Source organism: Paenibacillus sp. EB106-06-01-XG199, assembly GCF_058791575.1.
The window spans coordinates 115,343-168,415 of the sequence record NZ_JBYTDQ010000001.1 but is presented as its reverse complement, the minus strand read 5'-3'; the positions used below and the strand labels follow the sequence as shown (position 1 = coordinate 168,415).

Here is a 53,073-nt window from a genome sequence, read left to right as displayed (position 1 = left end):
CTTGCGACTGCGAACCCTTTACTTTTTGCAGCAGTTCAATAGACTTCTTAGTCAGACGGCCATTGGTTACCGTCAGTAGCATTGAGAGCATGCGGCCATTGCTGAAATAGGAAACGTTCAGCTCCTCAGCCTCCCGGCTGCCTACCACGCCCGGCGCATTCCCAAACCAGCGTGGCTCTCCGTACGGGCCGTCATTCCCTATCTTTAGTGGAATAATCTGATTGCCTTGACCCTCGGTCCCAAACGGTCGGAACCATACCACAGACTGCCCGCGCTTCATAGCATACTTTCGCGCGTAAATGTCCTGGGAGAATTCCTCGACATTCTTTGATGATCGGATCAGTCGCTTCCGTTTAATCGTCACCTTATCGGTTTCCCGGGTACAACGAACAAACTTCGGATTGATGCGGTAGAGTGTCGGAAATTCGCTGCCGGCAGGCCAGGCGACCTCCACATTTGCATTCCCACTGCTCTCAATATCCTCAATCAGTGAACTGATAATTTCATCCGGCGTATCCTCCAGGTTACAGGTCTCCAGAAACTTATCAGCCCTGTTCCACTCCTCCAGCGCGGTCTGATCACTCTCTCCCGGAATGTACTCCAAAGCAATGCCATAACCGGCAATGTTCCTTTTATACGCCTCAATGCACTGCGGGATGATGTTGCTGTTCTTGACCAGCAGCTTGCAGGAGGCAGGGTCGTTGCCAGGAGGGAAAGGCAGCAGCCCGTGCTGATCGTAGAGGTTTTCAAAGCTATCCGGCAGCTGAGCGCTGGAAGGGATATGCCGGTCCTCTGCTTTTGATATTTGAAACCATTGCGCCTCACTAGTCATGATTACACCCACCCAACGCCATGATCATGTCGCTCCCCTCTCTCCTTCTTGCGCTGCTTCACTTCCTGCAGTAGATAATCAGTATGAATGCCATACCGGCGTGCGTCACAGGTATGGTCGTTTTGCTTAATGGGCTTGTCCTCGCCACGCTCGGCGGCTTTTTCATCCCATACGTAAGACACCAACTCCTGAAGGGAATTGGTGTTGTCAGCACAGATATACAACTCATTGTTTTGGAACCGGTTGGACACCGTCTGAATTCCATCTAGCACTGTATTCACAGCAGCTCGGATATTTTTGATACCGCGCTTCTTCAGCTCAATAATAAAAGCCTTTGCTGACGGGTCGATGAAGATTGAATACTCATCGCCATCAATAAAGGCTTCCAGGTCATCAGCATATTCGCCATTCGTTTTCTCACCTTTACGGCGGATGTTGTGATAATACTCATCGAGCTCATAATACACGTTCCCGCGAACCCCGTACTTTAGGAATGCCGTCGGGTTGTTGGCTCCATAGTCGATGCAAATGAACTTACGGTCAAACTTAGCCGGGAACCATTCCCGCGCCTTCTTATGAACTGCATCATCGAACTTGGAGAAGATGACTCCCTCGGCCATGACCCACAGCCCCAGAATGTACCGCTGGTAGAAGATTCCGCTATACATACGCCGGTACCGCTCACGCACCCGCTCGGAGAGAGATAAGTTATCCTCCATCGTGAAGTGCAAATGCAGCGCGTGCTTCTTCTGAAGCTGGTCTAACCACTCCACCTTGAACCAGTGATACGGCCCAGCAGGGTTGCAATTGAACCAGAGTTTGGCTCCATCTACGGAACAACGGGCGGTAGCCTGATCAACAAAGGACTTCGGCATCAAGGCAACTTCATCAAAGAACATGCCGGCCAACGTGATTCCGGCAATCAAATCCTGCGAGCTCTCGTCTCGGCCACCAAACAAGAAAAACCGGTTGCTAACCAGCCCCCGGGTTACGGTCAGGACATTTTCAGATCGATTGTCATGAACATGATACCCGCGGCTGGCCAGCATGCGCTTCAGCGGCCCGACTACGTTACGGCGTAGCGCGCCAATGGTCTTACCGGACATACCGAACTGCTCCCCACGGAAAGTGTCCATCCCCCAGGCAATATAGGAGAAAGACATGCAGACCGTCTTGCCGGCCCGAACCGATCCATCACAGATAATAGCGTCCTTGTCATGATGCGGGCTTTCCGGCGTCCACCAAGTAAGCACCTTTAGCTGCTTATTCGAAAAAGGGGACCACTTGAACGCCGGCGGCTTGAGTTTAAGTTTCGCCATCGTCGTTCCACACTCCCGCCGCCATTCCCTTCAGCGCATCGATAAAGCCATCATCCTCAAAGTCTTCCTTACCTCCACCACCGCGCAGCATCTGCAACTCATATTGCATCGTCTCGATGCGTATCTGCTTCTCTTCATCGGTCAGTCGGTTCTTCAATTCAATGGCCCGGATCTTCTTATCCTGGATGCGGGTCAGCGCTTCTTCTAGCTTCACAATGTCGTCCAACTTCCGGAAGCCCTTCTCCTCAATCTTGGACTCCATCATTTCATTACGGCTATGCGGAATCTTCTTCGTGATGCCGGTCTTCTCATCGTGAATTGTTGCGACTTCCTTGATAGCCTTCAGCTCATAAAAGATATTACGCTCCGTTTCAGTTAAACCATCCATCAGGGCTTTGATCCGCTGCATCATGCGACGTTCCCGGATCGTCAAGAGGTATAGAGATTCATTTGCCTGAATAATTGGATCAGTGTCCACCTGATCGATGAGCAACTGCTCGGTCTCGGTCAAGGTATCCAGCCAGATGGTTTCATGCTCACCGGTAGTGACTGCCTTCTTGTTGCCAGGCGGCCCACCAGCACCGCCGCTGTTACCTTTGGCGTTCTGATTCCCTGGGGGAGCGCCGCCGCGATTACCAGCAGCGTTTTTGTTCCCTTTGGGAGCGCCGCGATGTGGAACGCTCCCTTTCGTTTCATTTGGAACGTTCCCATTGAGATCCTCTGCCCAACGGTCAACTGACTTCCATTTGCGGACCTTATTTTCGCCAACAAAAAGAGCAGCGGCGATGTCTTTAAGCTTCATAGTCCCACTGCTCTCTAACCACATCTGTTTTGCCTTGTCCCGCTCGGGACTGCGTTCTCTGGCCATGCTACATTTCACCACCCCCAAAAAAAAAGACAAGCTTTCCGCTCGTCTTCACTAAAATAGATTTGTAATTAGATTCAACCTTGTGATATTGCATCGGCAGCTGCTTCAATAATTGAAATGTAATATTCCAGGACAGTTTGAGCTGGAGAAGTATGAGGCAAAACTGAAGTCAAGAAAGTAGATACTAAAGCATTCAAAATCATTCCAGGTCTTTCCAATTTTCTCGAAGCTAGTGAATCCAAGTTTTTTTGTGTAGTAGTTGAAATATGCGCAGCAGCATTTCTAATAGTTTTCATATCAAAAAGATCATTTTGTATTGAACTAATGACTGTTTGAAAGGGATCTCCGTCCAAAAAGTACAGATTAGCAATTTTCTTGATAATATCAGGATTGCTCCAGTCGACGTACTTCTGTGTTCCTATTAGAATCTTATGTGCATGTTCTTCATTAATCGGATTTGCATATCTAGTAAGTTGCGTCCCCAATATTGATTGATTACCCAATAGAAATGAAATATAGGAAGATTCCAAAAAACCTTCCCATGCAATAAAAAGCTTTAAAAATGAATTACTTACAATGAAATTTTGTAGAGACTCGTCACAAATGTCATCTCCGTTAGTGTCTTTAGAGTAAGCAAAATCAACAATCTTATTTACCTCAGCAATTTCCCAACGAAAAATATACAATGCTTCATTTATTTCCATTTTGATTCAAGTAACTTCAATAGATAAATTGTTCTGCGCTCTCTTACCGCTTTATCAGTTGTAGCTCTTCTTGAATCTAAAAGAAACTGAGCTTCATCTTTATCAAGTTCTCTAATATCATCTTCAACAAATATACCTTCAATTCCCTCTAAAATTATACTAACCTTAGAAATATCTTGATCCAAAATCTCATTTCTATAAGCGTTTAAATTCGGCAATCCATACTGCATGTGATATAAGGTTGTAAAGAGTGTATAAAAAAGATGAACTCGCTTAAATGTACTTACTGAAAGACCATTTGGAAAAATTTTATCAATTAAAATCATTATTTCTCCAAATCGCTCAGCCAAAACTATAGGATCATGCGAGAAACTTTTCTCATACTTTTCATAATATGAAGGTATTTTCTTTTTTGTTTGAATCCCTTCAAGCATAGCTATGAGAATGTCAGAAGTTAAATAAACATCTTCCATTCTAAGAATTTTTTGGTTAGTTAAAATAGTGTTGTTTATCCAAAAGTCGTGATACAGATGTGCTAGTTTTTCTGCAAGACTTTTAAAAGGGCCGAAGTGATTAGCATTGAGTTTTTCCTGTGTGTTTAATGTGACAGAGTAAGAATTAAGTCTACTAAAGACATCTAGAACTTCTACATCTGACATATTTACTAAAAGATCAGTAGAAATTTCGTAGTTCAGAATATTCGTTTGTACATCTTCATCCAGTTGACTGTAATAAAGACCTCCATAAACATCATTGTGCTTTTTATTAACTTGGAAACCGTCCTTGATAAAAGAAAGAATTGTTCGAAGTCTTTGTTGACCATCAACTACTTCTCTCATTGACTTTTTAGTTTTTGGATTTAGTTTTTGTCGAATAAACACCTTAGGAATTGGTTTACCTTGAAGTATTGTATCCATAAGATATGAACGAGCCGAGTCACTCCATACAGAACGTCTCTGAAATTTCGGTGAGAGTTCTAACTGCTTATTATTCTCCCACTCAATATAATCATTAATACTATAAGTTCTAGAGTCAAAATTTTTCATTTGTGCCCCCCAAATTAAAGATGAAATTAATAAATCATCTATCAATTTATCTTATATTTGTGTCCAATAATTAGCAAGTTAAACTTGTTCACATTTATATTCTCAAATTATTAGTTTTATTCCGTTAGATTTCTTCCCTCTGCAGCTCAATATCAATTTCAATCAGCTTCTTCAGATCGTCGACCGTCTTAATTTCAATGCGGCCAGCCTGAAAGTCCTTGACCCACTTGGCTATGCCGGCTTTAACAATTTTGCGGTACTGAGCCTTGCTTTCCAGGATACCGGCCATGACTTCGAGCTCATGCTGCAATAAAATTTCATCTTGTGTTCCCATTTACGTACCCCTCCGCTATCCGTTATGATGGAATGCGAGACAGCGGATGTCTGGAAATGCCACGCGTGGCGCGCCGCTGTCTCAGCCGGGGGATACCCTGGGTGATGGGGAGGACGTTCACGCGTCCTCCTTATATTTTGGATACGGCTTGTGCAGGTGTTGGATCTTCTTGCGAATCTTCTTATTTAACGGCATCAGGTATTTGTGCTTGCCAGCTGTACAATAAATCTCGGCATTCGAGTCAAGGTTATTCCTGATCCACTCAATCCTCTGACTGCCAGTACCGTACCGGGAATGCACGGACTTGGGATGCGTCTTCTTACCATTGATGATGAAATAATGTTCCCCGCCGGTCTTCCCTTCATAAATCCAGTTGGTGGCCTGATAAATTCCGCCGTAATGATTCTGTTCAACATCGGCATAGCTGACGATCAGTTCTACGTTCGGAGATTGCTCCTTCAGGAACCGTATGGCTTTGGCCAGGATCTCAGATACAAATGATTTATGCTTGGTTAATGCAACCCGCGTCAGCTCGCAGCATTCGCGCTGTGTCAACCCGTAAGGGGAACCAATATGATTCGTTGCGCCTCGGCTAAAAATGACTACCCCGATGAACTGGCCGTCCTCCCATGCCCCGACCTTGACTGATTTACCTGCTGGAAGGCTGTGGCTGTAATGAAAATTTTCACAGGAAAACTTAGCAGCCGCATGCGTCGCCCAGGCCACTTTAAGATCAATCATGTTCAAACACCTCTCCGCAATGAGGACAAGTGACTAATTTTGAACTCAATACCCCTAAATTTCCCTGATCTTCAGTCGTGCCTTCTTCAAAATTCGGGACTTCAATTTGTCCAAGCATTTGCTTTAAATCCACTTCATCAAAACCCGAAAGGGAAATATTTGCCCCATCCTGCTGTAAATCAACCAGCAGGTTCGAAAGGGCATCATCATCCCAACGGCCAGACACTTTGTTCAAGGCAATGTTCAGCAGGCGCTCGCGCTCCGGGTCCAGATTGACCACACTGACGGACAGCTCCGTGCAGCCCTGCTCATTTACCAGCACCTTATACCGCTGATGGCCACCGACCATGTTGCCGGTCTGCTCATTCCAAACAATCGGGTCGACATAGCCGAACTCGTCCAGGCTGCGGCGAAGCTTTTCATATTCAGTGTCGCCGGGCTTAAGGTCGACACGGGGATTATAGACAGCTGCGTTGAGCTGCTCAATTGGTATGATTCTGATGTCCATATGGACCCTCCTTGACAATTTTTACTTTGTGTCAATATTAGTAACACCCTATAATCTCTGCAGCAGTTGCTCATGCTAAAGTCGATCCCAAATCAGAAAGGATGAAATATATGTCCCATGACCACAACCATCAGCTAATTCCTATGCACATTGAAGAGTACCACGAAGCTCATTGTCACCCTGATCACTGTCATGTAGGATCTTTTGTAAATGCTCACATGGCCTTCGTAGACCCTCACAACTCTATTCCAACCACAAATCCTTCTGGACCAGCTCCGGATGGTTATCACTGGGCCTTTAATCCAAGACATTCTGATGATCCACATGGTCATCATTTCCATCAGGAGGAATGGGTATTACATCATAACGGACACTAATAGCCATAATGAACAAAGACATATACCAGTAATCTATGGTATATGTCTTTGTCTTCTTTGAGTTGAGTTGGTTTTTCATCTTGGGGTAGGCAGAAACTCAGCGAGAGACAAAGAGAATCGGCCCGTCCTGCTCTTTTCCACGCTTCACCACACAAACACACGTTCTTGCATTCAAAGCCTGAGAATGGCTCGCAGAAGGCTGTTTTTTGAGCATGAAAAAAGCACCCGAAGGTGCTCTTTGAAACGAAAAGGTACTAGTGTCTTGTTGGGATCACTGTAAAGTCACCTGTCATATTTGGTTGAGCTAGATTTATTGAAAACAATCCATGCCCAGTAGGTTCTCCATCAAACCGAATATGGACCTCAACACCTTGTTTGTCTGGCGTTCTGTCTTGTTTAAATGTGTGTTGTCTTGCATAAAAATCTTTTACCGAAGGATAATCTTGATTATGCGCCAATGTGACTACAGGAGGTTCTAATGAACCTGTTTCAATAAAAAATGCTGGGTCACTTACACGTGAAGAAGCAACATCAAGTTGAACTGTCTGACTTTCTGGCATTCTTACAACTCCTTTATTTTTATTTTCAAATGAATTATCCCCAACATCGCGTCAAATTATAGAGGAAATTTTTACCACTTATCTTTTTTGACACTTTACTCTGCCACAAAACTGAGCTGTTCCTTCCCAACGGCCCCATATGCAGCTCTTACACTTAGCCGGCTGCTGAGGTGGATCTTTTAAACGCCGCTGCTGTTGCTTCTTCTTCAAATTAATTCCCCCAATATAAAAAAGCCGCCCAATAATGAGCGACTTCGGCTTTGATATGTACGATTTTCATCGATAAAATTACGTTTTGAACAAAATTCACACGCTTTAAAGAACGGCGTCCGCTCTGCATCCGCAGCAAATGCGCTGCGCTCTTTGCTTAAAATCTATACGGACTTTGTAACAAAGGAGGACAAGACCATTTTACTAACCGCATGAAACGAGAGTCAAAAGGACCAGAAACGATTTCTGGCCATTCCTGGTGCGCGGACTCTCGAATCCATAAATTCTCTAACTCTTTCATATCCACATGTCGGTTAGTGGATTATACTGTAAAAAATGAGTATAAGGAGACGATGTATTGCGAGAACTTTTTAAAAAGGCAGTGATACGAATAGTAATCGTCCTTTCAATTGGATTGATCGGCGGTATGATCTTAGATCACTATTCGAAATAGAAAAAGCGAGAGGAGGTACGCCCCGGTTAATGCTGCATCGCTGCAGCCGTGCGTGTCACTCTCGCCTGATTTCCACGTTCTCATAGTATCACGGATAAACAGTCATATGGTGTTCAACTTACGGTCATGTTATGGTCAAATTCCAGTCATAATTAGTTGAAATCGTTACAGTACAGTATTAAGTACCAAATTGATCAAGGAGTGTATTAACATGACAAGCCCAGAAATTATTCAAGATCGTATTCTTACTGAAGTAAACATAGCGACAGTAAGATTTCTGCAAGCAAAATCTTTTATCATGAATTATAAATCGAATTTAAAGGATGATATAATCGATGTCCCCACTGCATTAAATGATTTTTTAGCATTACATGATGTTGTGAAACCATCAAAGTTTATTATTTATCCAGATATTGAGTTGAACGAATCTCAGATAAACTCAATAAAGTCCTATTTTGAATTCAGCATCCCGTTTTGTGAGGCTATTTTATCATTAGTTAATTCAACTGTTTTTTTGAAATTTGATGCTCCGTACGTATTAGATATTGGTTTGCCATATACAAACATATCAAATCAAGCAGGAGTAGATGGGTACTTTTCATTTAAGAAATTCATGATTCAGGTTCCATTGAGAATAAAAAAGGGCTTTTCAGCAAGTTCAAATAACTTTATTTTCTCCGATCCTGATATTTATATCTTGGAAACAAACATATCTAATGCCCATCAAGATGTTATAGAAGCATTGAAAGATAGCATACTTTGTTTTAAAAATGAGTTGTACAGGCCCGCGGTTACTATGCTTGGAAAAGCTGTAGAAGGTGCCTGGATTGAACTAGGATTATCAATGTTGAAATTAGTAGAGCATAAGAAGCCAGATTACCAGAAGGTTGTAGAGAAATTCAAAGGTAAAGATGATTTTGTTTGGAAGTTAGATCAGACTATTAAATTATACAATAGACAAGATTGGTTTGAAGATATTACCAAACAATCTGGAATTAAGCCTACTCATTTATCAGAAATTTTCTACTGGACTGAAGTAGTTAGGGATTCAAGAAATGCTATACATTTCGGAGTCGAACCAACAGTTCCAAACAGTTTTGATAAGGCGTCAATATTATTAATGCTAGCTGTTAAGTATTTAAGAACAATATACAAATTAAAACATGATATTGATCAACAAATAATTATTAGCTGGTTGTAGTACTCTAATCACTCTGAGTAATAAACAATACAAGATGAAGAAAATAGGGTTATTCAACGGTACATAAATTCCCCTTAGATTATGCTTTCTAAGGGGAATTACATTTTAAATCAACTTCAAAATTTCGCGTTATCATTTTCGAAGAACCCCATCAGCTTTAATGTATTTGCAACACTATTGGTTCCCTCACTGAGCTTCCTCCGAATAGTGCTATCACTCATGCCATGCCTAAAAAACATTACCGTCTCCTTAAATGAGTGACCCTCAATGTATCTGTGTTGGATCGCACGCTGTGCATCATTATCTTGAATTAATACCGCCGCCCTCCGAATAACGCCGGTATAGAGCCGGTACTGCTCGTATACCCACCGTTGCTTTTCTATCAAAATAACGGCATTAGCAGACTTGTCGGCGTGCAGTTCATCTTGATCAATACGTCGTGCGACCTCTCCATCAATAGCTACCTGTTGCATATCTCTCGTATATCCTTCGTAATCACTCATTAACAACAACATGCCTTTAAATTTACAGAGGAGAAACTTTGTCCGCTGGATCTCTGTCTCACTCGCTGTTGGAAAAAGCTCATCCTGCCCCCAAACCATAGCCATCCCCCTACTCCCCTTTATGCTATAATGTCAAGAGGATGGCTTAACTGAAGGACCCCCGCCCTGGCCAAGGATATGGGGGTCTTTACATATTATCGTTTTTCAAAGCCCGCAAGCTTTTTCCGCAGCTCCGCATTCTCCTGCAACAGCCGCGCGTTTTCATCACGCATGGCTTCATATGGCTTAAGTGCATTACTATCCTCCAGCCCTACAACCCGTAGTGTCCGGACCTCAAAATCTGTCTTCTCAAGATAACCCTTGTTCACTAATTGCTTAACCAGTGAATGCGCAGTAGAACGTGACTTTAATTTGAGCAGCTCTGCCACCTCCGTTACAGATGGAGCATAGCCCTTTTGATCAATAAAGCCTTTAATAAGTTCAAGTGTTTCTGCCTGGCGATTCGTTAATGGTCGAAATGTCATGGCTGCCCCCTTCCTCTACGGGAGTTCCGCAGTTCCCGCAAAATACATGTACCTTACCGTTCTCCATTCCATCTTCCTGATAATCCGTTATAAATTCGTCGTCGAATCCACAGCGTATCCAATACTTGCGCTTTACTTAGCTCATAATACTTATGCCTCCATATGGTATAATTTGACGAGGTGATTTAATGAATCGAAGAACAAAGGTACTTATCTGGCTTGGCATAGTAACGGCTGCTTTTTTAATTCTTTTTTTCATTGGTATCAACTATATGTTTTACCATTCAGGGAGGTAGAGGGTGGTTAATCCTCTGGATACATTTCAATTGACTCAAGGTGCTCAGTGCATTCCTCATCCGTCAGGCCGGACAGCACATGTTCTTGAAAGCCATAATCTTCACGTAGGATCTCGCGGCTACTCTTTTCAATCATCGTTTATCTCTCCTTATGTGCCTAGGCCAGTTATATAGTCCGGTTCACTTCAAACCAATTCCGACCTTCGTCAGTGTTCAAGAATGCTTCAGCCCTTTTAGACTGGTCAATCCTGCGGACAAGCCCTTTCTCCTTGAGAGCCGTAACAGAGCAGCAGCCCAGATACTTTCCATCTTCGTTATGCACCTCATATACTCCAGCGCCGAACGGCCCTCCAGTTGCGAAACATGATATTGTATATTTCAAGTTACTTTTCTCCGTTGAGGATTTAACCTGTCCCAGCAGCTCATTAGAGAGATTAAACATGAGATCAATCGCTTTACCCATACTCGTAGCTTCAAAACACGAAAATTCCTCGTGGATTTCCGCACGATTCCGTTTTCCGTTTTCTCTGAGGAATTCAATAAGGTTGCTCGTATGCCCCTCAGCGCAAAGACCGAACCACGTATCATCAATTTGTTCCAATCCTTGAACACTAGAAATATCAGAGAAGGCTGTAAGCTTATGCGTACATTCAATGCAGTTTTTCATGAGATTCCCTCCATTAATAGGTTTGTTATTCCTCAATCACATCTCCAACAACACATTTGTCAGGATTTTTCCGCTTGGCCAGCCTACGTTTAGCGGTGGGGGTTGTAAGCCAACGAATATACTCTGGATTCACTCCCATGACCCTTGCGCATTCATCAGCCGTACCCATTGCCAGCATTTCTTCCCCTTTATAGACCGCATATTCCTTCATGGCCAGACCTCCCTTATCCGGATGACGCATTTTTTTGATCCAGCTTCAATGCAATGGCCAGCTGACATACCCTCCATCGATCGCACCCGAGGGCTGCCGCAGCAGCTCCTCGCTTATGCTTCAGCTTGGGGTAATGTTCCATCATCCAATTACGCTCAAAATCTGAGATATGGATATCTGACTGGATGGAAAGCCGGTTGATTTCATGTTTCTCTGAAACTGCTGGCTCCGTAACATTCTCACGAAGCTTGTACGGGGAAAGGCTGCCTTTCTTCTCCAACACTCCAATACTCTTCAGCCGGCTTAAGGTCGAGGCTGTTGACGTATAGCTGGTTCCGGTTGCCTTTGCCGTTCTACTCAGGTCTTCGCACAGAAGATACGCGCGCACGACTTCCGCCTGATGTTCGGTGATCCGCCCCTCATGCAGGCACTCTTCAATTCGCGCATTCTCCGCGCTGCTGAGTTCAGTCATTTCACGACCTCCAGTAGTTTGCGGCGTTTGAAATCAAAGCCCATCCGCTCAAGCTTCCCGCGAACCCCCAGAGCACTCTTTCCGAGCTCCTGGGCAATCGTTTCATAGCTATAGCCTTCCTGGGCCATTCGCAACAGCGTCTCCACTTCCTCTGCCTTGTACTTGATGTGATTCTCAAGCCGGACCGGACGCACTTTGACACCGAGATCATGCAGCCGACGTCTCACTGCAGCCTCGGAACGATCAAACAACTTGGCGACTTCCGGATAGGTCATTCCCTTAGTCCGGAGTACTTGCACCAACCGCTGGTCTTCCTCAACCGTCCAGCCCACTGACTGATATGTCTTCTGCGACCGCATCTTGTCCGCTCTCCGCTTGACCTTCGCCCAAGCCGGCTCAGCTCCAAGAAGATTCGGCTCCATTTTGGCCAAGTTAATCATTTCTTTGTGCTGCTCCGCCCATTTCCAGAAATCCTCGTATCCTATGACCAATACCCGGGCGCTACTGGCAAATATCTTCCGTCTTGCCGGGAATCCATACTGTGGAATCCAATACCTAACAATTTGGTTATAGGATTTATCAAGTGCCAAGGACAACTGATTCACGGTAATGCCGTCAAAACTCATACGTGAATCCTTCAGCCCCATCCTCCCCGCCTTCAGCTTAATCGCTTCTATGCTGCGGCCAAGCCGAAGGGAAATAGATTTCAGGCTGCATGCCCCCCAGCGATCTTGAAGGTACTCAAGTTCTTCCTGTGTCCAATTTTTAGCTCGTCCCAATTTTAGCCCTCCTCAACAATTTCCACTTGGATGTAATGCACAGCAGCCGTCTCGTCATACTCCAAGGCATATCTTTTCCGTTCAATATGCTTTCCCTTCAACCATTCGCTTAGGCGCTTGCTGCTAGCTGCAGCAGCTCCCTTCGTATCTCCGTAACCCTTGGACAATTTGATGCCGGTTTCCGCTTTACGGATGACCAGGCGCATAAGTTCAGCGTTGTAACCAATTTGAATAAATTGCTTAAGTACGACGTCAAGTTGTTTTGCAGCTGCCGGGTTTAAATTAAGACCGGTTGAAGTGATACCAATGGTAGGTGTAATCGGTGAAGCAGTATCCGTGAACCATTCCACGTTGTCCAATACAGTCTTGACACCATGTTGTTTGGCTTCTTCTGAATTGATTTTCCTAGTTTTCATTGGACTTGCGGTAGCAGACGTACTCATGAAGCTCCCCTCGCTTTCTTCTATTCCCATGAACGATTTGAATTTCAATTTAATCTCTCTGACCTTTTCATGGGCTACCATTAGATGAAGACCATGCATCCTTGCCATAACTCTATGTCCGTGGTTCATTAGATCGATGAAAATTTGTTTTTCCTCATCCTGCAAGGTAGTGATAAACTCACGGAGCCAAAACAAAGAAAAATCATCTTCAACACCGTGAATATCGTAAAATGTATACGTCCCCTCCGAAAATATCTGGTCCATCGACTTTTGCCTAAAAGTCCGAATCGATTGAAGTCCAAATCTCGCTTGCACCACGCTGATCTCTAATACCTCAGCAATTTCAGATTCAGAGAGATGCTGTAATTCACCCTTCAGTATTCGATGCCCTACACGAAACGCCTTATCAGATGGACGGATGTTACCAGATTGATCTCGAAGATAGTCGAACATTCGCCCTTTGATGGAGTGATATGCAAATGTAGAAACCAGAACACCCCGATGTGGGTCAAATCGTTCGTAGGACTCCAGGAGTGCAATCGTACCTTCACTAATCAGATCCTCCAGGCAATCCTTATTTGGACTGTACTTACGAGCTAATGTGTGAACCCACGGAAGCCCCGACTGAATATAAGCTTCTTTGTCCTTACATGGTAGCGCCGCTTCCTGTATCGCCAAAGCCCCCAACAGATAAGCCCCCTTTCAACTCAGCCCCCTACTGATTTGAGCTCTGCTCCTTCTGTCTCATCCATTGTGATTGTCGCCATACCGTCCCAAGTCTCCCGGATCTCCTTGGCCTTTGCCGTCACTGCCGCAGCCTGCTTTGGCTGCAGGACGATCCCCATAGCTTCCTCATAGTGCTGCTGGGCCTTGGCATAGGCCCGGGAGTGGACGAAATTCATCCAGTTCCAAAATTTTATATTTGACATCGATTTCACCTTTTGAAAAATTCGCCGACGCTCCTGCTCATCCATCTGCTTTCCTCATTTCACGTATGATCACGTACTAATTTCTTTCCCTGAATCTGCAACAGACCACCCACCGGACACTCCCGGTTACAATAGCCATCTATTTTGGAAAAGATCGCCCCGTGTTCTCGCATCAGTTCTTCCCGCTGCGGGCAGGCTGCGCAGTATTTCAGCGCGTCATCAATCACTAACATTGCTTGCTGGGATTCCGTCATTTCTTCCCACCAGCCAGAACAAATTTTCGAAAGCCGGCGATAATCCGCCGGCATTGCTCTTCGTTGAACATTGCAATATGGGTATCCTTACGACTAGTTCCCATAAATTCGCTTAATCGCCGATATGCGGAATACCGCAGCATATGGCCATCTTTCCAGACGGGGTCGAAAACCGCATGGGCCTGCTTACGCAGTTTCCTTAGCTCCTTAGTGGCCAGAGTTCCAAGCGGTATCCGAGTACCCTTGTGCGTACCGACATATGCCTCGCATCCGGTGCATTTGTAAACGTGGGCGCCGTAGTCTCTACCGTAAAATTCAAGCGTGGACACGCAAATGACATCGGCATTACAGTAGCGACACCGGGTTATCGGCGGGATCACGTCAATATTATTGATTGTCCGCCACCATCTTTCCGGCCAGTTCAGCCACATAGAGCCGAAATGCAGCCTCATCCCCCTGATCCAGTGCCTGATCGATCAGGCGCCGCAACCGCTGCTCGATAGCATTCTCCAACACGACTTCGGCGTGAATGCTGAGCAGGGTCTCGTAATGCTCCCTAGTTAACTTGTTCAAGCCTGTTCGCATCGCCAACCCCTCCTTTGTAAGAGAAGAGCAGCTTACGCTGCTCCCCCGCCACCCTTCATATTTCTCTCAACCCGCTTCTTGTAGGCGCCCCACTTGGCCGATAACACGGATGGGCTAACCTCTTTCTCCTGGGCAATTTCCTTCCAAGTTTTTTTCAGATCTAACCGCTCCTGCAGCAGCTCGGGAAATAGAATAGGTGTGCCGTCAATTTCGATGTCGTCATAAACGGGCCGATTGGTCAGAATAAAGGCTTCCAGCGCTTCCTTACTCACTTCTTCCGGAGTACTTACACCTTCGGGGTTCTGCTCTTCTTCGGAACCCTCTTCTACAACTTCGTCAGACTGGCCGTCAGCCGCAGGCTCTCCCTGCTCTTCTACCGGCTCCCCGCCGGATTGCTCATCCAACCATTCCGGCTTCAATCCATCGTCAACAAGCTCTTCCTCGCTGCCTGGTTCTCCTTCTTGCTGCCCGTCACCCTCGGCCTGATCCGGCGAGCCTTCCCCTTCATCAGCATCAAGCCGTTCACTGTCCGAGCCTTCCTGCTGATCAAACAAATTGGCCTGGTTTGGATCGTCCCCTTCCCGCTTTTCAATGCTCGTAACCACGCCAGAAGCGTCAGTGGTTACGCGGCGGCCAGGGTTCGCTTGATACATATCGCCTTCTTCATCCCCAAAATCAAAGGAAGCCTGAGGGTCTCCCAGAAACACGTTTACTTCCTCCCCTTGGTTACTGCTCAAGAAGAGCAAATGTGGCAAAGCAGCTTTCAGCGGGATAAGCAGCTTCACTTCCACGCTTGACTCCCCGATTTTGATACCTTTCGCAAGTTCCCCTGTAAATTTCGCATGATCTTTCATCATGTTTCCTCATCCCCTCGGTTTTTTTAAATACATTTGGTGGTAAGCCCAGCAGAGTGCCAAAGCGTCAGAAGGGTCATACAGTCGTTCCTTGATGTCCTTCCGTTTGTACTTCCCTTTCGGGTCGTCACGGTCATAAAAAACCGGAACGGCCAGTTTGTCATAGTTCAGATCGAACAGCATTTGCATTTCGATGGCCACCGTCTCCTTGTCGGCGTTTCCCTTCCCCGTTTGCTTTTTTAGCTCGGAAGGTCGAATATGAGCAATCTCAACTCTCATATGCAAAGCTGCCAGTGTGACCATAGAATAGGCACCAACCAGTGCCAAAACAACTCCAGCCCCTCTAAAGTGGACCGGCCGCTCCAGAACAACAATGTTTGGACGTTCCTTTTCAAACATGTTGCAAGCATCTTGGTATATGAAGTCCAGTACCTTCGGCATTTTGACTTTGCTGTAATTCATCAAACCCAGCGCGAGGGGCTTACCGTTTTGCATGGTCGCCCAGCCGGCATAATTGGTTCCGTGGTCGATTCCCATGATTTTCACGCTTCCGCCGCCCCCTTCTCCGCATCCGAGGAAGCATTCCAGGATCGAGTACAAACACTGTCCCAGCCAGCTGACCACCGTCATCCCAAATAGAAAAGGAATGTCGCTGCTGAAAGAACGGATCAATGTGCTTAGTGCTTTTGGCCATCCGGTACCGCCTCCCGTTTCCGCTTGCCGATCGCAAGCTCAAATTCTGCAATGCCTTCGTCGATCTCCCCGGACTCCAGCTCCGCGAACTCTGCGAGAAGATCCACTCGTTCCGCTACTGCGCCCGTTGCGAGATAGTGCTGGCGCAGCCAGTTATAAACGTGCCAGTAATTACGCCTGCTCATTACACACCTTTTTTAATCGTCTTGGGCTTGCCCGTCTTACGACTAACCAAAACCAGTTCTTCAGGTGTGTCACGCTCTATCAGCCAGCTCCTTGGGTCTACCCGATCAAGACCCGCTAACATTATTTTCTGTTTCCTGGTCGGCCGTTTCCCCTGCTTCATTGCCCGTTTCCCCCTTATTCAGCTGCTTCCACTCTTCAGGCCATGTGTACAGGCCGTCAATCATCTGCACGACAGTAAAATCGCCGCCATCCGTCACCCTCACCTCGCGGAACATCCCTGTCTTACCATGGAGCTGCGTATAACGAAAAACTTCTTCCGGACTATTCAACGTCACTGCCGGAGTATGCCATCCATCCGGCTCCGGGAAGCAATAACCGTAAAATTGCTCGTCCATATCGACCTCCTTCATGCCCATTTGCGCTTATTCATGTCTTTCACATTCCCCGCAGGTGGCGGTGGCTGTTCCGAATGAGCGCGTTCATAATTAGTGAATTTGTTGAAAGCCTTTAAGAACACCAATTCCACTGTGCCCACCGGGCCGTTTCGTTGCTTAGAAATAATGATTTCGATAATGTTCTTCTTCTCGGCATCCTGGTTGTAGTAATCGTCACGGTACAAGAAGGCAACGATATCCGCATCCTGTTCGATGGAACCAGATTCCCTGAGGTCACTCATCATCGGGCGTTTGTCCTGACGTTGCTCGACGCCGCGGCTGAGCTGGGACAGGGCAATCACCGGAACCTCAAGTTCCCGCGCAAGCTGCTTCAGGGTACGGGAGATTTGTGAAACCTCTTCCTGACGGTTCACACCCCGCTGCCCTCTCCCCTGAATGAGCTGCAGGTAATCGATAACAATCATGCCAAGGTTCTTTTCCTTCTTCAGCCGCCGGCATTTGGAACGAATCTCGTTGACAGTAATACCAGGTGTATCGTCGATGTATATGTCAGCCTCAGATAATGACCCCATCGCAACGGCCATTTTCTCCCAATCATCTTCTTCGAAGTGTCCCGTTCGCATTCGGCTGGCGTCGATATTTCCTTCAGCGCAGACCATACGCTGGACCAGCTGAGGTGCCGACATTTCGAGGCTGAATACAGCGACCGTCTCCCCTGCTCTCACCGCAACATTCTGAGCAATGTTCAGAGCAAAAGCCGTCTTTCCTACAGATGGCCGGGCGGCAACGATAATCAAATCATTCTTCTGGAAGCCGGACGTCATCTTGTCGAGATCGTCAAACCCGGACCGGATGCCAGTAATCCCTCGTGTCGATTCCCGCGCATTGTACCGCTGCTCGGAATCTTCCCAAACCTGCATCAGCACATCCTTCATCGTCGCGAATTCCTTTGTTGGGGCTGACTGATCGGAGAGCTTCGAGACAGCGTGTTCCGCCATCGCAATAAATCCCTTCACGTCCTGCTCCTCGCCAGCATTACGCAGCAGGTCCATGGCCGTATCAATCGCCTGACGACGGAGGAACATATCCAGAACACGCTCGGCATAATAGCTGGCATTCGCAACGGTAGGCACAGCGCCGGCCATCCGTGATAGATAACTGACGCCTCCGACCTTTTCAAGCTCTTCGCTATCCTTGAGCTGAGAGGTCAAGCTGACCATATCGATCGGCAGCTCAGCATCATTCAACTTGCGCATTGCCCGGAAAATACGGGCGTGGCCTTTTTCGCTGAATTCCCCGCCTTGCAGGATGTCAGCTGCAGCATCGAAAGCTGTCTGATCCAGAAGAGCTGCTCCCAACACCGCCTGTTCTGCCTCTAGGTCAACTGGCGGCTGGATGCCCATCTGCTCAAGCATTTGTTCTTGGTTAAGCATCTGCTTCGCCTCGGATCTTCCGCTTCACTTTGTCCCAGTAGCCCGCTGGCGGCGGCTTAACTGCAGCGCTCCAAGCTTCAAGATTTCCAAAGTGCTGTTCGGTAGCTACCCTCATGCGATCTCGCTCAATCTGCTCACCAAGCCGGCCGCGGATCTGCGAAATTTTCGGTGGGAAATCACTGGTCATGATGTGCTGTCGAATATTTGATTGGGCTACCTCATAAGGGATGTCCTGCAGCATTTCATAGTCTTCTTCGACAGCTTGCGTGCTGGCGTCGAAGTTGGGATAACGTTTCTTGATGACCTTGTACAATTTAGCGATTTCGACTTTGTTCACGGCGCTCCTCCTCCTCGATAAATCGATCAAGTGCATCGAGTTCCCGCTGTTGTTTGGTCTGTAAAGGCGAAGCTCTGGTGCTCCCCGTTTGTTTTTTAGCGTCAAAGTTTGCATCCCAGGCAATCGCCTGTTCCAAGGCCTTGACCCCGGAATGAAAGTAATCGTCTAAGATTTTGGTGATAAGGTTAAAGCGATAACCAGTAGCCGCTAGAGCTGCTCTTTCAATAGCTCGGATGATGACCGCTTCGTCCAGACCATCCTGGTCGATGTACACTCCCAATTTGTTTGCTTGAAACGGGTTGCATTCAAATCCAAAGACACGTTTATGTGCTGCATAAAATGATTCGTATGATTCCGGTTCCTTGGCTGCTGCAGATGCAGAAGAAGAAGCAGAAGAAGAAAGATCTTTTAATACAGTGTCGGAGAAGTGGTCAATATTTTCGACAACTTTGCCTGAGTGGTCAAAATTCTTGACCACTTTGGGGGCTTCTTCGTCGATATTGCTGTCAAAGTGGTCAATATTTTCGACAACTTCACCGACAGCTAGTAGGTTAAAGTTAACCGAGTAGTCCCCTCTGGAACTTCCCCGAGGCGGTGGAACGTATCCGATCAGCCCCGCTTCAACCAACTTTTTACGGTACTTGTTGAGCGTATCTCGGTTGCTAATACCCGTCCGCTGCATCAAATCCGCGTTAGTCATTTTCCAAGCCCTTCGCCAGCCTAATTTGTTACTGCGCTGCCACAAGGCCACCATAATTGCAAACCCTTCTGGACCAAACTCCTCCGGGCCGCCAATGGTATCAAACTGTTCCAAAAGCCCGGAAAGGGTTGGTCTGGCTGTCTCGGTCATTGCGTCTCCCCCTCCCGTAGCAGCCGAAAAGTCATTATCTCTTGACGACTTTAATGAATGTCACATCGCTCTTTGATGCTTCTATGCCCGCTTGTACTCCTGATGTTAATGAATCCAAGAGCTGACCTATCATGGGACCGTACCCTGAAGGTTTCATGGATATTGGAATGAGCGATCCTAAAGTAAAGGCTATTGCAGTAAAGAAATGTTCGGCCTGGTCAGGCCCCGCATCGATTGCATCTTCAAATTTCTTTGTAAGCATTCTGATGATATCCTCTGACCGCTGTTCTGTTTCCTCTTTTGTCATTGTCATATGGCACGCTCCCTCTTTGTTTTTTCTTTCCACGCCTTGTCTCCTAGGCATTGTACCCAAGAGACTTCGTAATGCCGTCGCCCTCGTACAAATGAGACAAAAAATCCAGTGGCCCGTTCGTAGTACATTCCATTGAGTAAGGGCGATGCCAGCTTTGGAGCTTTTGGTTTCGGTGGATCAATAAGCGCAAATAGATCTAGCTGCTGCACCGCGTTCATCGTTCAGGCCTCCGTTCGTCTTGAATGTAAATATAGGGATAGGCTGCTTTGATCACCCGAAAGCCAGGATTGCCTCGAGCGTAATAATCTCGCACCTCTCTTTTGAATGCCTCTTCATCGACTGGGCGTAAGGCCCATAACCGCTCGCCTATCATGCTTTTCCAAATACGCTCTCCAAGTGGACCGTTCATCTGTTGGCCACCTGAACCACGGCGCCGGTGAGCTCCTTTATTTCCTTTTGGAAACGTTCAGCGTCGCTGTTTCCATCGGACAGGTGAAGCAGCCAAATCTCCTCAACATTTCGGGTATCATTGGCTTTCAGAAATTCCTTTACGTGCTCTAGGCTGAAATGTGAGCGCAGCAACCGCTTTTTCTGCGCGGGGTGAAGCTCTCCGTCCAGCACACGACGATTAACGATATCTATGGAATAATTGCACTCAATCATGATGTGTGTGAGTCCTTGGAACTTGTACCGGCAATAGTAGCTGTCGGTCAGAAAGACCAGCTTATCGCCGTCTTGGTTGGCAAGCAGGAAGCCCAGCGGCTCCGCTGCGTCGTGTTCGACGCCAAATGGCATAATCGTCCATGATCCGACGATGAAGCTTTTAAGCGCAGCCACAGGCCGCAGACGATGCCCCGAAAGGTTAAGGGCATCCGCTGTGCCTTGACTGGTGTACACCGGAATCCCGGTGCGCATTATGTCAGCTGCAGCACGACTGTGGTCGCCATGCTCATGAGTGATCAAGCACCCGGCAATGTCTGTCATGCGAAAATTAAGCGCCCGCTGAATCGACTTATAAGGAAACCCGGCTTCCAGTAGCAAGGCAGTCTTCCCATCCGTAATTCGGTAGGCGTTGCCGGCGCTACTGGAGCCGAGACATTGGATACTAATCATAGGCTAAAAGAGAAGGTCATCAGGATTTCCGCTAGACGACGAATCCATTGGTGGAACATCCCCTGAGAAATCCTCCGAATCATTGACTGCCCCTGAGTTATCTGCAGAAGGCTTATTCTTTACATCCGGCTGAGTGTCGGGCTTCTCCTGTGAAGGTAGCTCAGGTTCTTCTGCAGTAGGCTTCACGGGAGGGACATTGGGTATATCAATAGGTTCACTATTGGCATTCTCCGAAATCTCACGGTGGACCGCAGCAAAATCCGGGTCAGAAACTTCGTTGTGAAGCATCTCAACAAAGGCGCTGCCGAAATCCTTCGGAATTTTCTTCACGACATTGTTTCGCATCTTCCGGATCAGCATGGATTCACGGCTTTGATACTCACTCCAGGCAGGGCTGATATATTCTTGTAATTCAGGATCATCAAGGGATCCAAGACCCAACTCTTTCGCCCGTTTTAGGATTTCAGACTTTTTCGCCGAAATCTTCTTTTTCTGTTCAGGGGTCGCTTTGTAACGATCAGCACAAATCCCAAAGGTCATATTCATCATGCTGTTATTCATGTGGGCAATGAGGTTCTTCACTACATCCTCACGCTCAGAAATGTAAAAGTGAAGCGTCTTATCCGTGTGAAGGATGGGGTAAACAATGCGCACAACCTCTCCTTTCCCGGTTGGTGCCCACACCGGCGCTTCATAATTCACACCACGGAATTTTGGATATTCAAAGTGATCATCTTCCCTCACAAGCCAATATGGATAAACTTTCTCGACGTTCCGTCCGAAGTTGGACAGGATAGCATCATTGCCATCCCCTTCGATTCCCATTTCAATTTGCTTCTTCCAAATATCCTTTTTTTCTGGAGTGGTGATTTTTATGTTTCGAAGTTGGAAGTAGACTTCGCGCGGGCTTGCTGAAGCATTGAGCTTCAATGAAGCCACGTTCAATAGAATTTGAGTTACATTGTTCTTATCAAGGTCAGGGTTGTTCCAGTCGATCCCCTTGCTGTCCAATACCGTGTTAATGGCTGAAATAGCGTTAATAACGCACTGCTTGGAATATTGGTCCATATTGACGCCATTGCTCATAAGCTGGCTCTCAATCATAGGTGCAAATGTGTTTGTTATCTTTGCAAGGCCTGTTTCAAACGGCTTTGTGCTCAATTAAATCGCCTCCAGTGTATTAATCGCAGTAAGACCGGTTGCAATGAGGGCAACCCGTAACCAATTCAGTACCGGCTTTTTCGACTGTAATTCCGCTGGTATACGTACCACCATTCCAACCAGTTTTTTCGATTGGGGTATAGATGTTTCTGTGACAGCTCCAGCAATTTCCTGACTCTGGCGCAAAGTGTGGCGCTTCGTTTTCTTGACAATATTTTTTCTGTGCTGTGATGCTTTTCTGAGCGTCGTACAATTAAATCGCCTCCTTATTTCTTTTCAATTACTCTGATCACGTAACTTTCATAAGTGACGCTACCATCTTGGAGATAAATACGGCTTCCACTTACACCAGCGACTTTAGCGGTAAGAGTCCTCCCATCAGGAGTGCGATACTCTATTTCATCCCCCATCCATAAGAGCAATCAGATCGCCTCCTGCACAGCAGGAGTCTCAATGCGCAGCTTCTTATCTGCTTCACTTACAACCAGCCGGATCACTTGGGCATCCGTCCCGATCAACTTTGTCACGGCCTCAGCGTTATCGATAAAGATCGGGGCCGAAAAGCCGTAATGAGCTCCCAAGGTGTTGATGATGTCCAGGCCGACATTGATCCGAGCAGCATTATTCAGCCCGCCTTCGTACGGCACGCCCTTATAGAGTGTGTCGCAGACCTCTTCGAGTCCGCCGTTAACCTGTGTCTTAAAGAGACGAAATCGGGCAAGCTTGAACTTGCTGTTAATCTTGGCATCCAGTATAGAAACCTTCGTCTTGGTGAATTCTTCGCACAGATACAGCTCATGCTGCAGACGCTCATATTCCGCTGCCAAACTGCTCTCCTGCTGTTCCAATTCCGCAACACGTTGCTGCGCTCGTCGTATACCGTCAAACTTGGCCAGATCGCGCTCCATGTCCTCGACTTCCAGCCGCAGCCTGCCGATCTCTTCCCGGACACTTGCAGCCGCCGATTGACTAGATTGCCGTAAAGTTACGATTTCCTGCTTCAGCTGACTCGCCTCGGCAGCCTTGCTGGCATACTCAGGATCTGCTGCCGGGTCCTTGACGCCCGCCCGCAGATCAGTAAGCTCGGCTTCTGCCGTACTGATTTCTGCTTGTAGGATAGCCAGGGTATTGTTCAGTTCATCAATATCGCTCTGCAGCCGCTTAGCTTCCTGTTCAAACTTCTCAGCATCGGCAACAGCAGCCTTCCCATCTGCATTAATCCGGGCTTTTCGGTCTGCCAGCCGCAGATTAAAATCAGCCTCAGCCTTTTCATGTGCCGCCTTAATCTGCTCCTCCGGAAGATTCTGGCCGCAAGTCGGGCAGTTCGCATCATGATGATGTTCGAATACCTCTTCTTTCAAAGCGGTAAAATCTGCTCGGAGCCGGTTTGCTTCCTTACGACAACCAGCAGCCAAACGTTCATTCTGTTTAATCCGCTGCTGCTTATCTTCGATGTTTCGGCGGTACTGGTCGAGCTTCGTGTGCTTAAGGTTGACGGCGTTCCGCTTCTCGGTCACCTTATTCAGCACCGATGATTGCAGCCGGTTTTTGATATCGATCTGCTCTGCCTCAATCTCGCGCAGGCGCTTCTCCTTTACAGCAACCTCGCCGCCGGAGAGAATCCGGGAAACCTCTGCCTCCCGGGTCTCAATCCGGCTTCGCAAGAGCTCCACATCTTCCTTTAGGAGATCTTCGTCCAATTCAGCAACGTCAGGCATCTGTCTCTGAACCTCGCTGATCCGAACCGGTAGTTCCTTAATTTCCTTGTTAATAGCTGCACTTCGAGCGGTGATAACCTTTTTATGTGCTTCGATTTCACGGCCAGCCAAGATCGTAGGAAGCTCGGCCAGCTCCTTGTTACTATGAATGACCTCAGCATCCGTAAGATCGCCGGAAACCTCCAGCAGCACCTTGCGGCGTTCCTCCTTCTTCAACACTCCATTGAAATATGAAGGGCTGGTTAGCAGCCGGAATAAATCTTCCTTGATAATGGAGTCAGCCTCAACTTGAAACTCTCGCATGCTGAGTGGGACGCCATCAACGTAATAAGTGGTGGTGTGGCCCTCGAAACTTTCCACCGGCGCGCCACGTTTCTTCGTCCACTTCTCGGCGTACACCCTCCGGAATATCCGCCGGGTGCCATCCACCATGAGCGAGCCTTCAATTTCGTGTTCCAGTTTGTGCTGCTGAACCATGCCGACAATATTCAGCTCTTTGATCTCGAATTTCTGTTCTGTACGATTCTCACTGTCTTTGCCGAACAGGAGCCATAGGAAACCGTCGAATATCGTGGTCTTGCCTGTGGCGTTATCTCCAAAAATGTCAATATCCCGACCATTGGCCGGAACATCAAATTCCTTGATTCCTTTGAAATTACGGAGCGTCAAGCGCTCCAGAACGATACGTTTCAAGCGATTCCCTCCTTAGCTGCCGGAGTAACCGGCTGCGGGTATTTGATGCTATCCAGATAAGAGCGGATAGCATACTCCACTTCTGCAAGCTGATCAGGATCGGCATGCAGTTGGAATGTTCCGGATTGTTGCCGGATAGTAAGCACCGACGGAGAGTAATTAGTAGGAGGTTTAATTCCAACCTCGATGCGCTGACCACTGATGTCAGCAGAAAAGGCAGTTGACATTCCAAGCACTCCCTCTTGTTTAGTGCGCCCCCACCTGTTAAAATGGGGGCAAGTGAATTATTGAGTTTTCAAAGAACAGTGATAGCCCATGCCAGTGGGCTATTTTTCGTTGTCTTCATGCACAACGATCTGACGATATTCCACAATTACAGGAGCGTTTTCAATACTGACGATCAATTGACCATCTTCATCAAGAACCCAATACTCTGAATGCACATGATCGGGGTATGCCTCGCCAACTTGCTTTATTTCAATGATTGCTTTGTCGTTGTGTTCACCACCGACATTGAAAATAAATGCCGGTACCGAAGCTACTGTAATAGATTGAATGACTTGCATATGCTGCCGCCTCCTTTCATATGTACTTGATGCGTCAGCCGCATCTTGGAATACCGGAGGGAGGAAGGTTACTTCTAAGCTCCGATACTCCAAGACAGGGGCCGAAGCCCTTGCTTGTCCTACTTAATCCCAGCGGCTACCGCCATTTGCTGAATAATTGCCCGGCTGTATAACTTCCCTTCAAACGGAACCAAATCTTCTTGGCTTCCAGTGATCGCGCAGCCTGGCGCATACTTACGGAAGATAATTTTGTCGTCGTCCACAAAAATCTCCACAGGGTCCTTTATCTCCAAGTTCATGGTGCGACGTAATTCAATTGGTATAACGATCCGTCCAAGCTCGTCCAATTTGCGTACAATTCCAGTAGATTTCATATAATTAAGCCTCCGTAGAACTATTTATTTTTTGATAATGTTCTGAAAAAGCAGTTTGAATCTCAGAGGGGAGATTAGTGGTGACCTCGTCCCATGTTTCATAAGTAGCTTGGGCAATATCCCGTTTCCGCTCCAGCTCCAGAACCTCAAAGCGAGTTGATAATGGAGAATAAAGTGATTCGCGGAACAGTCTTTCTGCGGCAGCCTTTTCATCGCTTACCTGTTTAAAACGTTCAGCCAGCGCCTGACCAAAATTTCTAATCTGCTGCTCGGTCACGTCGCCCCCTCCTTGCGCTTTTCACGCTTCGGGGTTAAAATGGACATCAAGAGACTCTCTAACCGAGATTTCAAACCAAGTGACTGCCCTAGCCGGCGGTCATTTTTCATTTCTTCTCTTGCAAAACGAATCATGTTATTCAGATATTCCTCGGCGTTTTCAGCCTTCCCGGGCAACATCCTTTCCGGATTCTTCCGAATCATCTGCAGGTTATGAGCTGCATGCTGACCGGCTTCCCTTGCCTCAGTAACCAACTGCTCTCTTTCCAAAGCACTCCCTCATTTCAAATATTTTTTAACCTTCAGCTCAGCCCGGTGCTCCTTCCAAGTCCCCAACCAACTAAAGGAATACTCTTTACACAGCACGGCAGCCAAGTGGGTTAGTGCTGTGATTGCCTCTACCGTCTCCATGAGCAGTCGTTTAATCTGCTGACGTTCGGTATCATTAATCTGTTCATTCGTCTTGCTGATTGGAGCGTGTCCAGAAGCGTCCAGCACTTCCCTCATCTCCTCAAGCGTTTTGAATAACACGCTGGCTCGATGTAGGTCCACATTATCCAGCCAAGGAGCAGAAGCACCACCGGTGACTTCCGCCGCCGCAGCCAGGAAAAGTTGACTATCATCGTAATGTTCAACCGCTGCTCTCATGACCGGCTCGGAAGCTTTACGGGTTCCTTTAACAATTTTCCCGATCTGAGAGCCATCAACGTGAGCGGCTCGTCCAGCATTTGCTAATGTGTCTCCCCTGCGCTGCATGACATCCTTGAGCGCTTCAGGAAAATGTCCAATTGCCAATCTGGTTTCACCTCATTTGTCCAATTTAATGGGATGCTATCGGACAGAGGCCTGATGTATGATGTTGTTAAGCAAATCCCCTTGCCGTATCCCCCACCCGCCGTTGCCGGTACAGCTCGGCGGGTTTCTCTCATGCGGTATCCCGCTTGTCTTGCACTTCCTCTGAATGATTCGGAATCGGTGCCTCCTTAACGATCTGTAACGCTTTGACCATTTTGCTCATGTTCGGCTCATAGGTAGCTTTGTATTCGATACCTTTTGGATTCTCCACGCCAACATCCCCTTAGTTGAATTTAATGAGTACATACCGGGAATAGCCTTGACCATGCTCCCGATAATCCAGAACCCAGCCTTCACGGATCAGCCGGGTCGCTTCTTCGGCCTTCCGCGTTTCCTTCACTTCGCAGATGTCTTGGATTTCCAATCAAATCACCTCCTTCTCAGAATCTCCAGAAATACACTGAACTTGTACTTTTAAACCAGAAAAAAGAAAATTTATGTCTTCTTCAAGAATTTCAGATACCTTGAACGCATCCGAAAGTGACGGATTTGAATAACCATTCTCCCAGTTACTTACACTTGCCTTAGAATAACCAAGCAATTCTGCAAGTTGCTCCTGAGTGAAACCCTTCCTCTTTCGAGCCTGTGTCAAGGATTCATTTTTCATGTCGTTCACCTCATTTGTACACCATTCTTGTACTTATGGTGTTGATTATAAAGTACAGGATTAGTGTATGTCAACTCATAAATACAAGAATTGTGTACTTCATTTATTTTAGTTGTTTCTAAATGTACAATATACTTGTACTTTTAATTTATAGGAGGGCTAATATTGTTCCGAGGAGATCGACTTACTAAATGGAGGAAGATAAGAAAACTAACTCAAGAGGAACTTGCCTTAAAAATAAAAATGACAAAATCCGCAATAAGCAATTATGAAAATGGACACAGCACACCATCAGATGAAACTCTTGTCGCGTTAGCTGATTGCCTTGATGTAGACACCGATTATTTATTAGGAAGAAGGGATACACCGAACATCGAAACAAACATGTCCTTTTTTGGAGGTCCCGATAATTACACTCAAGATGAAATAGATGAGATGGAAGCTGCCCTCATACGCTATCGGGAAATGAAGAAGCGAGCTGCCGAACAAGCAAACAAATAGAACAAATGAGCAACTCCCCCAACCGATGGGGAATTAGAGTGAGGTAACGATTATTGTTCATACTTATAGTTTTTTTACTTCTTGGTGTTCTATTTAAGCGAGAGATAAAGACAATAATATCATTTCTATTCCTTGGTTTTGTTGTAATGTACTTCTGGGAAGATATAAAATTAATTGCACTGATACTATGCATACCTGGTTGTTTATTAACTCTGTATTTAGCCGTAGTCTCATTTTTCACAAAAGAAAAAGCTAAAGCATTAAAATACTTATTAATTTCATTGTTATGTTTTATTCTTCTGGCAGTATCTTTAGCTAATGACGATTCTAATAAGCAAACTATGAAAAATACAAATATAAATGGGATTTATTCCCTTAACACCTAAAAGAATGGTATTATTTCACTCACAAGCCAGCAATGGCTTTTATTTTCACCATCAAATAGAACATATGTGCGCATAAAGGGAGGAAGAAACATGGATTTTTACAAATACTTCAAAACCCCTCTGGAACAATGGATTGAGGAACAATATCTGTTAGGTGGTATCCTGACTCCACACGATCTTGATATAGACAAGATCGCTATGATCTTCGGAGTAGACATCGTTTATTACGACAATAGCCCATTTAGTGAGAATGAGGATAAAGTCATTTTTATTGACAGGAGAGATGACTACATAGAACAGCGAAAAACCTTTTTTCACGAGCTTTGCCATGTCATCCGTCACTCCGGTGATCAACGTTGGATGCCAGAATTATTTCGCGAAGCCCAAGAGAACGACGCAAACCGATTTGCGCTTTATGCAATGATACCGTTCTTTATGCTTGAACAGATGCAATTGCCAGTGAACCGAAGTGAAGTTATTAGCTTACTGGTCAGCGAATTCCACATTTATCTGGATTTTGCTAAACTACGCCTTAATCAAATTCAAGATCGAATAACCGAGTCAAAATTCATGTCTACCTTTACATATGCTGGCCACTCTCCATCAAGTCTCGATACAACCGTTTACGAATCCCCTGTGACAGGCCTCGACTACCTCCATCAGCCCCGTATTCGTTCATTGTATGGGTTAGGGGATCTCTCCCGCCCGCAAGCCTTGATCATCGAGCAACGTCAGGGATTCAAATGGGACGAGCCGTTGCTTCTCAACGTGGAACGAAATTACAAGCTACATAACTCTTCATTCTACCGATCCAGGCAGGATGCTACTGTCCTTCCCGGGGATATCTCCCTCCCTCCTCAAAGAGGGTACGTGAAGATTAACTTATCCCGTGTTGCCTGGCGGCACGGTCAGACAGCCACACGGCTGTATCTGCCTATGGAAGCCGTAGACGATGCCATCAATTTTTAATGTGGAGGAATTATAAATGCTTAATTTTACAAATGCATTGCATGAGAAAGATGTTGTTGTTTATGCACGTGTATCTTCAGATGATCAGCAGGAACGAGAAACCATTGAAAATCAAATAGAATTTGCTCAGAAATATTGTGAGTTACATAATTTGAATATTGTAGGCTGGTATAAAGATGATGGAGTTACCGGCACAATTGGCCTAGATCAGCGTGAGGACGGAAAACAGCTGCTGGATGATGCCAAGTCAGGCCGTTTCAAAACCGTGCTCATCTACAACATGAAGCGTCTTGGCCGAAAGGCACGCGTCACACTTGATGCCATTTACCAGCTCGAAGAACATGGTGTTAAAATCAAAAGTATGACTGAACCTTTTGATACTGGCGACCCAATGGGACGATTCATTATAACTGTTTTAGCCGGTCAAGCTGAGTTTGACCGTGACACTCTCCTCGACACATTATGGCATGGAGCAAATCGTCATGCTCGATTAGGGAAATGGCTTGGTGGAATTGTCCCCTTTGGGTACCGAGTCAATGAAGAAAGATTTCTTGAAGTAAATGAAGAACCTCTTCCTGGCAAACTAGATTTGTCTGAAGCAAGTATTATCAGACTGATGTACCATCTTGTAGCTAATGAAAAAATGTCAACAGTTAAAGTTGCAGATTATTTTAATTCGTTGCGAATCCCGCCCTCATATGTTGTTCATGGTAGGAAGGTAACAAAAGGTAAGCGCAAAGAAAACACTGCCGGAGTATGGAGCCCCTCACGAATCAGGAACATGATTGTTAATCCAACTTACAAAGGCATCCATGAATACGGAAAACGAGCGACTAGAGAAAGAGAACTAATCGTGCGTGAGGTGGCATCAATTGTATCTGTAGAAACCTGGGAACGGGCTCAACAAGCTTTAAGGAATAATCAAATTGAAGCTTTCCGAAATCAGACCAGATTCTACTTATTACGTGGGGTTATTAAGTGCGGATGCTGCGGCTTGACATATTATGGCGGCGCCTTTAATGGACCTAAAAGGAAACAAAAAGCTTATTATATGTGCGGCGGAAAGACCGCTTATAAGGGACCTCTTCAGGGCAAATGTTATTCCAAAAATATTCCTGCAGAATGGATAGAGGACTTGGCTTGGCAAGAATGCCTTCGTTTTATTAAGAATCCAGGGGAAGCTTTAAAAGAACTCGAAACAGGAATGTATACAAGAAAAACTTTTAGGACTAAATATATCGAGGAAAAAGCAATGATCCTAAAAAGAATAAAGGAAAAAGAACCGGAGAGACAAAGTATCCTTTCCCTTTATCGCCAGAAGATGATTAAAGCAATCGACGTTGAAAAGCAACTACAAGATATTTTGTCGGAAACCGTAGCATTAGAATACCGCGTTAAGGAACTTGATAAATTAATGGAAGCAGAGCAAGACCTGGCTTATCAATTTGATTCAGCTGAAGAGCTCCTATCCGAATTAAGAGCGAAAATAGAAAATGATATTACTTTTGAAACGAAACGTGAAATAGTGAAAACACTCGTTGAAGAAATCATCGTGGAGACGATTGAGCCATTAGAGGGAGGACGCAAAAAAGCGATTGTGAATATTCGTTATTCATTTAATAAATCCAGAGGTGTTCTACACACGGGCAAGGATTCATAGAGCAGGCCAGCAAAAATTGGGCAGGAAAGGTAAATGCAGCGCGGGCACGGCTGATCGTCACTACCCGGTCCTCCAAGGGCTGCCTCAGAACCTCTAGTACATTGCGCGAGAATTCCGGCAGCTCATCCAGAAAGAGAATACCGCGATGGGCTAAGCTGACCTCCCCCGGCTTGGGAATCCCTCCACCGCCAATAAGCCCTGCCGCAGAGATGGTATGATGGGGCGAACGGAACGGGCGCCCCCGCAGCAGCCCGCTGTGGGCATCCTTAAGCTTGCCCGCCGCGCTGAAAATTTTGGTCACCTCCAGAGATTCACTGTCATTCAGCGGTGGTAGAATACTAGGAAGCCGTTTGATGAGCATCGTTTTCCCCGTTCCCGGTGGCCCCATCAGGATAATATTGTGCATCCCCGCCGCCGCAATGGTTAAAGCCCGCTTCACATGATTTTGCCCTAGAACATCACTGTAATCCTCCAGCATACCGTTGTCTTCAGTTATGGCAGATCCTTCATATATCACTGCCGGTATATATTTCAGATGATCCAGCGTAAGCGCCATGACCGGAGGACGCTCGCTGTTCGCAAGACCGCTGCTGACAGAAACCGGAAACGGCAGCGAATTTTGCAGGACAGCCTCCTTTGTCACAGCTTCAGCTTCAGCAACAGCCAATCCTATGGGCAGAGAAGATTTAGTTTTGACTGAGCCACCCGATTCATCAACAGCCATTGTATTCACACTTACTATTTGCTCTACCTCGCTTCTCCTTGCGATGTCCGCCATGTTCATTACCGATTCGTGCTCAGGCTGCGGCAGCTGCCCCAAATGCTCTATCGCATACACTGTAATCCCGCTAATTAAAGCAGCTTCAGCAGCATTGCCCAATGGCACCAATACAGCACGGAATCCGGCGCGACGCGCTGCTTCTACCATCGGCAGCACACCTGTCACAGGGCGCAGGCTGCCGTCGAGCGCAAGTTCGCCGATCAGCAGCAGCTTTTCTGCCTCAGGCATCAACAGTTGGCCGCTTGTCGTCAGAATGCCCAGGGCAATAGCCAGATCGAATGCCGAACCTTCCTTACGCAGATCAGCGGGGGCTAAATTGACCGTAACACGCTGTTGAGGGTAACGATAACCGCAGTTTTTGACCGCCGCACGCACTCTTTCCACAGCTTCACGAATAGCAGAATCAGGCAATCCAATGATATTCGTCTGTGGTAAACCGTTGGCCAGATCAATTTCAACACCGATCATCACACCCTCAATCCCATACAGGCAGGCGCTGTGCATTTTTCCATACATAAAAAAACACCTCTTCTCCTGAAATACGCCAAAAATAAGCGTTGTCGTTTCAAGAAAAAGGGTGCTTCCTCATTTTCCGAGATTATATTATAACCAGTATACAAATGATCTGCAGCCGTGCGCAATAGCTGAACGGGAGATCATCCTCCAGTTATTTGCACAAATGTGAAAGAGCATTTAAAAAGGTGATGAATTAACCCTCTTCATTTACCACCACAGCATCCCTAATTTGCTCAAAAGAGAGCGGTTTGTAGCCCCAATGCTCCACACAAATATTAAAATGATTGTTTCCTTCATATTTCTGTCCATGAATATGACCATGCACATTCACGTAAGGCATATGTTTGTTCATATACATCGGTTCATGTGAAAGAAAGAAGAAATCCTTGTAGATCATCGGGTATTCACTAACCTCGTCGAAGCCCGAATCCAGCCACCATTTGCGGCTTCGCCCGCGGTCATGATTGCCGAGAATCAGTATCTTGTAGCCGTTCAGTGAAGATACTATTCCCGTCGTCGCTTCCAGGTTCATAAATGAGAAATCCCCAAGATGAAATACCGTATCCCCTTCCCCCACCACGGAATTCCAGTTCTCGATCATCGTCCGGTTCATCTCTTCCACACCACTGAAGGGACGGGACTCAAAATCAATAATCAGCTTATGCCCAAAATGGTGGTCTGAGGTAAAAAACACTTTAGACATTCGCGTACACCCAACTTTCACGGAAACTCCGTATATTCTGATTTCACAATTATGCTGAACTTAATTTTATTTACGCCATTCCCGTTTGTTGGAACGCTGGTTTGCATCCAGCTGAATCAATTCAGCGAGTGGCGGGACTTCTTCATGATCAATAAGCCATTTACGCATTTCTCTAATTGCCTCCACCTGTCCATTGCCCTTATCCCGCCAGGTTAGCAGCTCTATCACTTTAATAACCAGTGACAACAGGCTGTTGCTGTCGCTTTGGCTCTTTTCGGCCCGAATCTTTTGAATAAGCGCCTCATTCTCCCAATCAATCAATATCTCCTCGGCAATGGCTGGCCGCATAACGGTGAAGGTTTTGTTGCATTGGCTGCAGCAGACAACGGATAATGGCTCTCCGCCTAAATCTACAGCGATCTTCTGTTCACATTCTTGGCATGTAAAACTTACTTGTATATCAAATGGTTGATTCCTCATGCGGACAACCCTCCTCATGGCAGCATTAAAAGTTACAATAATGTTTACCCATTTCCCTTAAGAAATGACCCATGACACGGAAGTAATGTCAAGACATAAGCTCTAAAATGGACATTAAATCGACAAAAACCCGCTTAAAACGCCTCGCGAATATGCCTTAGAGCAGCAATACTCGTATCGTCATTCAGTAATACTGAAATCACATCAAAGGAGACCTGCCGTTCTTCCTGACCTGTGGCATGCAAATAGACCTCTGCCGTATTGCGCACCTGCCGTATTTTGCGGGTGTTCACAGATTCTTCGGGGGTCCCCTGCTGAGGGTTTCCGCTGCGGCTCCGTACTTCCACGAAGATCAGCCTGCCTTCAAGCTCAGCAATGATGTCAATCTCGCCGCTGCGGCAGCGCCAATTGCATTTAATAATATCGTAACCTTGGGAAGTCAAATACATTACAGCAGCTTGTTCAGCTGCTGTGCCTTTTTGTTTGCGGCTATACCGCCCGCCTGTGCCGTTTTCCCTCACTTGAGCCTCCGCTCTCCTGCAGAACGGTCACTCTGGTAGATATAGCTTAGAATCTCCGCCACCAAATGATACAGCTCAGGAGGAATCTGCTGATCGAGGTCCAACTTCGACAAGACCTCCACCAATGCTGCATCCTCCTGAACAGCAACCCCGTTCTCCTTGGCCCGCTGCAAAATCATATCCGCCACAGCACCTTGCCCTTTGGCCACAACTACCGGGGCTTCGCTTTGGCCTGGAGTATATTTCAGTGCAACAGCCTTCTTAAGGTTCTGTGAAACTTCATTTGGCTCACTCATATCCGGTAATCGACTCCTTTGTAGGAGTCAGGAACATAGTCTGCCAGCTTGGACACAGTCTTCATACCGGGTGCCGCAAGCGAGCTGGGCTCCGGCAAGGGCTCTGTGCGCAAGCTTAAAAGCTGGTAGCCTATTGACTCTACTGCGGATTGGACATCCTCCCGCCGATCCTCCAGCAGTTCAAGTACCCAAGGATCATTATTATGCACCTTGAGGCTTACGATCCGGTCGACCACTTGGACGTCAACCAGCGTCTGTCCCAGCTGCTTCATGTCCAAATCGAACCAAAGCCGGCAGTTCGCCGCATCCAGTTCACCCTTGCGGCCACGCCGCGACTGAATATGGACAGAAGCCGTTTCCTGTCCATCCCCGCCCCGCAGCGGCAGAAACAGCGTCACCTGTGCGAACGGTGCCGTACGGTCCGTGTTGAGCAGCAGCTGCTGTCCCGTCAGCTGCTGCACAAGCTGGCCTGCGGCTTCCTTCACCGCAGGCGGGGCATCGCTGCTCATCACCTGCAGCAGCACGCCCTTCAGCGTGTCGGCGGCGTCTTCACCCGCCGCCGCACCGCCCTGCAGCGCCGCCAGCGGCAGCGCTGCTTCACGCGTTCCCGCGGCCGCTGGCACAGGCCGCGCCTCTGCGGCTGCTGCGAAGCCGCCGCGCACCGCCTGCTGCTCGTGCTCCGCACCGAGCAGCTTCAGCACCCGCCCCACCCAGGACTCCGTGTCCTGGGTGGCAGCGGGCCCCGGCTGCGGCGCTGACGCAGCAGCCGGGCTCTCCCCGCGCGGCGCTGACGCCGCGGGAGCCTGGGTTTGCCCCGCCTGCGTCAGCGGGGCTGCATTGCCCTGCGGCGGCGCAGCCGCAGGCGCTGGCACTGCCGCCGTTGGCGCAGCCAATGGCGCTGGTGCTGGCGTAGACGCTGGCGCTGCTGCCGGTGTTGGCGCTGCCGCTGGCGTTGGCGCTGCCGCTGGCGTTGGTGCTGCCGCCGGCGTAGAAGCTGCCGTTGGGGCAGGGCTTCCGCCCGCAACGTTAGCGGGCGGCGAAGCGGCGAGCTGCGGCTGTGTGCCGCGCAGCTCGCTGAGCACGCCCTGCAGCTTCGTTAGCAGGGCCGTGCCGGACTGCTGCGCTGCCGGTGCACTGGCATTGCTTGCAGCAGCTTGCGCACGCTCCGGCTGAGCTGCGCTCCCCGGCTTTGCCGCATTCGCCGTAGGCTCCGCCTCTGATCCGGCAGATCCTGCACCGATTCGTACCACCGCAGGATCTGCTCCACTCTCTTTCAGCCGCGCGGCAGGATTCTGCGTGTCAGCTCCTTCAGCCGAACTCCCTGAAGCCGCATTTGCTGCCTTAGGAAGAACACCTGCGTCGGCAGATTCGTTGTCTGCCGGCACAGCCGCAGCAGTACCTGCCACGTTCTTGGCTGCGGCTTCAGGCTTAGCACCTTCGGCTTCGGGTGTGTTCGCGGCCATCGCTGCAGCCTGTTCACCCTTCCCTACACCAGCCTGCGCTGCCGTAGACTGCACAGCTGGTTTGGCCCCGTCAGCAGCTTCGTCCGGCATAGCAGAAGCCGCTAAGGCAGCTTTAGCCGCTGCCGGATCGACATCAACCTCTCCGCCTGCCACAGCGAGACCAGTACCAGTATTGCCGGTAGAAGAAGGGGCAGCCGATCCGGAAGGAGCCGTAAACTTCTCCGAACCACCTATGGCCTTTCCACCATCCCCTTCACTTTCCTGCTGTGCCCAGAGCGTAAGCTCCGTTTCAAGCTTGGTCAGCAATTCATGCAGTTTCGGACCAAACACAGCCTGCTGCAGCCCCTTCACGCTCTCCGCTGTCACAGGCAGTCCCCGTTTCACTGAGATCACTGCCGCTTCCAGCCACTCCGAAGTCGGCACGCCCTGCGGCTTGGCGTTCATCACCGCATCGAGCTTCGCCGCCGTCTCTTTGGTCAGGGGCAGGCCTCCTAATTGCATGGCCTGAATAATCTCCCGTCCTGCCTTGGAATCTGACAGCCCAAGTGATTCCAGTGCCTCCCCCATGCTCTGAGATGATGCAAGAGCTGATTCGCCAAGGGAGACCGGCTTCAATACGGGCAGCCCGCCCTCACCCGGAGGGGCAACCTGCAGATTTAAGGTTTGTCCAGGCTGCAGCGGAGTTTCCAGCTCCGCACGGACAGGTGTGCCTTGGATCTGAACGACCGCTTCTTTGCCGGATTCCGACACACTGAGGACTACACCACGAACGACCTGGCCTTCCTTAAGTTCCAAAGACTTGGCTTCTCCCGGTTTACTGTCTCCGAGCAATCCTCGAATCATAGATCCGATATTCATGCCTTTTCTCCTCCCTTCGTTTAATGTCTTCTTAGTATATCGACATTTAAGTTCTTTTTTTAAAATAACGTCTGCTGCTCCGCCAATATCCGGCTGATGAAGCTCCGCCGGTGCATAGGCGTTGGCCCCAAGGCTGCAATTTGCTCGCGGTGAAGCTTGGTCGCGTAGCCTTTATGTATTTTAATCCCATAGTCCGGGTATAATTCCTCCCATAAGCCTTCACAGAGCCGGTCACGGGTCACCTTCGCCACAATGGATGCCGCAGCTATGGATTGACTATTGGCATCTCCTTTAATAATTGAACGCTGAGGAAGCGGCAAATCCACTTTTTCCGCATCAATTAGCATGTAATCCGGCGTATGGCTCAAGCCCTCCACCGCCTTCTTCATTGCCAGCCGCGAAGCCTGTTTAATGTTAATTTCATCAATGACCGCAGAGTCAACGTGACCAACACCAACCGCCAGCGCTTGCTCCATAATGTGCTCAAACAAAACCTCTCTCTTCTTGGCGCTCAGCTTTTTTGAATCGTCAACCCCCTCTATAATAAGGCCTTCTGGCAATATCACCGCTGCGGCGACAACATCCCCGAACAGACAGCCTCTGCCCACCTCATCTACACCGGCAATCCGGCAAAATGATTGCTCCCAGCCTTCTTTTTCGTATAACAACATATCTATAGTACTCACTGTTCATCCACCGCCAGTTTCACTTATATTCAATACTACTGCTTTTTAGCTTATCATATGAAGCCGTCAGGAGGCATCCTTCTTTAAGTTAATAAATAAAATTCTGCATAGGACCCATTTCTATCATGCTTCAAAAACAAAGACAACAAAAAGAGCCACCCCAAAAAGTGGATGGCTTGTAATCCAATCATTATTTTACCGTGCTCAAGGCATCTCCAAGGTAAAGGTTCCAAGCTTTCCTGCCCGCAGTTCATGGAGTAACGTACGTGACGCCTTCTCCAGATCCACTCGCCCGCCACTGATGAGGCAGCCACGTTTACGCCCTATCGCTTCCAGAACGGCAACGATCTCATCGGGGTTCTCCAGATCCTCAGGAAGCTTATCAATCCCGAAGCGTTCCTTAAACCGGGAACCATAATCTGAGACCAGATATTTGACAGCATAAAAGGCGATATCCTCGACGTTCAGAATCTCCTCTTTAATAGCTCCGGTTACCGCAAGGCGGTAGCCTACATCCTGATCCTCGAACTTTGGCCACAGAATACCCGGGGTATCCAGAAGCTCCAGATTTCCGCCTGTTTTGATCCATTGCTGGCCCTTTGTGACCCCCGGGCGGTCACCGGTTGCAGCGATACTCTTGCCTGCCATCCGGTTAATGAGCGTCGATTTGCCCACATTGGGAATCCCCACGATCAGTGCGCGCATCGCCCGCGGATTCATCCCCTTGGCAATTTGCCGATCAATTTTCTCCTTCAGCAGCAGTTTAACCTGTTCAGGAATTTCCTTCACACCTGTTCCGGTAGACGCATCTACAGGATGGGCGACATGCCCCTGGGCTTTGAAGTACGCCAACCATTTGCGCGTCGCTTCTGGATCAGCCAAATCTGCTTTATTCAGAATAATCAATCTCGGCTTGTCCCGTAAAATATCGTCAATCATCGGATTGCGGCTGGAAAGCGGCAGACGGGAATCAAGCAGTTCTATTGCAACATCTATCAGCTTCAGCTTATCCTCAATTTGCCGTCTAGCCTTCGTCATATGACCCGGGAACCATTGAATGGCCATTGCCGTCACCTCCTTTGACTTCTGTCAGCTTAATGGTTAATTACTGAAATGTCTTTGACCGGCCAAAAAATCAGATCTGCACGGCCTACAATATCGCCAAGCGGCACATAACCGATCATCCGGCTATCCGTACTGTCTGAGCGGTTATCCCCCATTACGAATACATGTCCTTCCGGCACTGTGCCGTCAGTAAAATCTTCGTTTGGGAAATCTTTATTATTGTACAAAGCATTATTATTATGCGCTTCATCAATCGCGCCTTGAATGTAAGTTTCGTTCACAGGTTCTCCGTTAACTGTAACGACATCCCCTTCGACTTTCACCGTATCTCCTGCCACTCCAATTACGCGTTTGATGAAGTCCCTGCCCTCTGAAGGTACATGAAACACAATCACCTCGCCACGCTGCGGAGAGCGGATGTCATACAAGATTTCATTTACAATTACACGTTCACCGGTATGGAAATTAGGCTTCATAGAAGGTCCATCCACAATAAACGGCTTAAATAAAAGCCAGCGTATCAGAATTACCAGAACCAATGCAATTGCTATCGCTTTAATCCATTCCAACACTTCATTCTTCTGTTTCTTGGGATTCTGTCCGCCGGACTCCACGATCTCCCCTTGTCCCTGCTGCAAATCCTGCTGCATAATTCACCGTCCTCTCTTCATCCTATATTCACTATACAACACAAAAAAACTCCTGCCAAAAACTCCTCCACGATTACTCCTTCAGGAGGCCTTTTCGGAGAAGCTGATCCTAAGGCAACTATTTTAATGTCCATTATTGGGGTCGAGAAGAACCGGATATAGCAACAAGAATAAACGAAAGGGGCTTGAACTCAAGCCCCTTTCCTTTGTCACTATTCTAGCGACGGATTTCTTTAATTCTTGCAGCTTTACCGCGCAGTTCACGAAGATAGTAGAGCTTCGCACGACGAACTTTACCACGGCGAGCCACTTCGATTTTCTCGAGTTTAGGCGAGTTGATTGGGAAAGTTCTTTCCACACCAACACCGTAAGAAATTTTACGAACCGTAAAAGTCTCACCAATTCCACCGCCGCGACGTTTGATTACAACGCCTTCGAACAACTGGATCCGTTCACGAGTTCCTTCGATAACTTTTACGTGTACCTTCAAAGTGTCACCCGGGCGAAAACTCGGGATATCTTTGCGGATTTGTTCTTGCGTAATTGCTTGTAGGATATTCATTTAGGACTTCCTCCTTCCGTACAGGTGTTCATGCCTCTTCCGGAGAGACCATCGCTCTCCCTCATTATCCGCAGAGGACCACCGTATTCCACACAACAGAAATAATAATAACATAAAGAGTAGGCTAATACAACTATATTTTTAGAGCGGGAGCATATCCTTCTTTTGGGCTTTCGTTTTGCAATCCTTGCACAGTCCGACTACGCTTCCGTTATCCTGGGCATAAAAGATAAGTTTGCCGTTTCTCTTCTTGCATGAGGAACAGAGCTGCTCCGTGGAACTCTGCTTAGCTTTGCGGTGTCTGTCCATCGAGATCACATTGCTGGCCGTTGCAGTCTTTGGACTTCCGGCCCTCTTATGCCGTCTGTTAAACAGCCAGTAAACAACCACAACAAATAACAATACGATCAGGATTGCTGCATATCGCATCAGGCTCATCCGCTCCCTTGACTTTTTACAGTCAAAATAGTAATAGACCGCCCTTCATGGTGCCTGAGAGTCGGTCTGTTTTCTGCTGCCAAGCTCCGTTACACTTCTACACTTCGATTGCTCTGATTTCCAACCCGCCGTTTCAGCTTTACTGAACCTATCATCTACAGCTAATTTTAACACAATCGTTTATTGATTTGTAGTCGCGCCCATAGGTACTGGACTTTAGTCCAGCACAGCAACCGGTCTCTAGCCTGTTATTCAATTATTTACCATAATATATAATAACGATTATACATAAGCAATATACAGACTTTTAGGAGGGGCTCCATTTGAAAAAAAATTATAAACCAGCAAAGATTGCAGCACTGGCTGTTTTCTCCATTGTACTATTAGCCGGCTGCAGAGAACTGCCTGGCAAGGAAGCTGCTGATAATCAGCTTGAACAGCGCTTATCCGGCAACTCCCAACAGGAAGTTGCTGACAGTAATGGGGAGTTTGAAGAATTCTCTAGTGAACTCGGGCAGGAGATCAGTGAAGCAGCAGCAGATTTAGGACACGGGTTAAGTGAAGCAACAGCAAACCTTGGGCAGGGTATCGGAGAAGCAATGGAAAATGTACAGCAAACTGCTCAGAATACTGCGTCCGTTGTGGCAGAACAGATCACAGCCGACAGTGTCAGCAAAGAACTTGTTGCCACCTCAAAACCAGGGTCCTCCTCTACACTTACCCTGGACAATGCAGTGGGTGAGGTTGAGGTCATCTCCACTACAGGAAATACCGTTAACGTAACCGCTACTATCGTAGCCCATCATGCCTCCAGCAAATATGCTCCAGAGTTGTTTGATAATGCTGAAGTATCTGTAAAAATTAGCGGTGACGAGCTTAAAGTATCCACCTACGCCAAGGACAGTCCCAAAAAGGATTTATGGTCCTGGGCGCACAAAAAATACGGCTATTCAGACTTCAGCATCAACTACCTGATTGAGCTTCCAGCCAGTTTCGACACATTTGAAATCAATAATGATGTAGGTTCTATTGAGTTGAGCCAGTTGCAGGGCACCTTTGACATTTCGAGCGATGTTGGAGCCGTCACACTCCGGGATGTTGAAGTCACCGGCAAGTCTAAGGTAGAGACAGATACCGGAAGCATCGGGCTAAGTATCAATGAGATGAAAAACGGCAGCAGTCTCAAAGCTAAAAGTGACATAGGCAAAATATCCGCCTCTTTGGACAGCAGTCTCAAATGCACTGTGGAGGCCTCCAGCGAGCTTGGACATATTTCCGGTACAGGTTCCGGCAAACATGATTTAAACGGGGGTGGACCGCTGTTGTCCCTATCCACGGAAATCGGCTCCATCTCCATACAGAACTAAAATGAAAGATACCGAACCGAATATCGAAATTTACGTATATACGCAAAAAGTGGGCTTCCCAGATTAGGGAGGTCCACTTTTTTTGCCTTTTAGATCAGTGCGATTGCCAGCAGTGTAAACAAGCTTAAAGTTAAAATTTCACTGCCGTACCCGTAAAAACCGCCGTAATAATTGCCTGGGTAAAATGCCGAGGTTTTCATTTTTCCGTTGCCCTTCGTTTTCAAATAGACATTGTTACGATCCACATCCACGATGATACCTTCATGCTGTTTTCCATCGGTTGTCATAATCCGTACCCTTTTGTTTTTGCATTGCAGACAATTATAATATGCTTCCACCGTAACTCCTCCTTTACTGTAGTGATTTATTTTATGACTGGAGGGATTAGCCGGTAACGGCTAAGTTACCATTGTGAAATAAATGTGAAATAAATAACTTGTGAACAATATGTGTCTTTTTCGTTGGAAAAGGTTTATAATAAGCTTACAAACAGTAAAGCGCTTACGGGCTTGTATATGCACTAATTCGAACTTAAGGAGGAAGAAATCATGAGTACAGCAGGGAGAAATTTTATTAACGAGGGAATACTGCGCATCGCCTTGTTCCTAATCTTCGCATCACTTACTTACACAGTAAGAAACTACGTCTGGGCCATTATCGTACTCACGGTTGTTGCATTATATGCATTGGTTACCGGGGTCATAAAGCTTACCCGCAGTGACAGTGAAGTACTAGAGCGACGATAACCAAGTGGAAACGGCTTTGCCGTCCTCAAAAGGACGTATCCGTTTCAGCGAGAAATAGAAGGATAGTTTATAGCGTGAAGCATATAAATTCTTATATTTGGACAAAAAAACCGCTTCATACGGAATCTTGAATCCGTATGAAGCGGTTTTTTTAGTGTCGTATCGGAGTAACAGGATTTGAACCTGCGACCTCACCCACCCCAAGGGTGCGCGCTACCAGGCTGCGCTATACCCCGACGGCTACTCCGTAACTTCCGCGCCATTATCACGTTCTGCCAACGATTGCCCATACGGTCGTCACAGCGTTTTACCAATCTCGCGTTTATTATAGCGTATGGCCGCGCACCCATGCAATAAAATAACGCGCACCTATACAAAATTGTTCATATGAGATATAATGCGAACATACATTCGCAATTGAACGGAGGCATGTTATGTCCGCAACACGCACATCACCCGCATCGATCCCCGCAGAAGTCCGCAACTTCATCCGCCCTTACGCGATCCTTCCGATGGTGAAAGCCGCATTCGAACGGGATTCCCAGATATTCCTCTCGATGCACACACTTGACCCGTACGTCGCGTGGCTGACGCAGGCCAGGGAAAGATTAACGCAAGAAGATCTCATGATAAAGGCGCAGGCACAACGGAGCGGAATTAGCATTATAGAAAAACAGCATATAGATGGCACGCTGCGGATTCGTTATCAATGCCAGGCTGGCATCGGTGACTTAGCGATCCCGGATGCCGAGGTTGCAGAGGAAGCTTCGGACCTTATGAGGCGGCTATTGACGTTTTAAAACGAAAATAAGCACAGATCTCCAGTTCTGATTAAAGCAATGCTTTCTTCTGTGAAAATAGGTTTTAATATATTCTTAAAATTTTATAGATTTTCAAATCACGTTATGCTATACTCTTGGCACAAGGAAAGGAGGTGCGTTCACATCAAGCATGACATGCTGAACGTATCCCTTACCCGGACCAACGGCTGATCAACTGGCTTTGGTGGCGCGGGATACGGATCAAGTAATAAAACAGCGCCTCGGGTAGAGAGACCGTCTTCGGACGGTCTTTTTCATGTCTTGATTAACAAAAACAGTAAAAACCATTAAAGCAGCGGGTCATTGATCCGTCTGTTCTAATGGTTTTTTGGGTTACTGCTGCTATTACTATAGCACTTCTCCTATTGGACCTGTTGCCAGGGTCTGTTCTCTACTCAGAAAAGGGGTTACGATTTACGATTCGTATAAAAATCGATAATATCGCTTACTGTACGGAGCGGCTCCGCTTCCTTGTGGACAGTGTCCACGTCCGGTTTGAATTCTTCACGCGTATTCGTAGTCACTTTCAGTTCATTCCTTTCAATTGTTAAGCTAACTGCATCTAAGTTGCATTTCTTATGGCGGCACCTCTATTTATTACCCTAAAAAAAGGATAACTACGCACATTTGCTCTTATTTTTTTTGTGAAGCCTATATGTCTGCTAAATTATTCACTACATAACAAAAAACGCCTCCTCAACGTAATATACGTTAAAAAGACGTGTGATATGCCTTGTGCCATTAATTATTTTGTTGAGGCTTGTTCTGCTGCTGGCGTAAACGCTCCAGCGTCTTCTTATCCTTCACCGTTAATTCGGCGGTATCCAGGAGATCCGGTCTGCGCTCCAGGGTTCGTTCCAGAGCCTGCTCACGCCGCCATATTTCGATATTGGCATGGTGACCGCTCAGGAGCATATCCGGCACCTTCCATCCGCGAAACTCAGCCGGACGCGTATAATGCGGATACTCCAGCAGGCCGGTGCTGAACGAATCTGTTATCGCTGAGGTTTCATTTCCAAGGGCCCCGGGCTGCAGCCGCACCACTGAATCAATGACCGTCAGGGCGGGCAGCTCACCACCAGTCAGCACGTAATCCCCAATGGACAGCTCATCCGTTACGAGATGCTCTCTGATCCGTTCATCATAACCTTCATAATGGCCACAGATAAAAATCAGATGCTGCTCCTGGGCTAATTCCTCGGCGATATGCTGGTTATATTGTTTTCCCTGCGGGCACATAAGGATAATACGCGGTTTCACAGGAGAAGCAGACGTACGTTCCGCTATTGCTCCAGTACCATGCTGGCGCTCATCTCCGTTTACATCGTCGCTTTCGGGAAAACTTCCCCCGGCGATCTCCTCAGCTTGCTCTCCGTCCTGCGAGATGCCCAGCACATGTTCCACGGCAGCAAAGATTGGGTCAGGCTTCAGCACCATCCCTCCGCCTCCGCCATAAGGCGTGTCATCCACACTGTTATGCTTATTGCCTGAGAAATCACGGAAATTGACTGCGTTTAGGGAGACGATCCCTTTTTCACGTGCTTTGCCAAGAATGCTTGTGCCAAATACGCCCTCACACATTTCCGGGAAGAGCGTCAGCACATCAATTCTCATCATGGTAATAGTCCTTCCATCAGGTGAACGGTGATTTTCCGGGCTGCAATATCCACGTCAAGCACTACATCATTGATGACCGGAATAAGAATATCCTGTCCTTTGGCCGGTTTCACAACCCAGACGTCGTTGGCTCCAGGCTGCAGGATGTCTGTAATCGTGCCCAGCGGCTCGCTTCCATCCTCATCAGTGTATACTTCGCAGCCAACGATGTGGTGGAAGTAATATTCATTTTCCGGAAGCTCGACCAGATCATCACTAGGAACCTTAAGCAGGCTGCCTTTATATTTCTCGATCTGATTGATGTTGGTATAGCCCTTCAGTTTGGCAATGAACATCCCTTTATGCTCTTTGGCAGATTCCACGATCACCTCGAATTTCGGACTTCCATCAGCGGGGATAAGCTGCAGCTTTTTGCCCGGCGCAAAGCGGACATCCGGAAAATCGGTATGCGACAAAATCTTGACCTCCCCGCGAATGCCGTGGGTATTGACCAGCCTGCCTACGGTTAACTCTTCGGTCATATAATCCTCTCCTTCAAATATTATCAGCGTTACTGCTGCAATAGGACTCGTACATAAATGGCACGGCAACGCCTATTTTGGTTCTTTATACATTAATCTATACTGCTATATTTGAACAAAAAGGAGCCGGGATATACTATCCCTAGCCCCTCATTGAACGCATCCATTAAGATAAAATATCCACGGTAACGCGTTTATCGCTCTTGACTGCTGCAGATGTGACTACTGTGCGAAGCGCTTTGGCGATCCGCCCCTGCTTGCCAATGACCTTGCCGACATCATCAGGATGTACAGAGAGCTCATATACAATCAGGTGATCCTTCTCCACAGTCCGCACGATCACATCTTCTGGATGATCCACTAAAGCCTTAGCAATAACACCAACTAATTCTTCCATAGAGGACCCTCGCAATCAGTCATTATTTCTGTTGCTTCAGCTCATGGAACTTCTTCATCACGCCTGCTTTGGAAAGCAAGTTGCGGACGGTATCAGATGCTTGTGCACCTGTTTGAAGCCATTTAAGAGCTTTTTCCTCATCGATCTTAACTACTGCCGGTTGTTCAATCGGATTATAATAACCGATTTCCTCGATGAAACGACCGTCACGAGGGGACCGGGAATCGGAAACCACTACACGATAGAAAGGCGCTTTATGTGCACCCATTCTTTTCAAACGAATACGTACTGCCACGAAATTCACCTCCTTAAAAGAATATCGAAAGATTGGAAAGAGTTTGCTGGAACCCTTTTTTTGATCCCTCCCAAACCCTCCCTTAGACAAGGGCTCTGCCCTCTGGACACCCGGCTAAGTGCAATAAGCGTGGGCATTCAGACTGGCGGGACCTGGAATAGTTCGGGCAGGAATTAAGATCAAAAGATTAAAACCTTCTTGATCATCTGATGTTGTACAATGTCTGATCTAGGGGTAAAGCTTAAACCTTAAACTTAAAGACTATTAACATTAACGGAATGGGAACTTCATACCCTTGCCGCCGCCAAGGCTCTTAAGCTGCTTCATGGCGTTTTTCTTACCGCCCTTACCACCGCCGCCGCCCATCATACCGGAGAACTGCTTCATCATCTTGCGCATTTCATCGAACTGCTTGATGAGACGGTTAACCTCGGCTACGTTGGTTCCGCTGCCTGCGGCGATGCGCTTACGGCGGTTATGATTGATGATCTCAGGCTGGGCTTTCTCAGCTTTGGTCATCGAATGAACAATCGCTTCGACGCGGCCCATCTGCTTGTCGTCAACCTTCAGGTCCTTCATGCCTTTGGCTTTGTTCATACCAGGCAGCATGTCGAGAATCTGGTCGATCGGGCCAAGCTTCTTGACCTGATCCATCTGCTCCAGGAAATCGTCGAACGTAAATTCCGCATTGCGCATCTTACGTTCCATTTCCTTCGCTTTTTCAGTATCTATGTTGGCCTGAGCCTTCTCGATCAAGGAGAGCATATCGCCCATGCCGAGAATCCGTGAAGCCATCCGTTCCGGATGGAACGGCTCCAGCGCATCGATCTTCTCGCCCAGTGCGGCGAATTTGATCGGAGTGCCGGTTACCGCTTTGACGGATAATGCTGCACCACCGCGACTGTCGCCGTCGAGCTTAGTCAGCACTACGCCGGTAAGCTCAAGCTGCTTATTGAAGCTTTCGGCTACATTCACGGCATCCTGACCTGTCATGGCATCCACTACAAGCAGCACCTCGTCAGGATTCACGACGTTATGGATCTGCTTCAGTTCTTCCATCAGTTCTTCATCAATATGCAGGCGGCCTGCAGTATCGATGATCACATAATCCAGTCCGTTGTCCTTCGCGTGCTGGACCGCTTGTCTGGCAATCTCCACCGGGCTCGTCTGATCTCCCAGGGAGAATACTGGAACCTTAATTTGTTCGCCCAGCACCTGCAGCTGTTTGATCGCAGCCGGCCGGTAAATATCGCCCGCAACAAGTAAAGGACGGTGATTGCCCTTCTGTAGCAGCTTGGCCAGCTTGCCCGAAGTGGTCGTCTTACCGGCCCCTTGCAGACCCGCCATCATAATGACTGTCGGCGGCTTATTGGACTTAGCCAGCTTCGCTTGACTTCCACCCATCAGGTCGGTTAATTCCTTGTTAACGATATCAATGATTACCATGCCGGGAGTAAAGCTGTCCATCACTTCCTTGCCGATCGACTTCTCCTTCACCTTGGACACGAAGTCCTTGACTACTTTGAAGTTAACATCGGCTTCCAGAAGCGCCAGCCGCACTTCACGCATTGCTTCGTTGACGTCATCTTCAGTTACTTTTCCTTTGCCGCGCAGCTTGCTGAACACATTCTGCAATCTTCCGGTTAAACCTTCAAACGCCATATGCGGCTGTCTCCCTTCATGCTACTCTAACCTCTGCAAACGATCCAGGATATCCGTGAACCGCTGTTTATATTGCTCAGGCAGCATCCCATTGTCCGGCAGTCTGCGCAGTTCTTCTAAATATCGGTTGCGGTCTTCATGCTTGGCAAGAAGCCCAAGCTTCTCTTCATAATTCTCCAGCACTTGCTCCGCACGTTTAATATGTTCATAAACGGCTTGGCGGCTGATTTCAAATTCCGCGGCGATCTCTCCGAGTGAGAAATCATCGTGGAAATAATATTTAAGAAACGTTTGCTGCTTGTCAGTAAGCAGGCGTTCATAGAAAGCAAATAACAAGTTAATCCGGTTAGTTTTCTCGAGCCTATTCTCCTGACTCATTAAGGGCACTCCCTTCGTCAAGGAAAAACACTTTACAGCTTCACAACGTCCCTTATGATACCGAAAACAAAGAAAGATGTCAAGCATTTTTGCTTGTCATCTTATTCTTTATGCCCAAACCATAATTCCTGTCTCGAAATGCTCTGAATTAACGGATGGGAAGCAGGTAAATCAGCACCGCGAAAAAGTGGGTCACACTGCCCGCCAGTACAAACACATGCCAGATGGCGTGGTGGAACGGGAAACCTCTCCATACATAAAAGATGGTCCCCAGCGTGTACAATATTCCCCCGGCCATCAGCAGCATCATGCCTTCTCCGGCCACTACAGCCGACAAAGGATTCCAGGCAATCACAATCAGCCAGCCCATCGCAATATAGAAGACAGTGGACATGAACAGAAACCTTTTAACGAAGTAGGCCTTGAACAATACTCCGAAGAATGCCACTCCCCAGATAATGCCGAACAGGCTCCATCCAAGCGTGCCACGAATGGCTACCAGCAAAAATGGTGTATAGGTACCGGCAATAAACAGGTAAATCGAGGAGTGGTCAAAGAATTCGAACAGATCCTTCGCTTTGCCCTCCCTGAGACTATGAACCAGTGTGGAATTCAGATACAGAAGCAGCATCGTCGTTCCATAAATGGAAAAGCTGACTACATGCCAAGCCGTCCCCTTTAGACTGGCAAAAACAACAAGCAGGACAAGTGCAGCTACACTCAGTACCGTACCTATACCATGAGTAATTGCATTGGCTACCTCTTCCCTGCGGCTGTAAGTATGCGTGTTTGCCATAATAAAATCCTTCCGTTTGCGGTTTTCTTCTATTATATCGTTTTCCCGGAACTCATTCCAGCCTATAGCCTCATTTGGGTGTTACAGCTTGTAAAGCTCCGTATATTTCGCCTCGAGATAATCAGCCAGATAATCCGGGTTCAGCGGTTCGCCGGTCACTTGCTCGATAATTTGTGAAGGCGTCAGCGCCGAGCCGTACCGGTAGACCTTGTCTGTGAGCCATTCCTTAATCGGCAGCAGATTGCCTTCGGCGATCAGAGCGTCAAATTCCGGCAGCTCTTTACGCAGAGTGTTCAATATTTGCGCAGCATACATATTACCAAGGGAGTATGAGGCAAAATAACCAAAGTCACCGCCGGACCAATGGACATCCTGCAGTACGCCAAGCGCATCGGTCGGCGGTGTAATTCCGAGGTATTCCTGGTATTTGGCATTCCATACTTTTGGCAGCTCCTTCACTTCCAACCCTTCGTTAAAGATCAGCTTCTCGATTTCATAACGGACGATAATATGCAGGTTATAAGTAAGCTCATCGGCTTCGATGCGGATGAAGGAATTCGCCACACTGTTGATCGCACGGTAGAAATCTTCTACTTCCACATTTGTCAGCTGTTCAGGGAAATGCTGCTGCAGATCGCCGTAATAACGCTGCCAGAAGGCCCGGCTACGGCCGATCATATTCTCCCACAGTCTCGACTGGGATTCATGGATACCCATAGATGCCCCTTGAGCCAGCGGTGTGCCGACCAGATCCTTGCTGATGTTTTGCTCATATAGAGCGTGTCCGCCCTCATGGAGCGAGCTGAAAATAGCACTAGTAACGTTGTCCAGCAAATAGTTGGTAGTGATGCGCACATCGCCCGGATTCAGCCCGGTTGCGAAAGGATGTACACTTTCATCCAGCCGGCCCGCTTCAAAATCATAGCCCATCTGCCCCAGAACAAAGAGGCCGAATTTCTCCTGTTGCTCTTTGGCGTAGATTTCGCTCAGGAATTTCGTGTCCGGCTTGTTAGGCGAAGCATTGATGGCTTCCACCAGCGGAACAAGGCGGCTGCGCAGACGATCGAAGATTTCATCGACTTTTTCGGTGGTCAGATCTGGTTCGTACATATCCAGCAGCGTATCGTATCGGGTGCCTTTGACACCCCAGTAATCAATGAACTCCTGCTTGAAGGCAACAATCTGGCTTAAGAACGGCTCAAAGGAGGTAAAATCATTGCTTTCCTTGGCTTCTTCCCACACGGTTTGCGAATGAGCCGACAGAACCGAATATTCCTCAAACCTTTTGGATGGAATGCTCTTGCTGCGCTCGAACTCCTTGCGGCAATCTTTCACGATTTTATTCTGGTTGTCGCTTAGCTGGCTGCTGACAGCCGGGCGGCTGAAGAACTCCGTAAACTCCCCCATTTCCGGCGAGGTCTGGAGTCTGAACAGTTCTCCGCTAAGCATACCAATCGTACCCGAACGGATCTCCACCCCTTTACGGGGTGCGCCTGTACGCAGATCCCAATGCAAAAGTCCGATTGTTTCAGAATACCCGCTGATTTTTAACAATAGCTCTTCAAATTTTTCCCACTCTTCTTTAACCGTCTGTTCCATATCCGAGCACCTGCTTTCTCTGTTTTAGCGTCTCCTCTTGATGATACTTTTTTAAATAAGTATAATCAACTTCAGAGCCTTACATCTCTAATTTGAAATACTTTATCATTAAGCCGATAGGAGTGTGAACAGAACATGAAGATTCAGATTACACCTCTGGCCGAGAGGAAGCTGAAGGAAAGGCTTGGGGATCAGCCGGGGCTTTTTAAACTCTTTTATGATACGGAGGGTTGCGGCTGCGACGGAATCAATGTTCTGCTGATCGTTAATGAAGCACAATCCGGCGATGTTTCCATTGATGCAGACGAGTTGTCTTTTATTATCAGCCGCCAGCAGGAGATCTTTTATGAAGAGCAAATGCGGCTTGATGCCGAGGAGCGTTTCTCTTCGTTCAAGCTGGACAGTCATTCACAGATTTATGGCAAGAATATTCTTGTAAGAGACTTGCGCAATACCGAAGCACCCCAGCCGGGTGCAGGAATTGCTTACGAAGTAACTCCCCGTTAACCCTTAAGCATCTATTCCTAAACCTAGGAAGCTATGCTCACAAAACACAGTGTATCCTTCCGAGGTAAGTTTTGCACGAAGTAAACCTAGGAAGCTATGCTCACAAAACTTTTAGGAGGAAGCATGGTCATGACTCAAATTACGAATATCCTGGAGTTCAACAAACAGTTTGTCGAGAAAAAAGAATACGAAGCCTATCTGACCAGCCGCTTCCCTGATAAAAAAATGCTGATCATCACTTGCATGGACACCCGGCTCGTAGAGCTGCTGCCCAAAGCAATGAATTTCAAAAACGGTGATGTCAAAATCATTAAAAATGCCGGTGCGATCATTTCCCAGCCCTTCGGCAGCGTAATGCGGAGCGTAATGGTCGCGTTATACGAGCTGGATGCGGACGAAGTTATTGTGGTCGGCCATTACGAATGCGGCATGGCTTCGCTGAATGCAGACAAGATGATCAACTCGATCAAAGAGCGCGGCGTTTCCGAACAGGTCCTTTCGACCCTGGAGAACTCAGGGATTAAATTAACCAAGTGGCTGCGCGGGTTTGACAATGTGGAGGAAGGGGTAATTCAAACTGTGGAGCTGATCAAGCGCCACCCCTTACTCCCCCCAAACGTGCCTGTGCACGGCATGATCATCGATCCGGCAACCGGAGCGCTTGAGCTTGTCTCGGACGGGTATGTGGAGAACAAGGCAACTCTCTGAAACTGCTGTTTGCGTGGATCCTGGATCCGCGCACTTTTTTTTGGCCATAATTTGTATTCCGGCATTTAATCTCTAAATTATTATATTAAAATTGAAACCTCCTAGGGCATACTACGTATTACCGGACAGACACTACAAATCCAAGACAACCTTTAGGAGGGTACTTGTACTCAATGAAACCCATGAAACGCGTAATGATGATTGTAATGGCCTTTACCCTGTTTTTTGCCGTAACCGCTCCTGACTTTGCGGATGCACGGCGTGGAGGCGGCTTTAAATCCGGATCCCGCGGATTTACCACCACTCCAAAGAAATCTACAACCAATAATGTGAAACAAAGCGATAGCACCAAAGGAACAACAGCCGGCACTGCAAAACGCGGATTCTTCAGCGGAGGCAGCTTGATGAAAGGCCTGATGATCGGCGGAATCGCCGGCTTCCTCTTCGGGGGCATGTTCGGCGGAATGGGCGCTTTCGGGAATATCCTTGGCCTATTGATTAATATGCTTGCCATCTATCTTGTAGTGGTACTGATCATGTCCTTCTTCCGCCGCAGAAAAGAAAGACGCAGGCTTGAGGAAAGGGATGGCCGTTACTAATGCCAACAACTGTTCTAAGCATGGATGAAATTATTAACGCCATCTGCCTGCATATGGCTGAACGCAAGGCAGTCCGTGTGGAAGATGTTCAGGTAGAGCTCAGCTGGGAGGAAGATACCGGGTACAGCGCAGAGGTGTGGATTCAAGGCCGAAGCCAATACCTGGTAGAGTCCAATATAACTGAAGCGATCCTCCGCTATATGCACAGTGAGTATGGCATCCGGGCTTACCGTGAAGATCTCAGACTGGAGCTGGATGAAGAAATAACAGCAATTGTCAACACCTGATTTTATTTTCGCAGTATTCCAAACAATAAAGGGACAGCCTACGGGCTGTCCCTTTATTGTTCTTCGGTTAATGTGAACTGCTAAATACTAAACGCATGATAAAGTAAGATGATCACTATACATAACGTGGAGAGGGCGGACAACCACGTAAAAAACAAACTCCAGTTATAGCTTTTCATTCGTCTTATACACAATCAGAATGGTGCTCCGTTGATGCTCCGCCCCGTCCCGCGAAGATTTGACTACGGAACCGTAGCACACCTTCACTACTTGTTCTTCCTGCAATCCCATCAGAAATTCATTTGCCTTATTTTCAGCATAGGAATTATCCGCATCTACAAACTCTTTTACTTGAATCATAATATTCTCCTTTAATAAATGTAATTATTTGATAGTTCAAATTCTATATAAGAAAACAATGAAGTGCTCATGGCGCATCACTCCTCTGGTAACATTTAATGTAAGAAACCTCTAAACATACAGCAAGGCACTTCGCAGTAAACTGCGAAATGCCTTAATATCAGTCAAGCTTAACATCCTATGGGAGAAGGGTCAAATGTTTTCACTCCATAATTATGAAAAAATCCATGGCAGCCCTGTGTAACAATCGTTTGGTTCTCTGCTGAGAAGCTGATATACTGTTGTGAAGGTCTCCATTTAAGGAGATCTCTATTTGCACACCCTTTTTTAAGGGCGGTACACCAAATTTTGAGGAGGCTGGACATGATTACGAATTACAAGATGGCAGCAGGGGATGTTTTTCTTAGAGGGGGTGAAATCTACTATGAACCATAGTCTTCTACTGCAAACCTCCCGGACTCAACTGGTAAAGCAGCTGTTATATTTTGATGAAGAGAGAAATGGATTTCTCAATCATTATTACCCTGGCAAACATCCTCAGAGAAAACAGGCGGAGGAACTGATTAACCGCTACTGCACTATTCTAGAGCAGCTTCTCTCGGACTATAGTGAAGAGAAATTATGCTCCAGTGTATTG

Annotated in this window: 75 protein-coding genes and 1 tRNA gene (2 of these 76 only partly in view); 12 read left to right on the top strand and 64 right to left on the bottom strand. The window is 47.3% G+C overall.

The features are described from left to right. The 9 genes from AC3WT9_RS00975 to AC3WT9_RS00935 all read right to left on the bottom strand — a co-directional run. Positions 1–832, bottom strand: the 5' portion of a protein-coding gene (locus AC3WT9_RS00975) for a phage portal protein (protein WP_492407200.1). 647 nt of this gene lie to the left of the window's left edge; 832 of the gene's 1,479 nt are visible here — the first part of the coding sequence; its start codon is at positions 830–832; the stop codon falls past the left edge of the window. 2 nt (positions 833–834) lie between these two features. Continuing rightward, positions 835–2,151 (bottom strand): PBSX family phage terminase large subunit, encoded by a 1,317-nt coding sequence (locus tag AC3WT9_RS00970; RefSeq protein ID WP_492407199.1) that lies wholly within the window; start codon positions 2,149–2,151, stop codon positions 835–837. Continuing rightward, the gene (terS, locus tag AC3WT9_RS00965; RefSeq protein WP_492407198.1) at positions 2,138–3,019 is read right to left on the bottom strand and encodes a phage terminase small subunit; all 882 of its coding nucleotides are present in this window, start codon (positions 3,017–3,019) and stop codon (positions 2,138–2,140) included. Before terS ends, AC3WT9_RS00970 begins: the two co-directional genes overlap by 14 nt. A 74-nt stretch (positions 3,020–3,093) precedes the next feature. Beyond that, complete coding sequence (locus AC3WT9_RS00960) at positions 3,094–3,723, bottom strand: hypothetical protein (protein WP_492407197.1); 630 nt, start codon at positions 3,721–3,723, stop codon at positions 3,094–3,096. Further along, positions 3,714–4,769 (bottom strand): GmrSD restriction endonuclease domain-containing protein, encoded by a 1,056-nt coding sequence (locus AC3WT9_RS00955; protein ID WP_492407196.1) that lies wholly within the window; start codon positions 4,767–4,769, stop codon positions 3,714–3,716. The genes AC3WT9_RS00960 and AC3WT9_RS00955 overlap by 10 nt, the downstream gene beginning before the upstream one ends. Before the next feature lie 124 nt (positions 4,770–4,893). After that, positions 4,894–5,103: a hypothetical protein gene (locus tag AC3WT9_RS00950; protein ID WP_492407195.1), complete on the bottom strand. Its 210-nt coding sequence runs from the start codon at positions 5,101–5,103 to the stop codon at positions 4,894–4,896. Positions 5,104–5,220: 117 nt separating this feature from the next. Beyond that, positions 5,221–5,844, bottom strand: coding sequence for a Mom family adenine methylcarbamoylation protein (locus AC3WT9_RS00945; RefSeq protein WP_492407194.1), 624 nt, complete (start codon positions 5,842–5,844; stop codon positions 5,221–5,223). Further along, on the bottom strand, positions 5,837–6,352 hold the full coding sequence (locus AC3WT9_RS00940) for a ParB N-terminal domain-containing protein (RefSeq protein WP_492407193.1): 516 nt from the start codon (positions 6,350–6,352) through the stop codon (positions 5,837–5,839). The genes AC3WT9_RS00945 and AC3WT9_RS00940 overlap by 8 nt, the downstream gene beginning before the upstream one ends. Positions 6,353–6,983: 631 nt before the next feature. Next, a complete protein-coding gene (locus AC3WT9_RS00935) occupies positions 6,984–7,289 on the bottom strand; it encodes a hypothetical protein (RefSeq protein WP_492407192.1) in 306 nt (101 codons plus the stop codon). Between the two features lie 875 nt (positions 7,290–8,164). Between AC3WT9_RS00935 and AC3WT9_RS00930 the strand changes: the two genes are divergently transcribed. Beyond that, the gene (locus AC3WT9_RS00930; protein WP_492407191.1) at positions 8,165–9,154 is read left to right on the top strand and encodes a hypothetical protein; all 990 of its coding nucleotides are present in this window, start codon (positions 8,165–8,167) and stop codon (positions 9,152–9,154) included. Between the two features lie 116 nt (positions 9,155–9,270). Here the strand turns inward: AC3WT9_RS00930 and AC3WT9_RS00925 are convergent, their stop codons facing one another. The 33 genes from AC3WT9_RS00925 to AC3WT9_RS00765 all read right to left on the bottom strand — a co-directional run bounded on the left by AC3WT9_RS00925 (position 9,271) and on the right by AC3WT9_RS00765 (position 27,241). Next, on the bottom strand, positions 9,271–9,762 hold the full coding sequence (locus AC3WT9_RS00925; protein ID WP_492407190.1) for a hypothetical protein: 492 nt from the start codon (positions 9,760–9,762) through the stop codon (positions 9,271–9,273). Between the two features lie 89 nt (positions 9,763–9,851). After that, on the bottom strand, positions 9,852–10,181 hold the full coding sequence (locus tag AC3WT9_RS00920) for a LexA family protein (RefSeq protein WP_492407189.1): 330 nt from the start codon (positions 10,179–10,181) through the stop codon (positions 9,852–9,854). A 303-nt stretch (positions 10,182–10,484) separates the two neighbouring features. Beyond that, positions 10,485–10,613 (bottom strand): hypothetical protein, encoded by a 129-nt coding sequence (locus tag AC3WT9_RS00915; protein WP_492407188.1) that lies wholly within the window; start codon positions 10,611–10,613, stop codon positions 10,485–10,487. Between the two features lie 30 nt (positions 10,614–10,643). After that, on the bottom strand, positions 10,644–11,144 hold the full coding sequence (locus AC3WT9_RS00910) for a hypothetical protein (RefSeq protein WP_492407187.1): 501 nt from the start codon (positions 11,142–11,144) through the stop codon (positions 10,644–10,646). A gap of 25 nt (positions 11,145–11,169) precedes the next feature. Next, a complete protein-coding gene (locus AC3WT9_RS00905; RefSeq protein WP_492407186.1) occupies positions 11,170–11,355 on the bottom strand; it encodes a hypothetical protein in 186 nt (61 codons plus the stop codon). A 13-nt stretch (positions 11,356–11,368) separates the two neighbouring features. After that, complete coding sequence (locus AC3WT9_RS00900) at positions 11,369–11,827, bottom strand: hypothetical protein (RefSeq protein ID WP_492407185.1); 459 nt, start codon at positions 11,825–11,827, stop codon at positions 11,369–11,371. Next, a complete protein-coding gene (locus AC3WT9_RS00895; protein WP_492407184.1) occupies positions 11,824–12,606 on the bottom strand; it encodes a hypothetical protein in 783 nt (260 codons plus the stop codon). The genes AC3WT9_RS00900 and AC3WT9_RS00895 overlap by 4 nt, the downstream gene beginning before the upstream one ends. Positions 12,607–12,608: 2 nt before the next feature. Next, positions 12,609–13,736, bottom strand: a complete 1,128-nt coding sequence (locus tag AC3WT9_RS00890) for a sigma-70 family RNA polymerase sigma factor (RefSeq protein ID WP_492407183.1) — start codon at positions 13,734–13,736, stop codon at positions 12,609–12,611. Between the two features lie 20 nt (positions 13,737–13,756). Then, positions 13,757–13,978, bottom strand: coding sequence for a hypothetical protein (locus tag AC3WT9_RS00885; RefSeq protein WP_492407182.1), 222 nt, complete (start codon positions 13,976–13,978; stop codon positions 13,757–13,759). 59 nt (positions 13,979–14,037) lie between these two features. Continuing rightward, on the bottom strand, positions 14,038–14,232 hold the full coding sequence (locus AC3WT9_RS00880; RefSeq protein ID WP_492407181.1) for a zinc-finger domain-containing protein: 195 nt from the start codon (positions 14,230–14,232) through the stop codon (positions 14,038–14,040). After that, complete coding sequence (locus AC3WT9_RS00875; protein WP_492407474.1) at positions 14,229–14,663, bottom strand: zinc-finger-containing protein; 435 nt, start codon at positions 14,661–14,663, stop codon at positions 14,229–14,231. The genes AC3WT9_RS00880 and AC3WT9_RS00875 overlap by 4 nt, the downstream gene beginning before the upstream one ends. After that, positions 14,620–14,817, bottom strand: a complete 198-nt coding sequence (locus AC3WT9_RS00870) for an IDEAL domain-containing protein (RefSeq protein WP_492407180.1) — start codon at positions 14,815–14,817, stop codon at positions 14,620–14,622. The genes AC3WT9_RS00875 and AC3WT9_RS00870 overlap by 44 nt, the downstream gene beginning before the upstream one ends. Positions 14,818–14,849: 32 nt before the next feature. After that, positions 14,850–15,674, bottom strand: coding sequence for a hypothetical protein (locus AC3WT9_RS00865; RefSeq protein WP_492407179.1), 825 nt, complete (start codon positions 15,672–15,674; stop codon positions 14,850–14,852). Between the two features lie 6 nt (positions 15,675–15,680). Further along, complete coding sequence (locus tag AC3WT9_RS00860; RefSeq protein ID WP_492407473.1) at positions 15,681–16,208, bottom strand: crossover junction endodeoxyribonuclease RuvC; 528 nt, start codon at positions 16,206–16,208, stop codon at positions 15,681–15,683. Positions 16,209–16,348: 140 nt separating this feature from the next. Next, positions 16,349–16,549, bottom strand: a complete 201-nt coding sequence (locus tag AC3WT9_RS00855) for a hypothetical protein (protein ID WP_492407178.1) — start codon at positions 16,547–16,549, stop codon at positions 16,349–16,351. Next, on the bottom strand, positions 16,549–16,671 hold the full coding sequence (locus AC3WT9_RS00850; protein WP_492407177.1) for a DUF6906 family protein: 123 nt from the start codon (positions 16,669–16,671) through the stop codon (positions 16,549–16,551). The genes AC3WT9_RS00855 and AC3WT9_RS00850 overlap by 1 nt, the downstream gene beginning before the upstream one ends. Further along, positions 16,655–16,945 (bottom strand): hypothetical protein, encoded by a 291-nt coding sequence (locus AC3WT9_RS00845; protein WP_492407176.1) that lies wholly within the window; start codon positions 16,943–16,945, stop codon positions 16,655–16,657. Before AC3WT9_RS00845 ends, AC3WT9_RS00850 begins: the two co-directional genes overlap by 17 nt. 11 nt (positions 16,946–16,956) lie before the next feature. Then, the gene (gene dnaB, locus AC3WT9_RS00840) at positions 16,957–18,378 is read right to left on the bottom strand and encodes a replicative DNA helicase (protein ID WP_492407175.1); all 1,422 of its coding nucleotides are present in this window, start codon (positions 18,376–18,378) and stop codon (positions 16,957–16,959) included. Then, a complete protein-coding gene (locus AC3WT9_RS00835) occupies positions 18,371–18,715 on the bottom strand; it encodes a replicative helicase loader/inhibitor (RefSeq protein WP_492407174.1) in 345 nt (114 codons plus the stop codon). The genes dnaB and AC3WT9_RS00835 overlap by 8 nt, the downstream gene beginning before the upstream one ends. After that, positions 18,693–19,565 carry a DnaD domain protein gene (locus tag AC3WT9_RS00830; RefSeq protein WP_492407173.1) on the bottom strand — a complete coding sequence of 291 codons (873 nt, stop codon included), beginning with the start codon at positions 19,563–19,565 and terminating at the stop codon, positions 18,693–18,695. The genes AC3WT9_RS00835 and AC3WT9_RS00830 overlap by 23 nt, the downstream gene beginning before the upstream one ends. A gap of 34 nt (positions 19,566–19,599) precedes the next feature. After that, complete coding sequence (locus tag AC3WT9_RS00825; RefSeq protein WP_492407172.1) at positions 19,600–19,911, bottom strand: hypothetical protein; 312 nt, start codon at positions 19,909–19,911, stop codon at positions 19,600–19,602. Positions 19,912–20,283: 372 nt separating this feature from the next. Continuing rightward, entirely contained in the window at positions 20,284–20,991 is a 708-nt protein-coding gene (locus tag AC3WT9_RS00820) for an MBL fold metallo-hydrolase (protein ID WP_492407171.1), read from the bottom strand. A 3-nt stretch (positions 20,992–20,994) separates the two neighbouring features. Continuing rightward, the gene (locus tag AC3WT9_RS00815) at positions 20,995–22,152 is read right to left on the bottom strand and encodes an SRPBCC family protein (protein WP_492407170.1); all 1,158 of its coding nucleotides are present in this window, start codon (positions 22,150–22,152) and stop codon (positions 20,995–20,997) included. A gap of 422 nt (positions 22,153–22,574) precedes the next feature. Further along, complete coding sequence (locus tag AC3WT9_RS00810; RefSeq protein ID WP_492407169.1) at positions 22,575–24,563, bottom strand: hypothetical protein; 1,989 nt, start codon at positions 24,561–24,563, stop codon at positions 22,575–22,577. Further along, the gene (locus tag AC3WT9_RS00805) at positions 24,560–24,790 is read right to left on the bottom strand and encodes a hypothetical protein (protein WP_341094074.1); all 231 of its coding nucleotides are present in this window, start codon (positions 24,788–24,790) and stop codon (positions 24,560–24,562) included. Before AC3WT9_RS00805 ends, AC3WT9_RS00810 begins: the two co-directional genes overlap by 4 nt. Before the next feature lie 99 nt (positions 24,791–24,889). Next, positions 24,890–25,129 (bottom strand): hypothetical protein, encoded by a 240-nt coding sequence (locus tag AC3WT9_RS00800; protein ID WP_492407168.1) that lies wholly within the window; start codon positions 25,127–25,129, stop codon positions 24,890–24,892. 119 nt (positions 25,130–25,248) lie between these two features. Continuing rightward, positions 25,249–25,503 carry an AbrB/MazE/SpoVT family DNA-binding domain-containing protein gene (locus AC3WT9_RS00795; protein WP_492407167.1) on the bottom strand — a complete coding sequence of 85 codons (255 nt, stop codon included), beginning with the start codon at positions 25,501–25,503 and terminating at the stop codon, positions 25,249–25,251. 4 nt (positions 25,504–25,507) lie between these two features. After that, the gene (locus tag AC3WT9_RS00790) at positions 25,508–25,780 is read right to left on the bottom strand and encodes a hypothetical protein (protein WP_492407165.1); all 273 of its coding nucleotides are present in this window, start codon (positions 25,778–25,780) and stop codon (positions 25,508–25,510) included. Beyond that, entirely contained in the window at positions 25,777–26,049 is a 273-nt protein-coding gene (locus AC3WT9_RS00785) for a hypothetical protein (RefSeq protein ID WP_492407164.1), read from the bottom strand. Before AC3WT9_RS00785 ends, AC3WT9_RS00790 begins: the two co-directional genes overlap by 4 nt. A 9-nt stretch (positions 26,050–26,058) precedes the next feature. Next, positions 26,059–26,574, bottom strand: a complete 516-nt coding sequence (locus AC3WT9_RS00780; protein WP_492407163.1) for an XRE family transcriptional regulator — start codon at positions 26,572–26,574, stop codon at positions 26,059–26,061. Between the two features lie 130 nt (positions 26,575–26,704). Next, positions 26,705–26,845 (bottom strand): hypothetical protein, encoded by a 141-nt coding sequence (locus tag AC3WT9_RS00775; protein WP_492407162.1) that lies wholly within the window; start codon positions 26,843–26,845, stop codon positions 26,705–26,707. A gap of 12 nt (positions 26,846–26,857) precedes the next feature. Then, the gene (locus AC3WT9_RS00770) at positions 26,858–26,998 is read right to left on the bottom strand and encodes a hypothetical protein (RefSeq protein WP_492407161.1); all 141 of its coding nucleotides are present in this window, start codon (positions 26,996–26,998) and stop codon (positions 26,858–26,860) included. Then, a complete protein-coding gene (locus AC3WT9_RS00765) occupies positions 26,999–27,241 on the bottom strand; it encodes a helix-turn-helix transcriptional regulator (RefSeq protein WP_492407160.1) in 243 nt (80 codons plus the stop codon). A 165-nt stretch (positions 27,242–27,406) separates the two neighbouring features. Here AC3WT9_RS00765 and AC3WT9_RS00760 point away from each other — a divergent pair, with 165 nt between their 5' ends. The 3 genes from AC3WT9_RS00760 (at position 27,407) to AC3WT9_RS00750 (ending at position 30,757) form a co-directional block, all read left to right on the top strand. Continuing rightward, on the top strand, positions 27,407–27,742 hold the full coding sequence (locus tag AC3WT9_RS00760; RefSeq protein ID WP_492407159.1) for a helix-turn-helix domain-containing protein: 336 nt from the start codon (positions 27,407–27,409) through the stop codon (positions 27,740–27,742). Between the two features lie 476 nt (positions 27,743–28,218). Then, positions 28,219–29,097, top strand: a complete 879-nt coding sequence (locus AC3WT9_RS00755; RefSeq protein WP_492407158.1) for an ImmA/IrrE family metallo-endopeptidase — start codon at positions 28,219–28,221, stop codon at positions 29,095–29,097. Positions 29,098–29,113: 16 nt separating this feature from the next. Then, the gene (locus AC3WT9_RS00750; RefSeq protein ID WP_492407157.1) at positions 29,114–30,757 is read left to right on the top strand and encodes a recombinase family protein; all 1,644 of its coding nucleotides are present in this window, start codon (positions 29,114–29,116) and stop codon (positions 30,755–30,757) included. On the opposite strand, the gene AC3WT9_RS00745 is transcribed toward AC3WT9_RS00750, so the two are convergent. The 11 genes from AC3WT9_RS00745 to AC3WT9_RS00695 all read right to left on the bottom strand — a co-directional run bounded on the left by AC3WT9_RS00745 (position 30,714) and on the right by AC3WT9_RS00695 (position 39,767). Continuing rightward, complete coding sequence (locus AC3WT9_RS00745; RefSeq protein ID WP_492407156.1) at positions 30,714–32,054, bottom strand: YifB family Mg chelatase-like AAA ATPase; 1,341 nt, start codon at positions 32,052–32,054, stop codon at positions 30,714–30,716. The genes AC3WT9_RS00750 and AC3WT9_RS00745 overlap by 44 nt on opposite strands. 193 nt (positions 32,055–32,247) lie before the next feature. Next, a complete protein-coding gene (locus AC3WT9_RS00740; RefSeq protein WP_341378954.1) occupies positions 32,248–32,757 on the bottom strand; it encodes a metallophosphoesterase in 510 nt (169 codons plus the stop codon). A 66-nt stretch (positions 32,758–32,823) separates the two neighbouring features. Then, complete coding sequence (locus AC3WT9_RS00735; RefSeq protein WP_341094088.1) at positions 32,824–33,237, bottom strand: hypothetical protein; 414 nt, start codon at positions 33,235–33,237, stop codon at positions 32,824–32,826. A gap of 134 nt (positions 33,238–33,371) precedes the next feature. After that, on the bottom strand, positions 33,372–33,758 hold the full coding sequence (locus tag AC3WT9_RS00730) for a YraN family protein (RefSeq protein WP_038593584.1): 387 nt from the start codon (positions 33,756–33,758) through the stop codon (positions 33,372–33,374). Beyond that, positions 33,755–34,054 carry an EscU/YscU/HrcU family type III secretion system export apparatus switch protein gene (locus tag AC3WT9_RS00725; RefSeq protein WP_038593587.1) on the bottom strand — a complete coding sequence of 100 codons (300 nt, stop codon included), beginning with the start codon at positions 34,052–34,054 and terminating at the stop codon, positions 33,755–33,757. Before AC3WT9_RS00725 ends, AC3WT9_RS00730 begins: the two co-directional genes overlap by 4 nt. Further along, complete coding sequence (locus AC3WT9_RS00720; protein ID WP_492407155.1) at positions 34,051–36,375, bottom strand: TP0910 N-terminal domain-containing protein; 2,325 nt, start codon at positions 36,373–36,375, stop codon at positions 34,051–34,053. Before AC3WT9_RS00720 ends, AC3WT9_RS00725 begins: the two co-directional genes overlap by 4 nt. Before the next feature lie 59 nt (positions 36,376–36,434). After that, positions 36,435–37,046: a ribonuclease HII gene (rnhB, locus tag AC3WT9_RS00715; protein ID WP_341097709.1), complete on the bottom strand. Its 612-nt coding sequence runs from the start codon at positions 37,044–37,046 to the stop codon at positions 36,435–36,437. Between the two features lie 219 nt (positions 37,047–37,265). Continuing rightward, positions 37,266–38,126: a ribosome biogenesis GTPase YlqF gene (gene ylqF, locus AC3WT9_RS00710; RefSeq protein WP_341094090.1), complete on the bottom strand. Its 861-nt coding sequence runs from the start codon at positions 38,124–38,126 to the stop codon at positions 37,266–37,268. Between the two features lie 29 nt (positions 38,127–38,155). Continuing rightward, entirely contained in the window at positions 38,156–38,776 is a 621-nt protein-coding gene (gene lepB / locus AC3WT9_RS00705) for a signal peptidase I (RefSeq protein WP_341094091.1), read from the bottom strand. 217 nt (positions 38,777–38,993) lie between these two features. Then, positions 38,994–39,338: a 50S ribosomal protein L19 gene (gene rplS, locus AC3WT9_RS00700; protein WP_038593601.1), complete on the bottom strand. Its 345-nt coding sequence runs from the start codon at positions 39,336–39,338 to the stop codon at positions 38,994–38,996. A gap of 141 nt (positions 39,339–39,479) precedes the next feature. After that, on the bottom strand, positions 39,480–39,767 hold the full coding sequence (locus AC3WT9_RS00695; protein ID WP_341094092.1) for a hypothetical protein: 288 nt from the start codon (positions 39,765–39,767) through the stop codon (positions 39,480–39,482). Between the two features lie 332 nt (positions 39,768–40,099). Between AC3WT9_RS00695 and AC3WT9_RS00690 the strand changes: the two genes are divergently transcribed. Further along, positions 40,100–41,143 carry a DUF4097 family beta strand repeat-containing protein gene (locus tag AC3WT9_RS00690; protein ID WP_492407154.1) on the top strand — a complete coding sequence of 348 codons (1,044 nt, stop codon included), beginning with the start codon at positions 40,100–40,102 and terminating at the stop codon, positions 41,141–41,143. An 89-nt stretch (positions 41,144–41,232) separates the two neighbouring features. Here AC3WT9_RS00690 and AC3WT9_RS00685 read toward each other — a convergent pair whose 3' ends face one another. Further along, positions 41,233–41,481, bottom strand: a complete 249-nt coding sequence (locus AC3WT9_RS00685) for an LSm family protein (protein WP_038593610.1) — start codon at positions 41,479–41,481, stop codon at positions 41,233–41,235. A 210-nt stretch (positions 41,482–41,691) separates the two neighbouring features. Here AC3WT9_RS00685 and AC3WT9_RS00680 point away from each other — a divergent pair, with 210 nt between their 5' ends. Further along, positions 41,692–41,889 carry a hypothetical protein gene (locus AC3WT9_RS00680; protein ID WP_341094094.1) on the top strand — a complete coding sequence of 66 codons (198 nt, stop codon included), beginning with the start codon at positions 41,692–41,694 and terminating at the stop codon, positions 41,887–41,889. Between the two features lie 162 nt (positions 41,890–42,051). Here AC3WT9_RS00680 and AC3WT9_RS00675 read toward each other — a convergent pair. Further along, positions 42,052–42,125, bottom strand: a tRNA-Pro gene (locus tag AC3WT9_RS00675). A gap of 198 nt (positions 42,126–42,323) precedes the next feature. On the opposite strand from AC3WT9_RS00675, the gene AC3WT9_RS00670 reads away from it, so the two are divergent. Beyond that, positions 42,324–42,689 (top strand): YhjD family protein, encoded by a 366-nt coding sequence (locus AC3WT9_RS00670; protein WP_341378960.1) that lies wholly within the window; start codon positions 42,324–42,326, stop codon positions 42,687–42,689. Positions 42,690–43,451: 762 nt separating this feature from the next. Here AC3WT9_RS00670 and trmD read toward each other — a convergent pair. The 8 genes from trmD to AC3WT9_RS00630 form a co-directional block, all read right to left on the bottom strand. Beyond that, positions 43,452–44,324, bottom strand: coding sequence for a tRNA (guanosine(37)-N1)-methyltransferase TrmD (gene trmD / locus AC3WT9_RS00665; protein ID WP_341097711.1), 873 nt, complete (start codon positions 44,322–44,324; stop codon positions 43,452–43,454). Continuing rightward, complete coding sequence (gene rimM / locus AC3WT9_RS00660) at positions 44,324–44,848, bottom strand: ribosome maturation factor RimM (RefSeq protein ID WP_341094096.1); 525 nt, start codon at positions 44,846–44,848, stop codon at positions 44,324–44,326. The genes trmD and rimM overlap by 1 nt, the downstream gene beginning before the upstream one ends. 166 nt (positions 44,849–45,014) lie before the next feature. Further along, the gene (locus AC3WT9_RS00655; protein WP_038593622.1) at positions 45,015–45,245 is read right to left on the bottom strand and encodes a KH domain-containing protein; all 231 of its coding nucleotides are present in this window, start codon (positions 45,243–45,245) and stop codon (positions 45,015–45,017) included. Between the two features lie 22 nt (positions 45,246–45,267). Then, positions 45,268–45,540: a 30S ribosomal protein S16 gene (rpsP, locus tag AC3WT9_RS00650; RefSeq protein ID WP_036688604.1), complete on the bottom strand. Its 273-nt coding sequence runs from the start codon at positions 45,538–45,540 to the stop codon at positions 45,268–45,270. A gap of 270 nt (positions 45,541–45,810) precedes the next feature. Further along, positions 45,811–47,202: a signal recognition particle protein gene (gene ffh, locus AC3WT9_RS00645; RefSeq protein ID WP_341094097.1), complete on the bottom strand. Its 1,392-nt coding sequence runs from the start codon at positions 47,200–47,202 to the stop codon at positions 45,811–45,813. Positions 47,203–47,223: 21 nt separating this feature from the next. Continuing rightward, on the bottom strand, positions 47,224–47,580 hold the full coding sequence (locus AC3WT9_RS00640; RefSeq protein WP_038593628.1) for a putative DNA-binding protein: 357 nt from the start codon (positions 47,578–47,580) through the stop codon (positions 47,224–47,226). Between the two features lie 148 nt (positions 47,581–47,728). Next, positions 47,729–48,376, bottom strand: a complete 648-nt coding sequence (gene trhA / locus AC3WT9_RS00635; RefSeq protein WP_341378962.1) for a PAQR family membrane homeostasis protein TrhA — start codon at positions 48,374–48,376, stop codon at positions 47,729–47,731. Positions 48,377–48,457: 81 nt separating this feature from the next. Continuing rightward, complete coding sequence (locus AC3WT9_RS00630) at positions 48,458–49,975, bottom strand: carboxypeptidase M32 (RefSeq protein ID WP_341378964.1); 1,518 nt, start codon at positions 49,973–49,975, stop codon at positions 48,458–48,460. Between the two features lie 135 nt (positions 49,976–50,110). On the opposite strand from AC3WT9_RS00630, the gene AC3WT9_RS00625 reads away from it, so the two are divergent. The 4 genes from AC3WT9_RS00625 to AC3WT9_RS00610 all read left to right on the top strand — a co-directional run bounded on the left by AC3WT9_RS00625 (position 50,111) and on the right by AC3WT9_RS00610 (position 52,076). After that, the gene (locus tag AC3WT9_RS00625; protein WP_341094100.1) at positions 50,111–50,482 is read left to right on the top strand and encodes an iron-sulfur cluster biosynthesis family protein; all 372 of its coding nucleotides are present in this window, start codon (positions 50,111–50,113) and stop codon (positions 50,480–50,482) included. Between the two features lie 129 nt (positions 50,483–50,611). Beyond that, positions 50,612–51,190, top strand: coding sequence for a beta-class carbonic anhydrase (locus tag AC3WT9_RS00620; RefSeq protein WP_038593636.1), 579 nt, complete (start codon positions 50,612–50,614; stop codon positions 51,188–51,190). 182 nt (positions 51,191–51,372) lie between these two features. After that, a complete protein-coding gene (locus tag AC3WT9_RS00615; RefSeq protein WP_341097712.1) occupies positions 51,373–51,789 on the top strand; it encodes a hypothetical protein in 417 nt (138 codons plus the stop codon). Then, a complete protein-coding gene (locus AC3WT9_RS00610; RefSeq protein ID WP_341094101.1) occupies positions 51,789–52,076 on the top strand; it encodes a YxcD family protein in 288 nt (95 codons plus the stop codon). The genes AC3WT9_RS00615 and AC3WT9_RS00610 overlap by 1 nt, the downstream gene beginning before the upstream one ends. Positions 52,077–52,241: 165 nt before the next feature. Here the strand turns inward: AC3WT9_RS00610 and AC3WT9_RS00605 are convergent, their stop codons facing one another. Further along, entirely contained in the window at positions 52,242–52,436 is a 195-nt protein-coding gene (locus AC3WT9_RS00605) for a sporulation protein Cse60 (RefSeq protein WP_038593642.1), read from the bottom strand. Positions 52,437–52,860: 424 nt separating this feature from the next. Here AC3WT9_RS00605 and AC3WT9_RS00600 point away from each other — a divergent pair, with 424 nt between their 5' ends. Continuing rightward, positions 52,861–53,073, top strand: the 5' end (the start) of a protein-coding gene (locus tag AC3WT9_RS00600) for a GreA/GreB family elongation factor (protein ID WP_341094102.1). It continues 243 nt past the right edge of the window; only the first 213 of its 456 coding nucleotides appear in the window; its start codon is at positions 52,861–52,863; its stop codon lies beyond the right edge, outside the window.

What these genes read in the sequence shown, in the direction of transcription:
- AC3WT9_RS00970 (WP_492407199.1), bottom strand. Translation starts at nt 2,151, where the DNA reads ATGGCGAAACTTAAACTCAAGCCGCCGGCGTTCAAGTGGTCCCCTTTT.
- terS (WP_492407198.1), bottom strand. Translation starts at nt 3,019, where the DNA reads ATGGCCAGAGAACGCAGTCCCGAGCGGGACAAGGCAAAACAGATGTGG.
- AC3WT9_RS00960 (WP_492407197.1), bottom strand. Translation starts at nt 3,723, where the DNA reads ATGGAAATAAATGAAGCATTGTATATTTTTCGTTGGGAAATTGCTGAG.
- AC3WT9_RS00955 (WP_492407196.1), bottom strand. Translation starts at nt 4,769, where the DNA reads ATGAAAAATTTTGACTCTAGAACTTATAGTATTAATGATTATATTGAG.
- AC3WT9_RS00950 (WP_492407195.1), bottom strand. Translation starts at nt 5,103, where the DNA reads ATGGGAACACAAGATGAAATTTTATTGCAGCATGAGCTCGAAGTCATG.
- AC3WT9_RS00945 (WP_492407194.1), bottom strand. Translation starts at nt 5,844, where the DNA reads ATGATTGATCTTAAAGTGGCCTGGGCGACGCATGCGGCTGCTAAGTTT.
- AC3WT9_RS00940 (WP_492407193.1), bottom strand. Translation starts at nt 6,352, where the DNA reads ATGGACATCAGAATCATACCAATTGAGCAGCTCAACGCAGCTGTCTAT.
- AC3WT9_RS00935 (WP_492407192.1), bottom strand. Translation starts at nt 7,289, where the DNA reads ATGCCAGAAAGTCAGACAGTTCAACTTGATGTTGCTTCTTCACGTGTA.
- AC3WT9_RS00930 (WP_492407191.1), top strand. Translation starts at nt 8,165, where the DNA reads ATGACAAGCCCAGAAATTATTCAAGATCGTATTCTTACTGAAGTAAAC.
- AC3WT9_RS00925 (WP_492407190.1), bottom strand. Translation starts at nt 9,762, where the DNA reads ATGGCTATGGTTTGGGGGCAGGATGAGCTTTTTCCAACAGCGAGTGAG.
- AC3WT9_RS00920 (WP_492407189.1), bottom strand. Translation starts at nt 10,181, where the DNA reads ATGACATTTCGACCATTAACGAATCGCCAGGCAGAAACACTTGAACTT.
- AC3WT9_RS00915 (WP_492407188.1), bottom strand. Translation starts at nt 10,613, where the DNA reads ATGATTGAAAAGAGTAGCCGCGAGATCCTACGTGAAGATTATGGCTTT.
- AC3WT9_RS00910 (WP_492407187.1), bottom strand. Translation starts at nt 11,144, where the DNA reads ATGAAAAACTGCATTGAATGTACGCATAAGCTTACAGCCTTCTCTGAT.
- AC3WT9_RS00905 (WP_492407186.1), bottom strand. Translation starts at nt 11,355, where the DNA reads ATGAAGGAATATGCGGTCTATAAAGGGGAAGAAATGCTGGCAATGGGT.
- AC3WT9_RS00900 (WP_492407185.1), bottom strand. Translation starts at nt 11,827, where the DNA reads ATGACTGAACTCAGCAGCGCGGAGAATGCGCGAATTGAAGAGTGCCTG.
- AC3WT9_RS00885 (WP_492407182.1), bottom strand. Translation starts at nt 13,978, where the DNA reads ATGTCAAATATAAAATTTTGGAACTGGATGAATTTCGTCCACTCCCGG.
- AC3WT9_RS00880 (WP_492407181.1), bottom strand. Translation starts at nt 14,232, where the DNA reads ATGACGGAATCCCAGCAAGCAATGTTAGTGATTGATGACGCGCTGAAA.
- AC3WT9_RS00875 (WP_492407474.1), bottom strand. Translation starts at nt 14,663, where the DNA reads ATGTGGCTGAACTGGCCGGAAAGATGGTGGCGGACAATCAATAATATT.
- AC3WT9_RS00870 (WP_492407180.1), bottom strand. Translation starts at nt 14,817, where the DNA reads ATGCGAACAGGCTTGAACAAGTTAACTAGGGAGCATTACGAGACCCTG.
- AC3WT9_RS00865 (WP_492407179.1), bottom strand. Translation starts at nt 15,674, where the DNA reads ATGATGAAAGATCATGCGAAATTTACAGGGGAACTTGCGAAAGGTATC.
- AC3WT9_RS00860 (WP_492407473.1), bottom strand. Translation starts at nt 16,208, where the DNA reads ATGGGAATCGACCACGGAACCAATTATGCCGGCTGGGCGACCATGCAA.
- AC3WT9_RS00855 (WP_492407178.1), bottom strand. Translation starts at nt 16,549, where the DNA reads ATGAGCAGGCGTAATTACTGGCACGTTTATAACTGGCTGCGCCAGCAC.
- AC3WT9_RS00850 (WP_492407177.1), bottom strand. Translation starts at nt 16,671, where the DNA reads ATGTTAGCGGGTCTTGATCGGGTAGACCCAAGGAGCTGGCTGATAGAG.
- AC3WT9_RS00845 (WP_492407176.1), bottom strand. Translation starts at nt 16,945, where the DNA reads ATGGACGAGCAATTTTACGGTTATTGCTTCCCGGAGCCGGATGGATGG.
- dnaB (WP_492407175.1), bottom strand. Translation starts at nt 18,378, where the DNA reads ATGCTTAACCAAGAACAAATGCTTGAGCAGATGGGCATCCAGCCGCCA.
- AC3WT9_RS00830 (WP_492407173.1), bottom strand. Translation starts at nt 19,565, where the DNA reads ATGACCGAGACAGCCAGACCAACCCTTTCCGGGCTTTTGGAACAGTTT.
- AC3WT9_RS00820 (WP_492407171.1), bottom strand. Translation starts at nt 20,991, where the DNA reads ATGATTAGTATCCAATGTCTCGGCTCCAGTAGCGCCGGCAACGCCTAC.
- AC3WT9_RS00805 (WP_341094074.1), bottom strand. Translation starts at nt 24,790, where the DNA reads ATGTCAACTGCCTTTTCTGCTGACATCAGTGGTCAGCGCATCGAGGTT.
- AC3WT9_RS00800 (WP_492407168.1), bottom strand. Translation starts at nt 25,129, where the DNA reads ATGCAAGTCATTCAATCTATTACAGTAGCTTCGGTACCGGCATTTATT.
- AC3WT9_RS00795 (WP_492407167.1), bottom strand. Translation starts at nt 25,503, where the DNA reads ATGAAATCTACTGGAATTGTACGCAAATTGGACGAGCTTGGACGGATC.
- AC3WT9_RS00765 (WP_492407160.1), bottom strand. Translation starts at nt 27,241, where the DNA reads ATGAAAAATGAATCCTTGACACAGGCTCGAAAGAGGAAGGGTTTCACT.
- AC3WT9_RS00755 (WP_492407158.1), top strand. Translation starts at nt 28,219, where the DNA reads ATGGATTTTTACAAATACTTCAAAACCCCTCTGGAACAATGGATTGAG.
- AC3WT9_RS00750 (WP_492407157.1), top strand. Translation starts at nt 29,114, where the DNA reads ATGCTTAATTTTACAAATGCATTGCATGAGAAAGATGTTGTTGTTTAT.
- AC3WT9_RS00745 (WP_492407156.1), bottom strand. Translation starts at nt 32,054, where the DNA reads ATGTATGGAAAAATGCACAGCGCCTGCCTGTATGGGATTGAGGGTGTG.
- AC3WT9_RS00740 (WP_341378954.1), bottom strand. Translation starts at nt 32,757, where the DNA reads ATGTCTAAAGTGTTTTTTACCTCAGACCACCATTTTGGGCATAAGCTG.
- AC3WT9_RS00735 (WP_341094088.1), bottom strand. Translation starts at nt 33,237, where the DNA reads ATGAGGAATCAACCATTTGATATACAAGTAAGTTTTACATGCCAAGAA.
- AC3WT9_RS00725 (WP_038593587.1), bottom strand. Translation starts at nt 34,054, where the DNA reads ATGAGTGAGCCAAATGAAGTTTCACAGAACCTTAAGAAGGCTGTTGCA.
- AC3WT9_RS00720 (WP_492407155.1), bottom strand. Translation starts at nt 36,375, where the DNA reads ATGAATATCGGATCTATGATTCGAGGATTGCTCGGAGACAGTAAACCG.
- rnhB (WP_341097709.1), bottom strand. Translation starts at nt 37,046, where the DNA reads ATGTTGTTATACGAAAAAGAAGGCTGGGAGCAATCATTTTGCCGGATT.
- ylqF (WP_341094090.1), bottom strand. Translation starts at nt 38,126, where the DNA reads ATGGCCATTCAATGGTTCCCGGGTCATATGACGAAGGCTAGACGGCAA.
- lepB (WP_341094091.1), bottom strand. Translation starts at nt 38,776, where the DNA reads ATGCAGCAGGATTTGCAGCAGGGACAAGGGGAGATCGTGGAGTCCGGC.
- rplS (WP_038593601.1), bottom strand. Translation starts at nt 39,338, where the DNA reads ATGAATATCCTACAAGCAATTACGCAAGAACAAATCCGCAAAGATATC.
- AC3WT9_RS00695 (WP_341094092.1), bottom strand. Translation starts at nt 39,767, where the DNA reads ATGCGATATGCAGCAATCCTGATCGTATTGTTATTTGTTGTGGTTGTT.
- AC3WT9_RS00680 (WP_341094094.1), top strand. Translation starts at nt 41,692, where the DNA reads ATGAGTACAGCAGGGAGAAATTTTATTAACGAGGGAATACTGCGCATC.
- AC3WT9_RS00670 (WP_341378960.1), top strand. Translation starts at nt 42,324, where the DNA reads ATGTCCGCAACACGCACATCACCCGCATCGATCCCCGCAGAAGTCCGC.
- trmD (WP_341097711.1), bottom strand. Translation starts at nt 44,324, where the DNA reads ATGAGAATTGATGTGCTGACGCTCTTCCCGGAAATGTGTGAGGGCGTA.
- rimM (WP_341094096.1), bottom strand. Translation starts at nt 44,848, where the DNA reads ATGACCGAAGAGTTAACCGTAGGCAGGCTGGTCAATACCCACGGCATT.
- AC3WT9_RS00655 (WP_038593622.1), bottom strand. Translation starts at nt 45,245, where the DNA reads ATGGAAGAATTAGTTGGTGTTATTGCTAAGGCTTTAGTGGATCATCCA.
- ffh (WP_341094097.1), bottom strand. Translation starts at nt 47,202, where the DNA reads ATGGCGTTTGAAGGTTTAACCGGAAGATTGCAGAATGTGTTCAGCAAG.
- AC3WT9_RS00640 (WP_038593628.1), bottom strand. Translation starts at nt 47,580, where the DNA reads ATGAGTCAGGAGAATAGGCTCGAGAAAACTAACCGGATTAACTTGTTA.
- trhA (WP_341378962.1), bottom strand. Translation starts at nt 48,376, where the DNA reads ATGGCAAACACGCATACTTACAGCCGCAGGGAAGAGGTAGCCAATGCA.
- AC3WT9_RS00630 (WP_341378964.1), bottom strand. Translation starts at nt 49,975, where the DNA reads ATGGAACAGACGGTTAAAGAAGAGTGGGAAAAATTTGAAGAGCTATTG.
- AC3WT9_RS00625 (WP_341094100.1), top strand. Translation starts at nt 50,111, where the DNA reads ATGAAGATTCAGATTACACCTCTGGCCGAGAGGAAGCTGAAGGAAAGG.
- AC3WT9_RS00620 (WP_038593636.1), top strand. Translation starts at nt 50,612, where the DNA reads ATGACTCAAATTACGAATATCCTGGAGTTCAACAAACAGTTTGTCGAG.
- AC3WT9_RS00615 (WP_341097712.1), top strand. Translation starts at nt 51,373, where the DNA reads ATGAAACGCGTAATGATGATTGTAATGGCCTTTACCCTGTTTTTTGCC.
- AC3WT9_RS00610 (WP_341094101.1), top strand. Translation starts at nt 51,789, where the DNA reads ATGCCAACAACTGTTCTAAGCATGGATGAAATTATTAACGCCATCTGC.
- AC3WT9_RS00605 (WP_038593642.1), bottom strand. Translation starts at nt 52,436, where the DNA reads ATGATTCAAGTAAAAGAGTTTGTAGATGCGGATAATTCCTATGCTGAA.